We start from the raw sequence: 55743 nt of genomic DNA on the forward strand, positions 1-55743 counted from the left end.
TCTCTAATCATTCCAGAGACTTCGACCCCCGCCGTCGCGCCCCACTCAGTGGTCCGCTCCCCGACGGGAGGCGCCTTATACGACCCTCCCTCACAAACCGTCAAACACTTATTTAAAAAAAAATGACACGCACCGGAAATTATCTGGCGGACTCCCGGAATTCCGCCAATTTCCGGATCCGGTTTATTCGTGGGAGCGTTCGAGCGTTCCTGATGAGCCCGATCGACGCCCGCCAGACCGGCTGTTTCCAGACGCTGTCCCCGTCCGATCCGACATCCGCGCCCCAGTGTCACCGTTTCATGCATCCACGAAGATACGCCGCAATTCCGTGACCGCTTGGCGAGCTGTCGTCGCGATGCGTATTTCAGCGGCCCCATAGACCGCGAGCTTTCAGCCCCGAGCGCACGATAGGGGCAGTTCTGTATAGAGACCCATATAGAGCTCTCTATATAGGGGGCCGAAACAGGCCCGGATAACTCCACAGTTTGCAGCCAAGGCGCCGCAGCCTATCCGTGATTTCCCACAGCCATCTTCTCGATTTAATTCTCCGCCTTAAGTTTACATCGGCAGGGCACTGATTCAATTGCGGTTAGCCTTGACTTCACATACCAATCACAACAGAATCAGGGGAAATATCGTATATTTCGGGATCGCTTACATGACACAGCGGGTTCGCCCTCGCTCGGCACTAGCTGCCGGCGTACTCGGTACCGTTCTTCTGGCCGGCATCGGCGGCTTCGCAATGTTCGGAACCGTCGGCTCCCCCGACACCGATCCGACGACAGCCGAGGCCTCCAGTGCGAACAGCTTCGCCATTCCCTCCCCGGAGGGCAGCACCTCCACGCTCGAGACCCGCGCGGTCAAGGTTGAGCGCGGCGATACGCTGATGAAGCTGCTGACCAAGAACGAGATCGATCGACGGGAAGCCCATGCGGCCATTGTGGCCCTGACCGAGGTCTACGATCCCCGACGCATGCAGATCGGCCAGCTGTTCGAGCTCTCTCTGGAAGAGTCCTCGGAGAAACCCGACACCCCCAGTCTGCTCTCTATCTCCTTCAAGGCCGATCCGGTCCGCACGATCCAGGTACGCTATACCGAAGACGGCGCCTACAAGGCCGACGTCAAGGAGAAGGCCCTGAAGCGGGGGGATGCGTATGGCGCCGGCCTCATCCGCTCCAGCCTCTATGAGGCCGCTGTCGATGCCGGCATCCCGATTTCCGTACTGTATGACATGATCCGTATCTTCAGTTTCGATGTCGACTTCCAGCGCGACATCCAGAACGGCGACCGGTTCGAGGTACTGTATGACGAGCAGCGCACCGGCGACGGCACCTTGGTGCGGACCGGCGACATCGCTTATGCGGCGATGACGCTTTCCGGCAAGGAACTCGCCTATTACCGCTACACGCCGAAGAGCGGCTTCACCGATTATTTCGACCGCAAGGGCCAGTCCGTCCGCAAGACACTTATGCGGACCCCGGTGAACGGCGCCCGGCTGTCCTCCGGGTTCGGCAAGCGCAAGCACCCGATACTTGGTTATACCAAGATGCACCGCGGGACGGACTTCGCGGCCCCCACCGGCACGCCGATCATGGCCGCCGGTGACGGTGTCGTGGATTATATCGGCCGCAACGGCAGCTACGGGAAATACATCCGCATCCGCCACAACAGCACCTACAAGACCGCCTATGCCCACATGTCCGCCTTCAAGCGCGGACTGACCAAGGGCGCGCGGGTGAAACAGGGCCAGACCATCGGCTATATCGGCACGACCGGACGTTCCACCGGCCCGCACCTGCACTATGAAGTGCTGGAGAACGGCCGCCAGCGTAATCCGATGAGCGTGAAGCTGCCTGCTGGCGAAAAGCTCAAGGGCCAGGAGCTGAAGCGGTTCGCCGCCGTGCTGCCGACACTGGAGCAGCGGATTGCCGTTGCCCGGGACGACAACACGCTGGTCGCCGCCCAAAGCAACTGACCACCCCAAAGCAACTGACCACTGCGAGAGACGGCAAACCGTCTCCCTCCCGCTCCCTTGTTTATACGGTGATCGCCAGCATTATTCGGCGGGGATGCCAAATATCGCGACGGCACCGCAGGACAGCGCCAGCAGCACGCGCCATGCGACCGCCGTCCCGTGCCCACCGGCCTTCACCGTTGCCACCGCCGCTATCGCGCATTGCAGCATGTAGTAAACAGCAAAAGCCCGGCTCGCGAGGGCGATAACCCCGTAGATATCGGTCTCCCACAGCACCAGCGCCGAGACAAAGACGAGCAGCGGGTAGACCTGATGGCCGTTGAGCCTGTGGCTCGCCCCGTTGGCCAGTCCCGCGCCGCCGATGGCGTCTGCCACCGCTGCGCTGAACTGGCTGGCGACAGCCCCGAACATCAGGGCAAGGGGAAGCAGCGGCGACACTATAAGCGCCGCATCCATCACCGCGGTCTCACCCGTGCCTTCCATCGCAGTCAGCATTAGCGGCGAGAGCAGCAGGAAAAAGGTAATATAGATGACCGCCGCGACCAGCTGCGCCAGACGCATTGTCCTGACCCGGGTCGGACGATCGAATTCCTCGCCAAGAAAACGCGAGGTCTCGAACCCCTGCACCATGATCAACATGCCGAGCAAAACCGGCAGGCTGCTCCAGTCGCCATGCGGCCCGGGCGGCATGACAGCTTGACCGTCCGCCAGAAGACCGGCGCCATAGAGCGCGAGCGCGGTCAGGAAACCGCCGATGACCGCCAGTTTGAGGGCGACCACACCGGATTCGACACGGAGCACCTTCCCCAACCCGCCTGACCAGCCGAGCCATCCGATCAAGGCCAACAGGAATGTGGCAATCAGCTTCGCCATCACCGGATCCACGGCTCCGGTCGCCTGTTTCATGACGAAGGCACCGAGCAGCGCCAGATAATAAGCGACGGAGATCACATAGGCGAAGAACAGCGTGAAGGTGCTCAGCCGCTCCAGAACCGCTATGTGGCGTGGCGGCGGTGCCTGCTCCAGCAACTGCTCAACATGCATGATGTTGTATCGGATAGCCCCGCCAATCGCCCAGGCGAAGGCACAGAGGCCGACAATACCCAGGATCGCGAAGCCGCCAAGCTCGCGCCCGAGCAGAGGCGCCGAGACCAGAAAGCCGCTGCCGATGATCGAGGCCAGCGGCGCCACCATCGCCCGCCATGTCACCGAGCGGCTGATACGGGTGAACAGAATGGCCACGAACAGGGCCAGGCTGGCGGTGATAAAGGAAGCTTCGATCATTACCGAAAAGATACCGGGTTGCGGATTGCTGCCGGAGAATAGTCCCCCCTTGCAGACGACGCCACGAGCAGATGACGCCACAAGCACGCGAACGACACCGCGCGGGCAGTCTGTTCAGGCTCTCAGGAATGCCCCCGGACGACAGATTCGTAAACAGTGTCGCAATTGAGAGAAGTTGTGACGCGAGACAGCCATTGAATTCCCGCATCTGCTCTTAAATCCGAAGAACAGCGCGATCAGGCGCCAACGGGATCTGAGGAGAGGGCGATGACCGCGAGCATGACGGATATCCAGACTCTGGTGCGGGGCTTCTCGGTTGAGACCACCCCCGGCTCCGCCGCCAAGGTGGAAGATTTCGGCGCGCTGCTGCCTGCCGGAACCACGGTCAATGTGACCCAGCTCCCCGGCTCCTCCCTATCCGACACCATCGCAGTCTGCCGCAGGCTTCGGGCCGAGGGCATGGAACCTGTCCCCCATATCGCCGCACGCAGCATCGAGAGCGACGCCGTGCTTGCCAAATACCTTGATGGCCTCACCGGCGAAGCCGGCGTGACCGAGGTGCTGGTGATCGGCGGCGGTGTCGACACTCCGGCCGGCGCCTATACGGAAACCATGGACGTGCTGCGGAGCGGCCGGCTGGAAGCCGCCGGTATCCGCAAAGTCGGCGTTGCCGGGCACCCCGAAGGCTCTCCCGACATTTCGGCAGATGGCCTCGCCACCGCCCTCACCGCCAAGAACGAGTGGGCCGCGAAGACCGGGATCGAGACCTATATCGAGACCCAGTTCTGCTTCGATGCGGGCGCCATCCTGAAATGGGAGAAGAGCATTCGAGATGCCGGTAACGCGCTACCGATCCATATCGGCGTGCCCGGCCTCGCCAGCCTGAAAACGCTCCTGAAATTCGCCCAGGTCTCCGGTATCGGTCCGTCCATGCGGGTGCTGACACGGCAGACCCGGAACATCGCCCGCCTGCTCACCGTGCAGGCCCCGGACAAGCTGCTGGTCGGCCTCGCAGACGGCATCCAGGCCGACCCGGACTGCCTGATCCGGCATTTGCATTTCTATCCGTTCGGCGGCCTTGCCAAGACCGTTTCCTGGGTCGACCAGGTTACGGCAGGCGAGTTCAGCCTCAACAACAAGGGGGGCTTCGAAACCGCCCCTTTGGCCGGAAAGACGGCAGCGGCTTCCTGACCCGTCTCTTCAGCCGCATCAAGGGAGAAAAACCGGAATGACCGATACCGTCATCAGCTCGGCAACCAGGGAAATCGTGATCGGTTTCGAGCGCCCGTTCTGCGTCATCGGCGAGCGCATCAACCCGACCGGCCGCAAGCTGCTAGCGGCGGAAATGGCCGCGGGCGACTACAGCCGTGTGCGCGCGGACGCTCTCGCCCAGGTCGAGGCCGGCGCGAACATGCTGGATGTCAATGCAGGCATCCCGATGGCGGACGAGCCGGCGATCCTCGCCGAGTCCATCAAGCTGGTGCAGTCCCTCACCGACACGCCGCTCTCCATCGACAGCTCCATCGTCGAGGCGCTGGAAGCAGGTCTTTCGGTCTATCAGGGCAAGGCGCTGGTGAATTCGGTGACAGGCGAAGAGGAGCGGCTCGAAGTCGTCCTTCCGCTGGTGAAGAAATACGGCGCTGCCGTGGTTGCCATATCGAATGACGAGACCGGCATCTCCGAGGATCCGAACGTGCGCTTCGAGGTCGCCAAGAAGATCGTCGAGCATGCCGCCGATTACGGCATCCCGCGCGAGGATATCGTGGTCGACCCGCTGATCATGCCGGTCGGTGCGATCAACCTCGCGGGCCGCTCCGCCTTTGACCTGATCACCCGGCTCCGCACGGAGCTGAAGGTGAACACCACCTGCGGCGCCTCCAACATCTCCTTTGGCCTGCCGAACCGGCACGCCATGAACGCCGCCTTCCTCTCCATGGCAATCCATGCCGGCATGACGTCCGCCATCATGAACCCGCTGCATGCGGAGGAAATGGGCGCCGTGCTCGGGGCCGACGTGATGATGGGGCATGACCCGGAATGCCGCCGCTGGATCAAGCGCTTCCGCGAACAGCCGGCTGAAGGCGAATCCGCCGGTGCCCGCGGCAATCGCGAACGGCGCCGCAAGCGGGCCTAGAAAACACGGGGAATGGGCAACAGCATAGAAATCACATCATGAACGCACCCGCTGATCCGGCCCCGGACGTCAAGCAGGACGACGTCTATGTCGTCTTCACGCCCTCCGGACGGCGCGGCTTCGTGCCGCCCGGCACCTCCGTGCTCGACGCCGCCCGCTCTCTCGGCGTCGATCTCGACTCGGTCTGCGGCGGCCGCTCCATGTGCGGGCGCTGCCAAGTGCAGCTCTCCGAGGGCGAGTTCGCCAAGTTCCAGATCACCTCGCGGGCCAGCAGCATCAGCCCCAGCACCAAGTCCGAGCAGCGCTATGCCGAGAAACGCGGGCTGAAGCCGGGTCGCCGGCTCGGCTGCAACGCCCAGGTGCTGGCCAATTGCGTCATCGACATTCCGCCGGAAAGCCAGGTGCACCGGCAGGTCGTGCGCAAGCGGGCCGAGGTTCGGGATATCGAGATCCGGCCGGTCACCCATCTGCATTATGTCGAGGTGCGCGAGCCCGACCTGCACGACCAGTCGAGCGATTTCCGCCGGCTCTGCGAAAGCCTGCGCGCGCAATGGCCGAACTGGGGCATCGCCGACGATATCAGCTGCGACCATGCGGTCATGACCATGCTGCAGAAGGCCCTGCGCAGCGGCCAGTGGAAGGTCACCGTCGCCCTGCGCGAGGGCAACCGGGTGGTCGGCGTCTGGCCGGGCCTGCGCGAGAAGATCTACGGCCTCGCCGTCGATATCGGCTCCACCACCATGTCCGGCCATCTCTGCGACCTCGCCACCGGCACGGTGCTGTCCTCGGCCGGCACCATGAACCCGCAGATCCGCTTCGGCGAGGACCTGATGAGCCGGGTCTCCTATGTCATGATGAATCCCGGCGGCGACGAGGAAATGACCCGCGTCGTGCGTGAGGCGGTGAACTATCTCGCCACCCAGACCGCGGCCGAGATCGGCGCCGGCTCGGACGAGATCGTCGAGCTGGTGTTTGTCGGCAACCCGATCATGCACCACCTGATGCTCGGCATCGACCCGACGGAGCTGGGCGGCGCGCCCTTCGCGCTCACCGTCGATACCGCCGTCGAGCTGACCGCGGCCGAGCTGGACCTCTATCTGCATCCCGGCGCCCGGGTCTATGCCCTGCCCTGCATCGCCGGCCATGTCGGCGCGGACACCGCCGCCGTGGTGCTGTCGGAGACCCCCTACAAGCGGGACGAGATCAGCCTGATCGTCGATGTCGGCACCAATGCGGAGATCGTGCTCGGCAACCGGGACCGGCTGCTGGCCTGTTCCAGCCCGACCGGCCCGGCCTTCGAGGGCGCCCAGATCTCCAGCGGCCAGCGCGCCGCCCCCGGCGCCATCGAGCGGGTGCGGATCGATCCCGAGACCCTGGAGCCGCGCTTCCAGATCATCGGCAGCGACCTCTGGTCGGACGCAGCGGGGTTCGCCGACGCGGTGGAAGAGCTCGGCATCAACGGCGTCTGCGGCTCCGGCATCATCGAGGCGATCGGCGAGATGTTCCTCGCCGGCATGATCACCACCGACGGCATGATCGACGGCGCGCTGGCGGCAAAGTCCGACCGCGTCTTCCAGGACGGCCGCACCTTCTCCTACCGGATCAGCGACACCGTCTCGGTGACACAGGGCGACGTCCGCGCCATCCAGCTGGCCAAGGCCGCGCTCTATGCCGGATCGCGGCTGCTGATGGACCGGCTCGGCGTGGAATCTGTCGACCGGGTGGTGCTGGCCGGCGCCTTCGGCAGCCATATCGACCCGAAATACGCCATGGTCCTCGGCATGATCCCGGATTGCGAGCTGGAACATGTCGTCTCCGTCGGCAACGCGGCGGGCACCGGCGCCCGCATTGCCCTGCTCAACGGTCAGGCCCGCAAGGAAATCGAGTGGGTGGTGCGCACCATCGAAAAGGTCGAGACCGCCGTCGAGCCGCGCTTCCAGGAACATTTCGTCGGCGCCATGGCCCTGCCGCACAAGACGGACCCGTATCCGAAACTGTCGGCGGCAGTGAAGATGCCGGCGCCGAGAGTGGCGACACCGCACGACGAGGATGGCGGAAGACGGCGGAGACGGAGAAGGGTTTAGGCCCTCTATCTTCACCGCCTGTCGTCACCTCAGTCGCAGAGCAGGGACTCTGGGATCATAAGGCCGGGGCCTTCATCGCGAGATCGCGGATCAAGCCCGGGATGACAGTATCAGGACTGCGAATTAGGTAGTGCGTTCCTTTAATTCGCCGGCCAACACTCTAAATGAACTTCTTATTAAATGTGTTTCGGAGAGCGGGGCCATATTGGTCTTCCCTTCGTCTGCTCTTGACGGCACGGAAGGCGGAACTCGTTTAGACCGACCAGCCTGCTTTCTTGCATAATCCAGATGCCGCGACGTAATATTTTAAACTTTTCATTGATACGGCCTTTAGTCCCGGCAAAGATATTTGCTCTCAGGGCCCTGCTACGCGAACCGATTTTAGGCACCGGTTCGGTTATCTCTTTGAGAGCGAACGCGACAGGACCGCGGGTTTTGAAGAGACGGGAAGCTCTCGGACAGATTGAACAGAAACGAGTGATTATACCGACCGAATAACTGTACTATCTGGGATCAGGAGGGCGCTTCAATGACGAGCCAAGACGATCAGTTGGAAGCCGAACCGGATCTGGACAGAGATGGTTTCTTCCGCCGGATGATCGCCGACCTCGCGGAAACCCTGCAGGACGTAATCGGTCAACGTGATGCCCGAGGCTTCATATCCATAGTCGGCGCCAGGATGGGAGACCGGCTTGATAGTCTCTATAGAGAGCATCTTGGAAAGAAAGTTCTTTCCCGGCACGACGTCGCCGAAACACTGGTCGATCTGAAGACGCGGATTGGTGGAGATTTCCATATCTCGGAGCAGGACGACGAAAAGATCTTGCTGAAGAATCGCGAATGCCCCTTCGGCTCCGCAGTCGTCGGCAAACCAGCGCTCTGTATGATGACCTCCAATGTCTTCGGGCGCATTACGGCCGAGAACCTCGGCTATGCGAGGGTCGAAATCACGGAGTCCATCGCACAGGGACAACCGGGCTGTTCGGTCGTCATCTCGCTGAGACAGCCGGAAGGGAGTGTCAACGAGGGTATCGAATATTTCGGGCGAGAGCGCGATGACTGATCTCGCTCGCCTTCGGATAGCAGAAGAGATATCCGATCCTATTGTCGCGGTTGCGCGCGACGGCCGGATCTGCTGGTTGAATACCGCGTTCAAAGATCTGACCGGTTTCGCGTCCGTGGGAGATGAGATCGCGCGCTGGCTGGAACCTTCAGGATGCCGCGTGGGCGATATGTTGGGGCTGGCACGGTCAAGCACGATACCCATGCCGTTCCGCGCGTCCGTCAAGACCGACAACGGAACGGAACCCCTGAAGGCCGAGCATTGGCGACTTCGCGACGCCGACGGTCCTGTTGTCGCATTGCGTTTTTTTTCTGCCGGACAGGAAGCGGCGCGCTTCGTCGCTCTGACCGAAACCATCGATCGGCTCAATCAGGAGGTCCGGAGCCGCAGGGAAGCGGAACGTTCACTGCGCAGTGCCGTAGCCGACCTCGAAGCCGCAAACAGGACGAAGGACCGGATACTGGCCGAAGTAAGTCACGATCTGCGGACTCCACTTAATGCCATCATCGGTTTCTCAGATGCCATGCAACACGGGATAGCTGGCCCGCTTACGGCCAAGCAAAGCGACTATATCGATTCCATACAGCAAAGCGGCAACATGTTGCTGGAACTGGTCGAGCTGATTCTCGAAGTTGCGCAAGACAGATCGGAAAAAGAAGAGGTCGTCGATCGCCTGGTCGATCTGGACACCTGCATTTCCCGCTGCGTTGCAGCCGTCAAGATTGCGGTAAAAGACAAGAACGTCGTCTTCCTCGTTCCCGACGACTGCCTCCTTCCCAGACTGCAGGCCGAGCAGGCGACAATCACCACGATCCTGATGAACCTGCTGGACAACGCAGCCAGATTCTCCCCGCCCGGCGGCCATGTCTCCGTCGAAACTGACCGACAGGCTGACGGCGGGCTCACGATCCGGGTCTCGGACCAGGGCCCCGGCATCGAGAGCGACGAACTCGATCGGATTGCCTTGCCCTTCTATCGCGCCCAAGCCTCCACAGTCGCCAACCGCGGCGGATATGGGCTCGGCCTATCTGTTGTAGACAGCCGTTTGAAAGCGCTAAACGGTCACTTCGAAGTTCACAGTCAGATCGGTTTAGGGACCGCCGTCACGGTTCACCTCCCGGCAGATCGCGTGCACTGGCCGCCGCCCCCCGATGCGGGTTCCCCGATTCCGGCCTAGGCGGACCACAACGAAGACGGCGCGCCCAATCTGCCCCCGCTTGTACGGACCGCCGCGGCAGTAAAGATGGCGGTGCCAACGGTCGCAACGCCGGGCGCAGAAGGCAAGTGGCGGTAGGCCAGCGCCAGCACCCTCCCACACGGTCGTCATCCCGAATTAAGGGGACCGGAATTAAGGTGACACACGACTTACCGGAATTAAGTGGCGTGTCCCCTTAATTCGTGTCCCCTTAATCCTGTCCCCTTAATTCCTTAATTCCCGTGTCCCCTTAATTCCCCATTTCTCACTATTCTATGCGATTGATCTCAATTCTCTCATCAAGCGAATACAGCTGCACAAATTAGCATAATGTACTCAAGCCTTTTGGACCGACGATTAAGGTCATCCAGTCGGGCGAGCACTCTTTTCCGCAACCCTCTTCGCCTCAATGTTTCAGGAGCATTCTTTAAGCCATACATAATACCAGCGGCGCTAATAACCACCCCCGCAGGAGGGTTCAGAACTCCAACTCCAACGCCTGCAATGCCTAAAAACGTGGCAACAATAATATCTGCCAAGCTCGTCCGCGGTGGTTTTAAGGCCTCACTAAAATCTTTCAGCTGGCCTGTCAAAATTTTAATTTGATCAACAATCTGATCTGTGTCGGTGACAATACTTTGAAAATCCGGAGTGCTGGTTACAGCACGCCGAAGCAGTTCATCAATTCGTTGAAGCAGTTCATCCGCCTCAACAAAATTTCTCTCTATTTGATTTCGAATATGTTTAACTCGGAAATCGTCAGGCAAAACCTATTTCTCCTAATAGAGAAAATTAATCACCATTCTTGGAGTGCATGTGATTTCGTAACATTGACGCATTGTTTTCATTCAAATTTTCTATTTTCTTAAATAAATAAGGCAGCATATCTTTCGTCACCTCAATATGGCCTACTATTCCTTTGATGTAATTCTGCGCCTCCCTCTCATCGGACGCACCCTCCCTAAAAGCGCCACTATGAAACCGGAGCACACCAAAGAAACTCACTAATAAAACCGCAGACACACCAAGTTCCCATACCCCTAACACACCTAAAATCGAAGCAGAATCAAGAAACAATAAAATCATTAAAGCTCCCGTAAAAACTCCGGATAATATTAAAAATATGTCAGAAAATACTAAAAGGCGCCGAGCCCACAAATCCATTTCATTGGCAGACCATTTCGCATGACTTTTTGGGACTAGATCAGAAGAAGGATCGTGGGTGCCTAAATCATTTTTAGAAGCACTAAACATCATCATGTTCCTATCGTTCGTCACGATGCAAAGATAACAGCTTAAGCACTTTCCAACAATCCTTAAGATTGTAGATGATGAATTTTCAATCAACAGGTGGCTTCCTTGCAGGGAATAACAGGGACAAGGGGATAACAGGGACACGCGACTTAATTCGCTCGTGAACTCCGCAGCCAGATGATCCCAACTAAGTTGGGGCGTGCGTTGCGCAATCCCTCATTTCCCTCCTCGGTCGTCATCCAGGCCGGAGGGCCGGGAACCAGCTTTTCATAGAGCCGTGACAGTGGTCATATGAATCCCGGATCACATCCGGGATGACGGATTGAGGTCAGCGATCTGAGTATCCCGCCCCCTTATTTCTGCCCGCCTCTTTGCCCTTTCTCCGGAGAACCACCATGGACTTCAAAGCCCTACCTTTCGACTCCGACGCCATGTGCGCGGGCCTCCGCCCGTGGATCGAATGCGAGAGTCCGACCCATGACGCCGCGGCGGTCGACCGGATGATCGACCTTGCGAGCTATGACCTCGCGGCCATGGGCGCCACAATAGAGCGCATTCCCGGGCGCATGGACCTCGGCGGCTGCGTCCGCGCCAGCTTCCCGCATCCGAAGGCGGGCCAGCCGGGCATCCTGATCGCCGGGCACATGGACACGGTGCATCCCGTCGGCACGCTTGCCCGCCTCCCCTACCGGCGCGAGGGCGGGAGGTGTTGGGGGCCCGGCATCCAGGACATGAAGGGCGGCAACTATCTGTCGCTCGAAGCGATCCGGCAACTGGCCGCTGCGAACATCGAGACGCCGCTGCCGGTCACCGTGCTGTTCACGCCGGACGAGGAGATCGGCACGCCTGCGACCCGAGAGCTGATCGAGGCCACGGCGAAGACGCAGAAATACGTGCTCGTCCCCGAGCCGGCCCGCCCCGATGGCGGCCTGGTCTGGGGCCGCTATGCCATTGCACGTTTCAACCTCCGAACCATCGGCACCCCGATCCATGCGGGCGTCGACCCGCGCCTCGGGCGCTCGGCGGTTCGGGAAATGGCCCGGCGCATCCTTGAGATCGAGGAGATGAGCACCGACAGCTGCACCTTTTCGGTGGGCTGCGTGACCTCGGACCAGCTGCATGTCAATTGCGTGCCTTCGGGTTGCTCGGCCGAGGCGCTGTCCATGGCCAAGCGACAGGCGGATCTGGATGCGGGCGTCGAGAAAATGCTGGCGCTGAATAATCCGGACGGCGATGTCGGCTTTCACGTCGCGCGCGGCGTCACGCGTCCGGTCTGGGAGCCCAGCGCCGCCGACAAGGCGCTGTTCGACCATGCAAGAAGCCTCGCAGCGGATCTGGGATTCGACATCACGGCCCATATGGCGGGCGGCGGCTCGGACGGCAATTTCACCGGCGCGATGGGCATCCCCACGCTCGACTCACTCGGCGTGCGCGGCGCAGGTCTGCATACGCTGGATGAGCATATCGAGGTCGAGAGCCTCGCCGAACGGGGCAAGCTGATGGCCGGCCTGCTGGCAACGCTGAGCTGAGACCGAAGCCATTCCGCCACATGAAACCGTGCATTGACCCCTGGCGCTGGCCGGGCGGACAGTGCGCCCCAAGCGGAATGCACTTACCCGCAGACCAATAACCAAAAACGAGTTCCAGGGAGATCCACGGCCATGGCGCATGCAATTGTTATCCACGAACAAGGTGGTCCCGAAGTGATGCGCTTCGAGGAGATCGCTGTCGGCGCCGCGGGGCCGGGCGAGGTGCGGTTGCGTCAGACCGTTGTCGGGCTGAACTATATCGACGTCTATCAGCGGTCCGGCGGCTATAAACTGGATCTGCCCGCCAGCATCGGCATGGAGGCTGCCGGTGTCGTCGAAGCCGTCGGAGAGGGTGTCGAGACCGTCAAGGTCGGCGACCGTGTCGGCTATGTCATGGGCACGCCCGGCGCCTATGCCGAAGAACGGATCTATCCGGCCGAGCGGCTGATCCCCCTGCCCGACGATATCAGCGACGAGCAGGCCGCGGGGTCCATGCTGAAGGGGCTGACGGTGTCCTACCTCGTGCGTCGCACCTTTCCGGTGCAGGCAGGTCAGACCGTCTTGCTGCATGCCGCTGCCGGCGGCGTCGGAACGATTGCCTGCCAATGGCTGAAAAAGATCGGCGCGACGGTCATCGGGACCGTCGGCTCCGACGAGAAGGCGGAAATTGCCAGGGCGCACGGGTGCGACCACCCGATTGTCTATACCCGTGACGATTTCCAGGCCCGGGTGATGGAGATCACCGGCGGCGAGGGCGTTCCGGTCGTCTATGACGGGGTCGGTGCCGCTGTCTACGAGGGCTCGCTCGGCTCATTGGCCCGCTTCGGCACGATGGTGCATTTCGGCGCCGCCTCCGGCCCCGCACCGGCGGTCGAGCCGAAACTGCTGGCCGGCAAGGCGCTCTACTTCACCCGCCCGGGCCTCGCCCCGCACACGGCAACGCGGGAGCTGACCCTCGATATCGCGAACGCCCTGTTCGACAAGATCCGTGAAGGGGTGAAGATCGAGATCAACCAGACCTACGCCCTGAAGGACGCCGCCGAGGCCCACCGTGCGCTTGAGGCACGGGAGACCACAGGGTCGACAATCCTTACGGTTTGATCCTGCCGGGGAATAAAAGGACACACGGCTCACTCTTCCAACGGCAGCCCCCAGACTGGGGGCCGCCTGCAATGAATGGTCCGTCAGCACGAACAAGCGCAAAGGAGGGAATCCCATGCCGACAGAAAATCGCGAGATCTCCTGGGAGATCGCTCATGTCGGACTTTGCGTGCATGACAGGGGCGCGGCTGCCCGTTTCTATGCAGACATAGTCGGCCTGACACCGGCGCCGGAGGGTGACCCGCAGTCCTTCTCCAACGGCTTTCAGGGCCTATCGCTGTTTCTGCCCGATCCGGGGTTCGCGCTGGAACGGCAACTCCTGCACAACCCCCTCATGGGAAAATCCGCGACCATTGCCGTGCCCGACCTGAACGCGGTGCAAGGCACGTTGGACAGTGCGGGCATTTCCAGCTCCCGGATTGACGGGATTTTCCCCGGCCTCGACCGGCAGCTCTTCTGTTACGACCCGTCGATGAACCTGATCGGTTTCACCGAGCGGAACGACATGCAAAGCGTGACCGATGCCGATGGCTGGATCCTGCATCACGTCAATCTTCAGGCGCACGACGTCCGGGCGACCGTTGGTTTCTTTACCGGGACGACCGCGATGGTCGAAGGCACTTGGAAAGCGCCGGCGGACAAGGGGGATTTCAGCATTGACCCGAGCGAACTCGCGGTTCTCGACCTCGGCAGTGAAAACAGGGGCCTGCACGTCATCCGGCCGGACGCCGGGTTCGGTCAGCGCAACGGTTTCGCCCACAATCCCTCCATAGGCGGCCACCCTGCTTTCCGTGTCCCGGACATCCACGCCGTGATGCGGCGACTGGAGGAGGTCGGCATCGTTTATTCCGACGCAGGAACCTATGCGATGACCGGCTATCATCAGGTCTACGTCTACGACCCGTCCTTCAACCTGATCGAGATCAACCAGCGTCTGTGATGCGGCGCTTGCGGACGGGACCTGGGATTTAGGGGACACATTTCTTTATTCGCTCCATCACCCGGCCAGGCAAAAGACCGCGTCCTTCCCGCTTCCGGCAGGGCTGGGATCGGGTGATACTGCCGTCCATCAGGGGCGGATGGCCCGCTTGAACACGAATGCCGGATTAACGGCACTGACCGGGAGGAAACCCACAAATGACCGATGCCGTGATGGCGGTTTGGGGCGACACGACGCCCGAATGCGATGCCGAGTTCAGCGAGTGGTACCGCCGCGAGCATATTCCGGAGCGGGTCGGCATGCCGGGGTGGCGGAACGGGCGACGCTATCGCAAGCTCGGCCGGGGCAAGCACAGATATCTCGCGGCCTACGATGTCGAGGGCCTGGCCTGTTTCGACGACCCGGTCTATCGCCATGCGCTCGACCATCCGACGGAATGGACCTCCCGGATGATGCAGGAATTCCGAAATTTCGTGCGCGCGACCAACCGGGTGCGGTTCTGCAGCGGCGAGGTTCTGGGCTCGGTTGTTGCGACCGTGCGCTACGATCCTGGTACGGGCGACCCCGAGGCGATTGCCCGCTGGCTCGCAGGCGCCGCCCTGCATAACCTGCGCAACCGCGAAGGCATCACAAGGGTGCAGCACTGGGAGGCCGATATGGGCCGCTCGCTGGCCGGGACCGGCGAGCAGTCGATCCGCAAGAGCAAGGACGGCGAGGCACCGTTCACGGCGGTGATCGAAGGCACCGACCGGGTCTTCGTCGAAGCGGCCCTCAAGGAGGCGGGGATCGTCAACGGCCTGGCCGAGCGCGGCGCGAAATCCGTGGATGCCGGGCTCTACGCGATGATGTTCGCGCTGCACGGCTGACAAGCTTGCTGCCTGAATCAGAGCGGTACGCTGCTTCGTTCCTCACCACAACATCGTCATCCCCGCGAAAGCGGGAACCCAGAGATGGAAGGTTAAGCCCTTCGATCGTCTGGGTCCCGGCTCTCCGGCAGGGATGACGGCGTGGGTTTGCCCTCAGTCTGGTGTCCAGGGCGTCTTCGGCGCCGGGTATGGCGTGTTCAGGATGGCGATCTGGTTGCCCATACGGGTCTGCACCGCCGGGCTGACCATCTGCGCATCCGTGCCCTCGATCGGCGAGAACAGCAGGATGTTGAGGGAGCCGCCGAAATAGAAATTGCCGAACGCGGTCACGCCCTTGGTGACTTTGGCACCGCGTTCGACCCCTTCGGCGAAGACCACGGAGCCGACCGTGTCGAGCCCGACCGGGATTGACGCGACCAGGCCTCTCAGCATCTCCGGCTGCTTGCCCTGCAGGTTTTTATAGCTGACCTCCATCACGATGACGCCCCGGGTGAAGCCCTGGAACTGGCTGAAGTCGGTGCCGGGGCGGCCGACATCGCCGCTGAGCGGAACCCAGTTCGGCCAGTCGTCATAACCGAACGTGCCGAAGGCGTATTTGGTCCCCGCCTCGACGATCTCCGCATGCAGGATGGTGCCGTCCACCGGGCTGTGGAAATGGTGATAGGTATTCGGCATCAGGACGCAGGCGAGCCCGCTGCCGCCCCTGAACCTGTCCTTGAGCTCCTGCGGTGTGTGGGCGAGCATGTCGTCCATCGACAGGGGGATGCCCTTGACGTCCAGTATGGTGTCGTTCTGCAGCGGGTTCTCGATCAGCCGGCGGGAGACGTCCCCGGCCTCGGTTTTCACGATCTGCACCAGCGGATTCATGATGCAGTCGGTCGGCGAGACCACGACATAGTCTCGGCCCGGCATGGTGACCGGGCGCGAGGGAAAGGCCCCGCTTGCCGAGTCGTATTTCAGGTTGCGGGCGAAGAAGGCATTCCAGCTTTTGTAGGCTTCCGGTTCCTGGTGAACGTAGTCCTCTATCTCCAGCCTCGGGTCTTTCACCCATTCCGGCACGTAGCGCGTGGAGGCCAGGCTGTCCATGTGAGCCTTGTAGTCCTCGTTGAACATGATGAGGAAGGTCTGCACCGACTTCAGCGGCTTGGCCGGATCGTTCGAATCGATCCCCTCGACCATCCGGCGCCCGGCCTCGTTATGGTAGTAGAGCCAGGCGAAATACTGGATCGAGTCGAGCGCATTGTCGTTGGTGCCGACAATCTGCGGCAGCAGGGTGCAGACATCGGAATAGAAAGCACCGACCGCGTCCGCCAACCCGGCGCCGCTGCCCGACTTCTTCCAGGGATTCGCCGTTGAGTTGCCATAGCTGTAGCCCGGCGGCAACGGTTTCAACCCCGCATAGGCCGCATCGAAGGCCGCGCGGGTGGCCGGATCGGAGCCGTATTGTTCATCGAGATAGGTGAGCGATCTTTCGCAAGGCGAGATCTGCGCCCCGGCCTCCTCAACTGGCAGGGTGAGCCCTGCCAGAAGTCCCACTCCGAGCCCTGCAATAGAGGCAAAATTTCTGAACATGACGCCCCCTGATATTGTTTTATGGGGCACTTTATCTCTTTATGCGGGAAATACAATATGGTGCATTTCCGGAAAGCAGAAAGGCGGGCATTCACGGGATGAGGAGGCGCAATATCGAACGGGTAGTGCGTATCGATGAAAAAGCCGGGACCATGGTCGGCAAGGAGACTTGGGCGTTAAGTAGCCCGCCCCTTTAGCTCCTGCTTCTTCAATTCCGCATAGGCAGCCTGATGGGCCATCTCGTTGCTCTTCAAGCGAATTTCGAGGATCCACTCTTTATCGGTCCGCATAATCTTCTTGGTGCCGCTGCGCGGGATGATGATGTTGGTTTCGATGCAGAATCTTACAAAAGCCTCGACCACATGCTGCTGCTCAAGAATAAAGTTATCGTTCCGGATATTCGGGCCAAATTTCATTTCGATAGAGACCAAAATGTTGCCATCCGGCTGGGCTTCAATCCCATGCACGGTGCCGGGCGGCAGAAGCTCCTTGTGGACTCGCCGAAAAGAGTCGATTGCCCCCTTCAGTTCAGTGTCGCTCAGGATAATCGTTCGGATTTCACGTGGCATGGGATCAGCGGTTCAGACTCTGGCTGGTCATCGGGAAGCCGACCTTAGGCTGAACTTCATTAATACGGAGTAAAAGGCCCGAATTTACCGATAACCATACCTCCGGTCAGATGACTGTGTGATCGCATCGCCCAGCCCTCGACCGCCGTCACCTCCTCGTCTCTGGACCTCCTCCCACCAACACGCCTAGAGTCTCCTGGAAAAGCGATGCAGCCGTGCGGCCCTGTTGCCCGCACCAGATCTGGAGTGAGACGATGAAGCGTTTGGGAATCATTGTGGGGACCGTTGTCGCGGTCCTGTTGGTGGCGGTGGTTGCCGTCGTCGTCTTCGTGTTCGGCAATCTCGATTCCCTCGTCAAGGACGTGATCGAGGAGCAGGGCACGCGCGTTGCCGGGGTACCGGTCACCGTCTCCGGTGTGAAGATCGAGGTGCTGGACGGCCGGGCCGGGATCAACGGGCTGACGGTCGGTAATCCATCCGGCTTCAAGAGCGACAGCGCGATCTCGCTCGGCGGAATCAGTATTGCGCTGGATACCGCAAGCGTCAGCGAGCCGGTGATCGTGATCAAGGAGATCTCCGTCGACGGACCGACAGTAACCTACGAGCTGATGCCAGGCGGCAACAATATCGGCACCATCGCGGACAACGTGAAGAAGAACAGTGGCGGCGGTAGCTCATCCAGCGCGGCATCCTCTGGAGAAAGCGGCGGCACAGATAAAAAGCTGATCATCGAAACCCTGAAAATTCGCGGCGGCACGGTGACAGTTGCCGCCTCCCTGCTCGACCAGGGCAAGGCGCTGGAAGCGCGACTGCCGGACATCACCCTCCGAAATATCGGCAAGGAGTCCGGCGGAGCGACGCCGGAAGAAGTGGCTGCAGAAGTAATGGCGGCCCTGACCCACGCCGCCAGCCGGGCGGCCGCGAGCATCGGCGTCGGCAAGACCCTTGAGACCTTGAAAGATCACCTCGGCAAGATCAACGGCGGCAAACTGCCGACTGACTCAGAGGGAGCAAAAAAGGCCGTCGATGATGCGAAGAAAGCGGTCGAGGATACCGGCAAGGAGCTGGAGAAGGCCGGCGAAGGGCTGAAGAAGCTGTTCGGGAACTGAGTGGGGCGATGCCGCACCGCGTCACCCAGCAGGAAACACCCTCTGCGCCGCCTTGGTCAGGCCCTTCGCCACCGCCGTGAACGGATCGGACGGGACGATCCGGGCGGCTGGGACGCAGGCGGTGATCGTCCGGCGCATGTCCGGCAAGAGGGTGGAGCCACCGGTCAGGACGATGTGGCCGACCTGCTCCGGCCGCACCCCGGCAATTGCGAGCGTCTCACCCGCGGCCTTGGCGACCTGCTGTTCCAGCGCCGCGAAATGCTGCGCCAGGGCGGCTTGGTCCACCGTAATGGCCGACAGGTCGTCGATATCGGGGAAATCCAGCGTCGCCACTTCCCTGTCGCTAAGGGCGATCTTCACCCCTTCCACCGCATTCGCCAGCCGATGGCCGAGCTGCCGTTCCAGAAGCTCCAGCAGCAGCTCGATCTTCTCCGGCTCGACCGCCTGCCGCATCACCGCGCGGACATCCCGCTTCATGGCGTAGGTGTAGCAGAAATGGATTTTCTGCCAGGTCGCGAGGTCGCTGTAATAGCTCGGCGGCACCGGCAGCAGGACGTTGGAGGTCAGCGCCTTCATCTCGCTGCCATACCCGAAAGCCGGCATGACGGCCTTCAGGGACAGTCGCTTGTCGAGATCCGTGCCGCCGATATGCACCCCGTGGTTAGCCAGAATCTCGAACCCGGCAACCTCTTTGGCTGCGCCGTCCACCGACCGGCGGGCCAGCGTGAAATCCGAGGTGCCGCCACCGATATCGGCAACGAGGACATAAGTCGGGTCCTGCATCGCCTCCTCGGCATCGATCAGCGCCGCGACCGGCTCGTAGACAAACTGCACCGGCCCGAATCCGACTTCCTCCAGCACCTCGCGCAGCAATGTCTCCGCCCGTTTGTCGCGCGTCTCGTCCTCATCAACAAAACGTACCGGCCGGCCGGCGACCAATCCGGAAATCTCCCCACCGGACGCCTGCTCGACGCTCTTCTTCACCGAGATCAGGAAACTTGTCAGCAGGGAGCGGAACGGCCAGGAGCGGGCACCCATCCGGGTCGCGTCATCGGCAAGGCTGGTACCGAGGATGCTTTTGAGCGCTCGCAAATAGCGGCCCTCATGGCCCTGCAGAAAACGCGCCTCGGCGTCATGCCCGCTGACCAGCACGCCTTCTTCTTCGTCATAGAACAGGGCCGTCGGGACGGACTGGCCGCCATGCTCAAACGTATGCAGGTCAAGGGCGTTGCCGGGCGCGTATCCGATGGCGGAATTCGAGGTGCCGAAATCCAGCCCGGCGACAATCGGTTTCATGGGATGGGGCTCTCGATATGGAAATACAGATTTCCGCCTCAACGGAGCCGACCTGTTTACAGCCACTCCCCCGTGTCGGGTCAAGGCGAAAGTGATGCGGCAACGAAAGCGTCATGGCGGGAGTGGAGACTACGCGGTGGTAACCCTGTCAGTTCCGGAGACGCTCGAGATCGATCCAGCCGCCTTTGCGGTTTTCGACCTTCAGGCCGGTGATCTCGCTAGGGAAGATCGGCGGTGAGGCCGCATTCCATGCTGGCCAGTCCGCCGTCATGTCGCTGGCATGCGCGATTGAGGCGGCCGCGAGCGATGCGACCAGAGCAAGTGCGAGAGTAGCCCTTCGCATGAGTGTTGAGAAAGCGGCCACCCTGTCCTCCCGTCCGGCTTAAGTACCCGGATTTGAAATGGGGAGTCTGGCCGAGGCTTCAATCACTCCAAAGGTTATTCTTCTTCTCCCGTCAAAACCGTCATTCCCGCGCAGGCCGGAATGACGGTAGTTTAGAGAGATCGGGCCGGCGCTCACACAGCTTCTGAGAAAGCCCTAGCCCGCGCGCACCTCTGCGAGGAAGCCGTCGACCGCCTTGGTCAGCTCTCCCGCCTGCCCGCCGAGATGGTTCGCTTTTTCCTTCACCCCGACCGAAACAGAGCGCGTTTCCGCAGAGGCCGCGACGACCTCGCCAATATTGACGGTGACGTCCTGCACGTTGGCGGAAGTGGATTCGACGCTGCGCGCGATCTCGTTCGTCGCGGCAGACTGTTCCTCCGCAGCGGCGGCGATGGTCCCGGCCACTTGATCGATATCGTTCACGGTGCCGGCAAGCGTCTCGATCGCCTCGACGGTGCTACGCACCGCTTCCTGCACCTTCTGGATCTGGCCGCCGATCTCGTCAGTCGCCTTACCCGTCTGGGAGGCGAGAGACTTGACCTCGTTGGCGACCACAGCAAAGCCCTTGCCCGCCTCTCCGGCGCGCGCCGCCTCAATGGTGGCGTTCAGCGCCAGCAGGTTGGTCTGCTCCGCGATGTCGGTAATCAGCCCGACAACCTCGCCGATCTTGTCGGCAGCCTCCGAGAGTTCCCTCACCTTGTTTGAGGTTTCCTCCGCCCGCTGGGCGCCATCCCGCGACATCCGGCTGGTATTCTGCAATTGCTCGGTTATCTCGCGGATCGAGGCTGCGAGTTCCTCGGCGGCAGCGGACACGGTCTGAACGCTGCTCTCACTCTCTTGCGCCGCCGTCTCGACGGTGTTGGCCCGCGAGGAGGCGTTATCCGCGACATTCATCAGTGTGTCGGCGGTCGTACCGAAGTCGGCGGCGGAACCCGCCACCGCATCGACGATGCCCTTGACCTGATCTTCGAACTTTTGCGCCAGAGCGAGCACCGCCCGGCGGCGTTCTTCCTCGGCGCGGGCCTTGTTCGCCTCTTCCTCTTCTTTCAGCCGTTCGGCCTCGACCAGTCCGTCCCGGCATTCAGCCATGGCGCGGGCCATGATGCCGATATCATCAGCGCGGTTCTGGTAAGGGATGTCCATTGAGAACTCCTTCTGGCTAAGACGCCGCAGAACCTCAATCGCGCTTTGCAGAGGCGCGGAGATCAGCCGGTTGACGATAAACAGCAGAACCAGAAGAATTACAGCGCTGACAGTGGCCAGCACACCTGCAGAGATGTAGGCGTTATTGATGGCCCGGTCGAAACGAGCGCGGTCGACCGCCACCAGCGCGGTTCCGATCACATTACCGGCGAAGTCGGTTACCGGCTGGGCTGCCAGAGCAGAGGCCTGGCCTGCGACCGCGATATTCAGGTCGAATATCTCACCCTTTGTCCCCGCCGCAAGCAGCACCGGATCGAATGCCATGTCCTCCGGGAAAGTGGAGGCCAGCTTCTGCATGCCGTCCTTTCGGGAAACGAAAAGCGCCGCATGTGCGCCGTGCTTTTCCCGAAATGCGTCAAAGAAGCTTTGTCCGAACGAGAGGCCAAACTCCACGGAGCCTATATGGCCGTCAGCATCGGCAATCGGCGCGACCCCGCGCATGCCGAGTCCTGCGACCCCGACCTCAAGCCCTTTGGTCGAAACCTTCTCATTATTGACCTTCAGGACCGTATTCCGGAAACCGGACAGATCGTCGCCGAATTTCTCCGGCTTGTGAACACGCAGGAAAGATGTCGCTGGCGGCAGGTGAAACTGGAATTGGCGGACTCCGAAGTCTGCCTTTAACTCCTTGAAGCCTGGAACGAAGATGCCGGCAAGCTTTTCGCGGTCACCAGCGCGCATTGCTTCGACCACATTCGATTGCAATGCGACCAGCTGCGCCATCGAAATGGCGCGCAGCCCTTCCTGCTCGATTTCCTGGGTCAGCGTCGTCGTGTTGGCCGTCAGCCGGTTCTTCAGCGCCGAGTTCGTCAGCTCTAGAGAGTTGTAGAGGCCGGATGCAGTGGCGATCGCGATCGCGATCAGCAACCCTGCCGCAACCATCAACGCGAGCTTGGTCTTTACCTGGAGCTTCCGAAACATTGCGTCATTCCAATAAAATTCCACCGCATATGGAGGAATTTAAACGGCCAAAATTAATCAACCATTAATGTAAAATTTTAATCGGAATTTTGACTGCAATGATCGGCTATCGCCAGGACGCAGAAACGCCCCCAACCTCAAGCATGCGACCAGTTATCCGGATCGTCCGACTGGTTCGGTGACAGGCCGATGATGTCCCCGGCCGTGCTCACTCCAAGCCCGAGGACCGTTCTGTTTGCGTAACAGAAGTAACTGACAACCTGGTTCACCTCCAAAATCCGCCCGTCATCGAGACCGGTGGCGCGCAATGCCTCGATCTCGGCCTCGTTCACCATGGCCGGATCGCGGGTCAGTTTTTCGGCATAGCGGCACATTTCCAGCTCCGCTCCGTCAAAGGCCTGCTCCGGCGCATCAGCCTCGAAAGCCGCCCGGATCGCGTCGGCGCGTGTATCGTCGGCGAGCAGGCGCTTCATGCCCTGGAAATGATGCTCGACGCAGTAGCCGCACTGGTTGATCTGACTGACATAGACGCCAAGCGCCTCCAGCATCCATTTCGGCACCTTGTTGCCGGTGTGGTGCAGTACGTACTTGTAGAGATGCATGTGCCCTTCCATGGAATGCGGGCGCAGGCTATGGGCCATCATGATATTATCGACATTGTCGTCCGGCCCCTTGACCCGGTCATAGAGCGTCTTCAGCCGGCCTGTCGCCTCGGCATAGGGCACGGTCGCGATCCAGGTCATGGGGTTCCTCCGGTTTGAATTTTTTCGTGGAACAGCTTCGGCGCCTCGGCAGAAACGGTCAAGCCATGCCGGATACAACAGCCAATCGACCTCACGCGTCCGTGAGATGCACTGGCGGGACAGATGCGCCATGTCACTCGGGACTATGTTTGGGGGACCGTTATGAACGCTGTTTCGCTTGCCGACTGGCGCCGCCGGATTGCTGAACTCTATACCGATATCCGCCGGGCCGATGATCCGGAGACCGCCTGGGCGCTCTGGCGCGACACGCGCGATGCATTGTTCTGCGAGCATGAGCAATCCCCCATTAGCGAAGACCGCCGGGCGGACTACGGCGCGATCCCGCTATTTGATTACGATCCCGAAATGCGTTTCGAGGTCGATCTGGAAACTCCGGAAAACGAAGACGTGCTGGCTGGCGAGATCGGCAATGACGGGCATATCTCACTCCGCCCCGCAGCCCGCACCCGGGGCCTTGCCTCAAAACTCGGCCGAGAGCTGACCGTCTACTGGATCGAGGGCTATGGCGGCGGCACCTTCTTGCCCTTCACCGATGCCACCAGCGGGAAAGAGACTTACGGCGGCGGCCGCTACCTGCTGGACAGCATCAAGAGCGCCGATCTGGGCCAGACGCCGGATGGCAAACTGATCCTCGATTTCAACTTCGCCTATCACCCGTCCTGCTATCACTCGCCGGACTGGGTTTGCCCCCTCGCCCCGCCGGAAAATCGCCTGCCGAAACCGGTCCGGGCCGGGGAACGAATGGGCTGACCTTTCGCCACGGGCGTTCCCGGCTGCGAGGCATCGACCATACCGGCCCGTCCGAACCGGCATGACAGCCTGCCGCCCGCTGGGCGGAATTCATCTTGCCAGACAAACCGCGCCATTGTGCAGTTCAAGAAAATCGGTGGGGAGATCTCGATGGCTACGAAGACGGCTTTGGTGCTCGGCGCGAGTGGCATGTTGGGCGGCGCGATCTGCCGTCGCCTGATTGAGGACGGTCAAAAGGTCGTCGGTGTCAGCCGTAGGCCGCCGCGCGAACCGTTGCCGATCACCTACCTGTCGATGGACCTGCTCGACCCGGCGGATTGCCGGACAAAGGCGGCGGAACTCTCGGACATAACGCACATATTCTATGCCGGACGCGCGCCTCACGGCGAAGGCGGGAACGAGTCTGTGGAAGACAATCTCGCCATGCTGGTCAACGCGGTCGACGCCGTCTCCGCCGCCGCACCGGGCCTGCGCCACGTCAATCTGATGCACGGCACCAAGTATTACGGCAATCATCTCGGGCCCTATAAGACACCGGCCGAGGAAGACGATCCACGGCCCGGCGTGCCCAACTTCTACTACGATCAGCAGGACTGGATATCCGGGCTCGACGTGCCGTGGAGCTGGAGCGCTGTGCGTCCGCCGCTGGTCTTCGATTTCACGCCCGGCAAGGCGCGCAACCTCGTCTCGGTGGTGGCCGCCTATGCCGAGATCATGCGGGAACTCGGCCGCCCCTTCAGTTTTCCGGGAACGGAGACGGCCTACGACTGCCTCGCCGAGTGCGCGCATGCCCACCACATCGCCCGTGCAGCCGTCTGGATGGCTGGCGCACCCGCCGCCGCCAACCAGGCCTTCAACATCACCAACGGCGACATCTTCCGCTGGAGCACTTTATGGCCGCGTTTCGCCGCCTATTTCGACCTCGAAGTCGGCCCGCCCCTTGGCATCTCCCTGGCCGAGACCATGGCGGAATATGAGCCGGTCTGGGACAGCATCGTCGCCAAGCACGATCTCGTCCCGACGCCATACAGCGACATCGCCCTCTGGACCTATGGCGATTACGTGTTCGCGCCGACCTACGACATCATCGCGGACACGACCAAGGCGCGGCTCGCAGGCTTCCATGATGTGATCAAGTCGGACCAAATGTTCACCGACCTGTTCGACCGCTATCGCGCGGCGCGCCTGATCCCCTGATCCGGCGCATACCGACAAACGGGAGGAATGCATGACCGACGCGGATCTCGCCCGCTTCACCGACATCGAGGCAATCAAGCGGCTGAAGGCGCAATATTGCCGATATATCGACACCAAGCAGTGGGACCGGCTCGCCGGCCTGTTCGCGCCCGGAACCATGTTCGAGGGATTCGGGTCCGCCCCGACCGGGTCCGATGAGCGCGCCTTCGTCACAGGCATTTCCACGCGGATGAAGGATGCGGTCTCGATCCACCATGTGCACAGCCCGGAGATTGCCTTCTTCGGCCCGGACCGAGCGCGGGGTATCTGGGCGATGATGGACCTCGTCGAACTCGGCCCCGGTGTTCCCTTGAAAGAGTTTCCAGGCGCCCGCGGCTATTGTGGCTACGGTCACTATGAAGAGGAATATCTCCGGGCGGACGGCATCTGGCGGTTCAGCTTCCTGCGCCTGACCCGGCTACGCCTCGACCCGATGGCAGCGGACCACCCGCCGATCCGGCACGACCTGCTGGCCCATTCGCCAGACTGGCTGGACGGCTGAAACACCTCGGCGCGGCTCCCAGACACGGCCAGGTTCTGATTGTGGCGCTACAGGAGGGGCTTAGTCGAGAACGGGACGCTACCTATCAGCCAAACATACCGCTGCAGAGACGAGTTTCGTGATTGAGCTGGTTCGGGGGAGGAAGATCCGCTTCGGCCAAAGCCTTCATATCAAGCATGCCAGCCTTATTATTCGCATGTGCATCGGCGGGCGCTCCTTGTTGCGTTTTCTCAAGCAGCGCCCGGAACGCTTCAACAATCATCCAAGGCTGATCCGCAGGGTAGGTCTGCTCGATATCGCGACCGCGCCGAGCAAGCCAAACGGCGGCCGCGCCGGACACGGTCGCCGCCGCATACGACGACCCATCCCCGTCCGGGAGCGGAAAATAATCGTCCTGGAGTTCGCCCGCCCGCCGCTTCGGCTGCGCCCTGAAAATCGTCTCGGCAGGCGCCCAGATATCAATATGTTGATAATCGACCGGATCGAGTGGGTCAGGTTGCGGTTTCCACATTTCAACAGCGGAGAGCCTGTCTCCCTGAAATTCAGGCTCAAGCCCGGCAGCGCATATGGAACGCCAGTACTTCCCTGGATAAGTCGCTTTGTTGTGCACGTTGTTTCCAAGAGCCCCTACGACAACGACTCCGTTCTCATAGGCATCGTCGCAAGCCTGCCCCAGCTTGCGCAATGCCCGTCGAAAGGGCCCAAACGGATTCAAGACCGGACGCGCGCCAAGGCTCATATTGATAACGGAGCAAAAACTCTCGTTCACCGCATGATTGATCGCATCCGCCACACGATTGATGGATTCCGGACTGATCAACGCGACGGAAGTAACTGCGCGATATGGCACGACAGGTACTCTGGGAGCGATACCGACCAGAACATCCGCATCAAATCCGTACATGACGCTGCCGATCCGGGTTCCATGTCCGGGATTGAGACCTCCAGCGACCGGATCAGTCGGCCTGCGATCCCGGTCCGGGTCCACGAAGTTAGCCCCCCGATCGATAAGGATATGCTCACTCTTGCCATCCGCATCCCAATCCCCAAAGACGGAATGCTCTACATATCCGGTATCTATATGCCCAATGCGGACATCGCCATAATCGAAGTCGTCCCCGGCAGTATCTTCAAGGAGCGGCGCCCAAGCGGCCGCTGACCGGACAAACTTCATGTTCCAGTTTTTACGTCCCCGCACATGCTGGACCATCGCAATCTCCCGCATCCACCTCCGACAAACCGGATGGCAGTCGGGCCGACACACCTTATCATTGATTATTCACCCAAGCCATACCCGCTGGAAGGAATGCGTCATTCGGAATCAAAGCACTCAGGCGTTGCCGCCATTCGCGATCAACGCCTTCAGCTTTGCGCCGCCATATTCGCCCTCAAGCGCCTCAGCCGCCGCCTGCGCCTCTGCTTCGAGATCGTCCCCGCACTCCACCGGATCGGCCCGGCGCCAGCCTTCCAGGTAAGCGCCCTCGTCTTCCGAGCCGTCCCTCATGGCCGCCATGTCGATGGCGTGGATAAAGCGCACGGGCAGCTCGATCTTCGCCTGCTCGCGTTTGCGCCCCCGGCCGCGTTCGGCAATGACCTGGGCCGGAATGTCGCGCCAATAGACGATGATGAGATGGGCCATTCCGGCTCTCCGTTAGTGTCCGGCCGTTACTGTCCGGGATGCACGGGATGTGCGTTTTCGATGAAGCTCTGCAGCTCGCCGTAGCCGCGATAGCGGCACTTGAAGGCGAGGCCGAGCCGCTCGGCGGCCTGTTCCGCTTTTGCTTTCAGGCGCGGGTCTTCGGTCTGGGCGATATAAACCAGCGCCGTGTAATTGCCGAAATACATGTCCCGCAGTTCCGGGAAGCGATCCAGCCCCAGCCCTTTGATGATCAGCCGGTCGAAATGCCGGACCAGGTAATCGGTCAGGAAAAAGCAAGCCGGGTCTTCGTCTGTCAGTGCCGTGAACTCGTCCGTGCCCATGAAGAACTGGTAGCAGTGCGGCCCGGCGATGCGCTCGACGCCGAATTCCTCGATCACCTGATCGACTTCTCCGCCGGTGCCGCAATCACCATAGGCGACGAACACCTGCTCATAGCCCTTCGCCGCCTGCAGCTTGCGCCGCAGGCCGGGGGCGATCTTTTCGGGATGATTGTGCCAGATGGCCGGCAGGCAGGTGATGTCCAGCGCGTCCCAGCCAGTGCTCTCTTTCAACGCGACCAGCTCCCGGCCGAGCGCACCGCAGGCAACTACAAGCGCCCGCGGTCTCTCAGGGTATGTCGAGGCGGCCATTGCCGCCCCGCTCAACTGACGCCCATGGCCGCCGAGTTGGAGCGCTCGCGCTCGGCGATCATCTTCTTCGCGGTCTCGACGGCAACCGCTGCATCGCGGCAATAGGCATCGGCGCCGACACTTTCAGCGAAAGCCTCGTTCAGCGGTGCGCCACCGACCAGAACGATGTAGTCGTCGCGGATGCCCTTCTCCTTCATGGTGTCGATGACGACCTTCATGTAGGGCATGGTGGTGGTCAGAAGGGCGGACATGCCGAGGATGTCCGGCTTGTGCTCCTCGATCGCGGCCAGATAGTTCTCGACCGGGTTGTTGATCCCGATATCGATCACCTCATAGCCCGCGCCTTCCATCATCATGGAGACGAGGTTCTTGCCGATATCGTGGATGTCGCCTTTCACCGTGCCGATCACCATCTTGCCCATGCGCGGCGCGCCGGTTTCGATGAGCAGCGGGCGCAGGATGGTCATGCCGGCTTTCATGGAGTTGGCGGCCATCAACACTTCCGGCACGAACAGGATGCCGTCGCGGAAATCGATGCCGACGATGCGCATCCCCTCGACCAGAGCCTCGGTCAGAACCTTGTACGGGGTCCAGCCGCGCCCGAGCAGGAGGTTGACGCCCTCTTCGACTTCGTCTTTCAGACCGTCATAGAGATCGTCGTGCATCTGCTGCACAAGCTCTTCATCGTCCAGTTCGGACAGAACGATATCGTCTTCCTCGGCCATGTCGCCTCCACAAGAAAAGCGCTTGAATTCGTTTTGCTATCACAACACTTACGCGGGGCGCGTCAGAACTCCATGCCCCGGGCGACATCAAGTATCGGCAGCACGACGAAAAATCGACAATCGAAAGCTGTCCCAATCGTTGCGGGGTTGTAATTGGGATAGTAATTCTCCCATCGACTACATCTCGGAGGCCGCCATGCTGCTCGTCACTGCCGTAGACGGACCGGAAACTGCGGAAGTCGGCTCAGTCGCCCGTTATGAGGCGTCAGCGTTCAATCAGCCCAACCCCGAACCGGCGGATCTGGCGCGGATCAACTGGGAAATCCGCTGCGACGGTGTCCGCGTCTCCCGATCCATGGCCGCCGGTCCGACACTCGATGTCAGCATCGCACCGGAATATGCGGGGCGCACCCTGCTCGCCATGCCTTTCGCCAACAGTCCGACCGAACGGGTCTCCGCCAAGACAGCCATTTCCGGCCCGGAGCAGCAGATCACCGAGCCGGCGACCGTATCCATCAGCGTCGACGGGTCGCGATATTCGGCGCAAATCAATGACGGGCCCGCATTCTTTGTCGGCAGCGACGTCCGTTTCCAGAGCCTCCGGGGCCTGATGAACACGACACCTGGTTCCGATATCTACACGCCGGAGGACTACCGGGAGCAATTCGGGATCTGGGCCGACCTTATCGCACCGACAGTAATGTGCGAGAGCAAGGGCAGTTTCCACTGCCTCAACACCTACGACCGTGCCGCCTTCACCTTTGGCTTCATGCAGGATGCCGTTCACGAGCCCGATGAAAACTTCGTCCTGCTGTTGCGCCGGTTCCTGCTGCTGAAAGACGCGCAATTCTATTTCCCTGATCTGATCCTGCAAAATGGCCACATCTCCCAAAAGACACCGGGAGGCATTGTCCAGCTCGAAGACGACACCAGCAGCCAGGGTCTGATGAACTATCTCAACCCGGACCCGGATGCTGTCTGTCAGCAGGAGGCCGAGATCGCGGCGAAATTCGTACACTGGGCGGAAAACAATCCGGAGAACCGGGCGACCCAGGTTGCTTTCACCATCGAGCAGCAACGGCAGAAATACGCGAACTATGCCCGGCGCTACGATCTGGAGGGAGCGGAGGATTCTGTCTGTATCGTGGTCGCCGATATCCGCCATCAGGGGCGTGCCAAAAGCAGCGTTATCGAACAGGCTCTCAAGGCCAGCGATCCCCTGAACGCCCTGCTCGATATCGGCAGCACGACATACGCGCCCCGCATCGAGACATTGCGTCAGGAGATCGAAAAAATGACGGGGGCCGGCATTCTCGGCAAGCACGTCTATAACCTGGAAAAACAGGATTTCGTCGCCGCCTGACGTCAGGCCACAGCGTCCAGTCGAACCTCACCGTCATGCAGGAAGCAGCTCTTGGTGAAGAGACTTAGGTCCACCGGGTTCGGCAGACGGACATCGGACAGGTCAGGCAGCTGCTTTTCTCCCGGATCGTAAGCCCGGTCGATCTGCGAGATCAGGACAACGATATGGCCGGTCGTCTGCGCAAAATTCTTCAGCGCGGCCACCTGTTCGGCAAGTTCGGGGTTCTGGCGTCTCTGGTCCAGCAACTGCAAATAATCGATCACGGCAATACTATTGGGCGGAGCAGCACTCATCTCGGCAATGATATGCGCGGCGCAAATCCCGTCGGATGTATCCAGCGTCACCCGTGAGGAAATCTCCCCCGGCTCGATGCCGATTGCACGAACACGGTCGATGACGTCCGCATCGCTGTAATCCAGTGTGAAGAAGAAACCGTGCCGTCCGGCCTTCGCAGCTTCCGCGAGCAGTTCAAGTCCAAGCAGCGTCTTGCCATGGCCCGGCCGTGCCCCCAACAGAACGAGATCGCCGGGGGAGAGTTGCGCCAGCATTGCGCCGGCCGGCGTCTCGGGGGACGCTTTGGCCGCGAGATGGCTCCAGCTCTTGAAGCCTTCCGCGGCGGCAATACGGTCGAGTGCCTTGTTCAAAGGGATGCCGTCCTCGCGGGACAGCAGACGGGCCTGACGTTTGAGACGGAATACGGGATGAGAAAGTCTCATCGGGAACCTCCTGATGCGAGCGTCTGTCGCAATCCCTCCTTATGCGCATGCCCGAACAGTGGGTTCGAAATGATCGAAGCCCAACATGTCGGATGCTTTCCCAATGGAGGGGGGAGGCTCGGGCGTGCCTGTCAGGTGAGACTAGGCAACGCCTATGCAAAACTCAAGCGCGCTTCAGACGCCCGCGCGAAGAGTATGGGCGTGGTTCAGCGGTCCGTGACCGTGACCGTAACCCGGCGCACTCAGGATCGCCTTGCGCACATAATCCCGCGCCCGACTGACGGCATCCTCCACAGATAGCCCCTGGGCAATCCCGGCGGCCATCGCCGAGGCCGTGGAGCAACCGGTGCCATGCGTGTGAACGGTGTCGATCCGCTCCGAGCGGAAGATGACCGGCTCAGCATCCGCGGACACCAGGATATCGATCAACTCGTCGCCCTCCATGTGCCCGCCCTTCATCAGAACGTGCTTCGGGCCGAGCTTGAGCAGAACCTCGCCGACCCGGAGCATGTCGTCCCGGTTCGCGATCTTCCTTGCTGTCAGAAGCTCCGCTTCCGGGATGTTCGGCGTCAGGATAGTCGCGCGCGCGACCATCTTGCGCTTCATTGCGTCCAGCGCCTGCGGCTCCAGCAGCGGGTGTCCACCCTTGGCAACCATCACCGGGTCGACCACAAGCGGCGTATCCGGCGCCAACTCGGCCAGCGCCTTGTGCACGGTCTCGATCACCGGGATCGAGTGCAGCATGCCCGTCTTGATGCAATCGGCACCGAGATCCTTCAGCACCAACTCTATCTGCTTGGCGATGAACTCCTCATGGACGTCGTAAACGGCATGCACGCCCTCGGTGTTCTGCGCGGTCAGGGCGGTAATGGCTGTCATGGCGAAACCGCCGAGACAGGTGACCGCCTTGATGTCAGCCTGGATACCCGCGCCCCCGCCGGAATCGGAGCCGGCGCAGATCAGGACCCGGCCCTGCATCGGGTGTAAATCGCCGGTCTCTGTCATATCAGCCTGCGGCACGTTCGATCTCCAGTGCAATATCGTTCACCACATCCGCGACGAGCTTTTCGTCCGCGCCTTCGGCCATGACACGGATCAGAGGTTCGGTACCTGATTTGCGGATCAGGACCCGTCCCGTCCCGGCCAGACGCGCCTCGCCCTCACGGATAGCCGTCTTCACGGACTCGCCTTCCAGCGGCGGTGCACCTGTGTAGCGCACATTCTTCAGCAACTGCGGCAAGGGCGTGAAGACCGAGGCGACCTCGCTCATCGGCTTTTCGGACGAAATCAGCACCGCCAGCACCTGAAGCGCCGCGATCAGCCCGTCGCCGGTCGTCGCATGCTCGCTCATGATCATATGGCCGGACTGCTCGCCGCCAAGATTGAAGCCGCCGGACTGCATATGCTCCAGCACATAGCGATCGCCCACCTTGGTGCGGTGCATGGCAACGCCGATGCCCTCAAGATATTGCTCCAGCCCGAGATTGCTCATCACGGTGGTGACCAACGCCTTGCCGCGCAGCAGACCGGCTTCCGCCCAGGACGTCGCTATCAGCCCCATGATCTGGTCACCGTCGATGATCCGGCCATGCTCGTCCGCCATGATCAGACGATCCGCATCGCCATCCAGCGCGATGCCCAGGTGCGCACCATTCTCCGTCACCGCCTTGCACATGGCATCCGGGGCCGTGGCACCGCAGCCGGCATTGATATTCGTGCCGTTGGGGGACACACCGATCTCGATCACCTCGGCGCCAAGCTCGAACAGAACGCGCGGCGCGACCTTGTAGGCGGCACCGTTGGCGCAATCGACCACCAGCTTCAGGCCCTCGAGCCGCATGCCCTTCGGGAACGTATTCTTGGCAATCTCGATATAACGGCCCTGCGCGTCCTCAAGCCGGCGCACCTTGCCAAGCCTGTCGGCAGATGCCCGATCCTCGGCGCCCAGCGTGTCGATCCGGTTCTCGATCTCGTGCTCGACCTCGTCCGACAGCTTGAAGCCGTCCGGGCCAAACAGCTTGATGCCGTTATCCTGATAGGGATTGTGCGAGGCGGAGAGCATGACGCCGAGATCGGCCCGCAGGGAGCGGGTCAGGCTCGCCACGGCCGGGGTGGGAAGCGGGCCAAGCAGCACCACATCCATCCCGATCGAGGTGAACCCCGCCACCATTGCCGGCTCCAGCATGTAGCCCGAGAGCCGCGTGTCCTTGCCGATCACCGCCAGCGGCCGGTGTCCGGTCTTCGGCCTGCCGTTGCTGTGCACGAAGTGACGGCCGGCCGCCATGGCCACGCGAAGCGCTGTCTCGGCTGTCATCGGCTCGGCATTTGCGGTGCCTCTGATGCCGTCGGTTCCGAAGAGATTTCTGGTCATGAAGTTCCAAGCAATATCAGAATGACTGGAGCGAGCACCGCAGCTTACCGCCGACCGGCGATTCCCGCCCAGACTTTTAGCGCCTGTACGGTCTCGGCAACATCGTGCACCCGGACGATCTGGACGCCCTGCTCCACACCGGCAAGGGCAATGGCGAGCGAGCCCGGCACTCGTTCCTTTGCCGGCTCGTCCCGGCTGATATTGGCGATCATCTTCTTGCGCGACGCGCCGATGAGAACGGTGCAGCGGAATCCGTGCAACAGGCCAAGCCGGGCCAGCACTTCGAGGTTCTGGTCCGTGTTCTTGGCGAATCCGATACCGGGGTCAACGACGATACGCTCACGCGGGATGCCGGCCTGCTCGGCCTCCAACACCCGTTGCTCCAGCTCCTCCAGCATCTGCAGAGGGGTGAAATCGTACTGAGCCTCGCTCTGCATGGTCTGCGGCTCGCCCCGCATATGCATCAGCATTACCGGGACCTTCGCTTCCGCGACAATGCGGCGGCTTTCCGGATCGGCCAGCCCGGTCACATCGTTGACGATATCCGCCCCGGCTTCGAGCGCGGCCCGCATCACGTCCGGGCGCCGCGTGTCGACGCTGATCACCGGGCGCTTCGCCCCGGCCCGTCGGCGAATACCCTCGATCACCGGCACCACCCGACGCAGCTCTTCCGCTACCGGCACCGGATCGGCGCCCGGCCGGGTGGACTCCCCGCCGAGATCGAGAATGTCCGCGCCTTGCATCAGCAGCTCGAATGAATGATCCACGGCATCATTGGTCGCGGCAAAGTCGCCGCCGTCGGAAAAACTGTCCGGCGTCACATTGACGATGCCCATGATCAGGGGGCGATCCGCCGGCAATCCGACAAGCACAGGACGCGGCGCGCTGATGAGGTCGAGTTGTTGATCGAAGGTGGTGCCGATCCCTTCGCCCTCAGCCCAGACAGTGGCCGCATCAAGCGGGGCAGGTCCCAGCAGGTGAATGGCATCTGCGGAACGGGCAATGATCTCGACGGCGGAGAATGCGGCGGGGCCGCCAGCCAGGGGGCGGCCGAGTCCGGCCTTCAGGAGCCGGTCCGCCATCTCACCCCGGACGATACCGGTCGGTGCAAGGCGAACGCTGGCCCCGGACGGCAAAAGGCCGCGCATCAGCGCGGCCTCTTTTAGAATGTTGGTCATGGATTACTCGCCGGGCTGCGGATCGGGCTCTAGGCCCCCACCGGTCTTCCCAGTGTCTTCCTTGCCGCCGGTCGGCACCGACGAACGGCGGCCGGCCCCGGGCTTCGGTCCGTCTTCCTTGTTGTTCTTCACCAGGCTTTCGCCAGCGAGCAGGGCTTTGATTTCGTCGCCCGAGAGGGTCTCGTATTCGAGCAGCCCCTTCGCCAGCGTTTCCAGCTCGTTGTAGTTTTCTTCCAGAATTCGACGGGCATCGCTGTAGGCGCCATCCACGATCCGGCGGATTTCCTCGTCGATCACCTTCGCGGTCGCATCGGAAACGTTCTTCTGCTGGGTCACGGAATGACCGAGGAAGACTTCCTGCTGGTCCTGCGAATAGGCCAGGAAGCCGAGTTTGTCGCTGAGGCCCCACTCGGTGACCATGCGGCGCGCCATGTCCGAGACCATCCGGATATCGGAGGATGCACCGGTTGTGACCCGCTCTTCACCGAAGACAAGCTCCTCGGCAAGCCGGCCGCCACAGGCGACCTGCAGGTCCGCATAGAGCTTGGCACGGGACAGCGAGATCCGGTCGCCTTCCGGCAGACGCATGACCATACCAAGGGCGCGGCCGCGCGGGATGATCGTCGCCTTGTGGATCGGATCGCTGTCCGGGCAATGCAGCGCAACCACGGCGTGGCCGGCTTCATGATAGGCCGTCAGCGCCTTTTCCTCGTCGGTCATGACCATGGAGCGGCGTTCCGCCCCCATCATGACCTTGTCCTTGGCTTCCTCGAACTCGGCCATGGCGACCACGCGCTTGCCCTTGCGGGCGGCGAGCAGGGCAGCTTCGTTAACGAGGTTCGCAAGATCGGCGCCGGAGAAGCCCGGCGTACCGCGCGCGATAACCTTGGCGTCCACATCCGGACCCAACGGAACCTTGCGCATATGCACTTTCAGGATGCGCTCACGGCCCAGGATATCCGGGTTCGGCACCACGACCTGACGGTCGAAGCGGCCGGGACGCAGCAGCGCGGGGTCAAGCACGTCCGGGCGGTTGGTGGCAGCGATCAGGATCACGCCCTCATTCGCCTCGAAACCGTCCATCTCGACCAGCAACTGGTTCAGGGTCTGCTCACGCTCGTCATTTCCGCCGCCAAGACCGGCGCCGCGATGACGGCCGACAGCGTCGATTTCATCGATGAAGATGATGCAGGGTGCGTTCTTCTTGCCCTGCTCGAACATGTCGCGGACTCGGCTGGCGCCGACGCCAACGAACATCTCGACGAAGTCGGAACCGGAAATGGTGAAGAAGGGCACATTTGCTTCGCCGGCGATGGCGCGAGCAAGCAGCGTCTTACCGGTACCCGGAGGGCCCACCAGAAGACAGCCCTTAGGAATCTTGCCGCCGAGGCGCTGGAAGCGCTGCGGGTCCTTCAGGAACTCGACGATCTCTTCAAGCTCGGTCTTGGCTTCGTCAATACCGGCGACATCGTCAAAAGTTACGCGTCCGACTTTCTCCGTCAGCAGCCGGGCGCGGCTCTTGCCAAAGCCCATGGCCTTGCCGCCGCCGCCCTGCATCTGGCGCATGAAGAAGATCCACACACCGATGAACAGCAGCATCGGGAACCAGGAAATCAGGATGCCGAGCAGGCCGGACATGCCCTCTTCAGGCGGCGCAGCGGCAATCCGCACGCCCCCTTCCTTGAGCCGGTCCACCAGACCAGGATCGTTCGGGGCGTAGGTCGCAAAAGTGCGCCCGTCGCTGAAGTGACCCTTGATGGTATTGCCCTGGATCACGACGTCGGTTACCCGACCGGACTCCACCGAGCTAAGAAAATCCGAAAATGCAAAATTCGGATATCCACCAGGTTTGTTCGAACTTTGGAATAGATTGAATAGCGCCACGAGCAGGACGCCTACGATAATCCAGAGTGCGAGATTCTTGCCGAAATTGTTCACGCCGATTATGCCTCGGTAGGGTTCCTGTTCAGCCGGACGGCCCATTCTTAGTCTGTCGTCGCGGCCCTGTCATCCCTGCTGGCCCGGAAAGCGTCGGCTACCCATGGCACAGCTGGACGAAATTCAATGTGGAACAAACCAGCTTCCAAGGGCCGCCGACTTGTCCATGTGTCCGAAAGGTGGGGGGCAAAGAGACGCCCGTCAAGGTCAGTTACAGCAGGAAGTGACGCGCGAATGCCCGCTGGAAGTGACATGGAGGCCTTCGCGGCCGCCCCGGTCAGCCGTAAACGGCGCTCACCCCTGCGTTCCAGCATGTGAATCCAGGCCGGCTGCGCACCTGACCAGGTGACGTCAAAACGTCCGTCCCAACGGCTCACACCCTGGCTCCGCAGCATTTCCGGGCCGGTTTCTCGCGGTGTTTCCCTGGCAATCCAGAGCCTGTCCGCCCGGCCGCGCCAGACGAGGCAGCCTCCGAGTGTGACAGGATCGCCAACGCCATCATCCAGCCGCCTCAAAAAACGCTTCATCCGCTCTGCGCGTGGCGGATAATCCAGCCCGCCGATCGATTGCAGCAATCCGGAGAACAGCTTGGCACGCAATGGCAGCGGCAAATTCAGAGCAGCAGAAAGATCGAGCACGGCGAATCCGCGCGGGTCCAGGTCAGCGAACTCAGTCAGAAAGCCTGCCAGTCGGGACTCACTCCAGTCCCTCAGCCGTCCGAATACCCGCGCAAGGCGATTGAGTTGGCGCGCATCCAGCCCGACTTCTGCCATTCCCTGCGCGCCCTGACGAACCCGAACCCGTTCGAAACGCCGGTCACGGTTACTCGGGTCCTCGACCCAGGCTTGCGCCTCGGCGAGGCAATGAGCGCGGAGCCGGACCGGCGGCAGGTTCAACAACGGGCGCAGGACAGCAATGCCACCACGCATCTGCCTTGTCCGGATACCGGCCAGCCCGTCGGGGCCGCTGCCGCGCGCAAGGCGCATCGCCATGGTCTCGGCCTGATCCTGCATATGGTGTGCGAGGAATAGTGCTTGGGCGCCCACAGACAGCGCATGATCCGTCAGAAGCGCAAACCGCGCCGAACGGGCTGCCGCCTGCAATCCGGCAGCCGGTTTCACCCCGCGCCATGTCAGGATCTCGTGTTCGATCCCGCGCGCCGCCGACCAGCCAGATACCCGACGGGCTTCCGCAGCGGAGTCCGCTCGCAGCGCGTGATCAACAGTTACGGCAACGAGACGATGCCCTCGGGCACTGCACCAGCGCGCCAGCATCATGCATAGAGCCATGCTGTCCGCGCCGCCCGACACTCCGGCAATAAAGACTGAAGGTCCGGCAGAGGCGAGCGCCGGATCGGCGTCCTTGAGAAGCGCCTCGAATTCAGAGTCCGAGACTGGTTTCAAGCCTGACAGTCGTTTTCTCCCGCTACCCGGGGATGAGCTAGCAGCCGATCCGCTGCCGTTCCGTCTCCGCCCGGCGCTTGATATTGGCGGAAGCGTTCGGGAAGTCGGTCTTCAGCTGATCGAAGGTGACGCAGGCATCTTCCTTCCGATCCATCCGGGCCAGAGAGAAACCGAGTTTCAGCAGATTATCCGCGGTCTTGGAGCTTCCCGAGTATTCCGTATAGCCCTTGGCGAAGGTCTTGGCCGCATTGGCGAAATCCTTACGCACATAGTAGGTCTCCCCCAGCCAGTAGATCGCATTACCGGCCAGCGGGCTTTTTGGATGACGTTCGAGGAATGCGCTGAGCGCCTGCTCGGCAGATTGGAAGTCCTGCTTCTGCAGATAGGCAAAGGCGTGCTTGTACTGCTCTTCGGGAGAGCCGTCGGGCAGGATCTGCTGGGGAACAGCCGAAGGCGCGCTTGCGACGGTCTCGGGAGCTCTGGCAGGCGCAGGAGGCTGTTTAGCCTCCGTGGCGGGAGCCGGCGCATTATCGAGAGACTTGACCTCGGACTGCTTCAGATAGCCCAGAACGCCTTGCCCCTGCCCCGCGGCCGGCGTCTCCGTCGACGCCGGTTCAGCCGCGGCATTGTTAGAGTTGTCCCGCACGGATCCTGTCTGTAAGGGAACACCGCCACGCTCAAGCGCCTGGAGCCTGAAATCAATGTCTCGCACCAGCCGGTCGATACGGCCGGAATTCTGTTCCACCTCGAACTCAACTTCCTCGATCTTACCGGTGAGAGAGCGGATCAGGGTTTCAAGCTGTTGCAGACGGACTTCGACACGGGCGGCATAGCTTGTATCAAAGCCTGCGCTCTGATTGCCCGCGGCGGCCGAGGTCGTTGACGTCCCGGACGTGATCGGTGCCGGGGTCACAGGTGTCGCCGTGATGCCTGTGCCGCTGCCGCGATAGAGCTGGCGCTGCAGGTCCTGCATGTCGCGCTCCATCCGGTCGATACGGTTCAGCAAGTTCTGGACGTCCTGCGCGGCTGCCGGCAGCGCCGTCAGGGCGAGGACCATAAGGGCCGCAGCACCAATCGTGCGTGCTCCGCCAAATACGAACCGGCTCGTCATCTCTCGAACTCCCAGTCTCACTATCGTCGAGTCTCACAATCGTCGCGACCGTCACATCTAACCCGCCAATCGAGCAGGAATAAGGCACGGCTGCCATCGGAGTGCAGGCAATTCCGCCTCCACAAAAGACAACGCGCCGGTCTGGAAAACCAGACCGGCGCGGTCTAACTCAATCGGGCAGGCCGAAGCCTTAATTGATGGTGGTCACACCGCGACGGTTCTGTGCCCATGCTTCTTCATTGCTGCCGAAAGCAACCGGACGCTCTTTGCCGTAGCTGATGGTGCTGACACGACCGGCATCGACGCCAAGCGCGATCAGATAATCTTTTGCTGCACTGGCACGGCGTTCGCCAAGGCCCAGGTTGTATTCCCGGGTACCGCGCTCATCGCAATGTCCTTCGATGGTCACGGTCGCGCTCGGATACTTGCGCAGCCAGAAAGCCTGACGCTCAAGCGTCGTACGGGCTTCCGGAGTCAGGTCGTACTTATCGAACCCGAAGAACACCCGGTCGCCGACTTCGGCGACGAACTCTTCGCGCGAACCCGGAGCAGCCGTAACAGCCCCTGTAGAGGCTGATGATGTCGAGGGCTGATTCGCAGCCGGTACCGTCGAGCCCGCGCCGCCCGACTGGGACGCCGTTTCCTGGTCGGTCGAGCACGCGGCGACGAGGAGACCCGCAGCCACGATTGAAAGAAACTTCATTGCCATTCTTTAACCCCCACAGAAGTGAGCCTTCGATCCAAGTTTACGGCCGTGCCCCTTAGACTCTAATCGGACGCGCCAATCCTTTGTGTTCTCTAACAGATTTCTACGGATGGCGATACCCGCTCATTACCGGAGAAGGCTTGTCGAGAAAAATATATTTGCATGCCGCTAAGGAATCAAGGGCGACCATGCGGGATCGGAAGCATCCACAGGTGTGACAATCTCGCGCTCGTTATATCCTGTGAGGTCAACGGAGTAGAGTTTGGTTTTACCCCCTCGGCCAGAAGAATCCGATGGGAACTGCTTGAAATATATAAGAACCCGGCCATTCGGCGCCCATGTCGGCGCCTCCACCAGATAGCCCTGGGAGAGCAGACGCTCGCCGGTTCCGTCCGGCCGCATCACCCCAATATAGAACTGACCGCCGACGATTTTGGTGAAGGCAATAAGGTCGCCGCGCGGAGACCAGACCGGCGTTGCATAGCGCCCTTTACCAAAACTGATTCGCCTCACATTGCTGCCGTTCGCATCCATCACGTAGATCTGCTGGCTGCCGCCACGGTCGGAGTTGAAGGTAACCTGACCTCCATCCGGCGCGAAGGTCGGCGATGTATCGATTGACGGGCTATCGGTCAGGCGACGCACCCGCCGGGTAGCGAGATCCATCGTGTAAATGTCGGTGATGCCGTTCCGGGCCATACTCATGATCACCCGGTTGCCATCCGGCGAGAAACGCGGCGCGAAGGTCATGCCAGGGAAGTCGCCCAGCACTTCCTGCTGCCCGGTTTCAATGTTGAAAATATAGACCCGCGGCTTGTCGTTATAATACGCGAGATAGGTGATTTCCTGCAGCGTCGGCGAGAAGCGCGGCGTCAGTACGAGATCCTTGCCGTCTGTCAGGAAACGGTGGTTCGCACCGTCCTGATCCATGATCGCCAGCCGCTTGGTCCGGCGGTCCGGCGGACCGCTTTCGGCAATATAAACGACACGGGTATCGAAATAGCCGGATTCACCAGTCATGCGCTGGTAGATCGCGTCGGAGATGATATGGGCGACACGGCGCCAGTTCGCCGGAACCGTGGTGTAGGCGTTTGCCACCATCTGCTGCTCGGCAAAGACGTCCCAGAGACGGAACTCAACTTTCACAGCACCGCTCGCCTCAAAGCTCACCGCGCCGTGCACCAGTGCCTGCGCATTGATCAGGCGCCAGTCACCAAACCGGGGCAACGCGCTCAGCGATACATTGCGCTGGATAAAGGCGGCGTTGTCGATCGGGGCGAACAGACCGGAGCGCTCCAGGTTGGCCGCAATCACAGCCGCAATATCCCGGCCTATCTGCGCGCTCTCGGCATTGTTGCCGGTGAACTCGGAGACCGCCACCGGCAAAGGATCGACCTTGCCCTGGGTGATGTCGATCCTCAGCTCGGCCCGGGCAGGGCCTGTTGCAAGAAGTACCAGCAGCAGAGCCGGCAGCACCCACCGCCAAAGCATTGCAGCAGGTGAAAACTCCATAGTGCCCATAGAGCGGGACGGTCCAGCGAACCTCATGATCGGCCTCTCAAGTCGGTCGTGATCGCGGATCTTCACAGCAGATCCCTCGGATTGAAAGTCATGGTGATGTTTTTCCATGACTCATATTTTTCAGGCGGCAACGGAAGCTTGCCGCAGCTCAGCACAGCGCGCCGGGCGCTTTCTGCAGCACTCCGGAAGAAACCGTCCCGGGACAGCCGTGCCTGGTCGACGATCCGCGCATCGCGCACGGTGCCGTCTGCCCCCATCTGCAAGGCAATCTCGATATAGAGGTCTTCCGCATCCTTGGCGCCTGCCGGCACGTTCCAGCATTGCGCGATCTGTCGGCGCACTGCGTCGATCTCACTGATCGAGACCTTGTTCTCCGGATCGAACGCCTTGTCGGACCGGCTGCGAGCCGGTGCCTGCAGTTTGGCGAGCACATCCTTCAAGGGATCGGCCTTTTTCTTCGGCTTTTCTTCTTCCGGTTTCGCCGGCTGTGCGGGCTCCGTCTTCTCAAGCGTCTTCAGCAGGCGCGAGAAATCGAGCTTCTTGTCATCTTTTTTCGGCTTCGTCTCAGCTTCTTTCGGCGTCGGCTCCGGCGCGCGCGGCTTGGGGCGCGGTTTCGGCGCGGGTGCCGGGGCCTGCGCAACCTTCTCCGGCTCAGGCGCCTTCTCGGGCGCGGGCTTCGGGATCGGCGCAGGTTCCGGCTCGGGCGCTTCGACAACCGGCTCAGGCGCAGGTTCCGGTGTAGGAGCCGGGGGCGGAGGAGGAGGCGGTGCTGCCGGCTCAGGTGGTGGGGGCGCAGGCTTCGGGGCTTCGGGTTCCGGCTCCTCGGGCTTCGGCTCTTCGACCTTCTCGGGCTCGACGGCCGCCGTCGGCGTGTTTGTTACTTCCGAAATATCCACCATGTCGACAATGACCAGTTGCTCCGGAAGGATATCGTCATTCCGAAGTTGGGGCAGGCCGAACCATGCAAATGCGAACACCGCAACATGGATGCCGATGGATATGGAGAGCCCGGTGCGCATGGCGTCAGCGCGTCCCCTTGCTGTCCGGAATTTCGGCCAATAGCGCGACCTTCTTGAAGCCGGCGGAGCTGATCAGCCCCATGACCTCCATCACGGTGCCATACTGGATCGACTTGTCGCCGCGCACAAAGATCCGCACATCCGGGCGCTGCCCGGTGACGGCGTTCAGCCTCGGTACCAGATTTTCCCTTGGCACTTCGGTGTCCTGCAGGAAGATCACACCCTCCGCGTTCACCGAAACAACCAACGGCTCGACCTCATCCGTCAGCTGCGCCGCCTTTGTTTTCGGCAAATCGACCGGCACACCGACCGTCAGCAACGGCGCGGTGACCATGAAGACGATCAGCAGCACCAGCATGACATCGACCAGCGGCGTCACGTTGATCTCGCTCAGCGGACGATAGCGCCCTCGCGCGCCCCGCCCGTTTCCGATCATGGAAGCGGCCATGGCTCAGCCTCCCTCGTCAAGCTGACGGGAAAGGATGGAGGCGAATTCGCTGGAGAAGGTTTCCAGACGTCCCGCATAACGGCCAAGGTCGGTGGAAATCTTGTTGTAGGCGATCACCGCGGGGATAGCCGCGACCAAGCCGAGGGCCGTTGCGAACAGGGCCTCTGCAATACCCGGCGCCACCACCGCAAGTGAGGTGTTCTTGGTCGCCGCGATGGACTGGAAACTGTTCATGATCCCCCAGACGGTGCCGAACAGCCCGACAAATGGAGCGACGGAGCCGACCGAAGCAAGAAAGGTCATGTGTTTTTCGAGGCGATCCATCTCCCGGGAAATCGAGAGCTGCATCACTTGTTCGATGCGCTGGCGCAGACTGGCCCGGATGTCTGAGCCTTTCGTGGTCAGCCCTTTGGCGGCAGACCGGCGCCACTCCCGCATCGCTGCCGTGAACACACCGGTCATCGGATCGCCCGGCTGCCCGCCGATACGATCATAAAGATCCTCAAGCGACCCGCCGGACCAGAATGATTCCTCGAACTGCGCTGCAGCTTTGGAAAGCCGCCGCATTTTCAAAGTCTTGTCGACGATAATCGCCCAGCTCCAGATCGACGCGCCGATCAGGATGACCATCACGGCCTTCACGATCCAGTCCGCAGCCATGAACAAGCCCCAGATGCTCATGTCCATGGCGGCGGTGCCTCCAAGCGTCACGGTATCGACTAGTGTCTGATCCATTTAGATACTCTTCCCCGACGTCTGTCTTATGGCTTGAGCGGCGATCATCACGATCCCCCTCCGTCGTGCCGGTCCAATTTTGATTTCACCGATTGTGGCACCCGCGCCGGGCGCCCCTTCCGGTCCACACAGGCAATGGTGCTGACCACCCTCACCAGATATCCGTCCGTGCCCGTCTTCGATATGGTCTGCTCGACCAGAAACGACGCGCCCTTGATCCCGGCAATCACCGTCTGAATTTCGAGCGCATCGTCGAGCCGGGCCGGCAGGCGAAAATCGATCTCGCTGCGCCTGACCACGAAAAAAACGCCTTCCTGGTCGGAGAGATCCGACTGGGAGACACCAATGTCGCGGAGATATTCCGTGCGGCCACGTTCGGCGAAACGCAGATAGTTGGCGTGATAGACAACACCACCCGCATCCGTATCCTCGTAATACACGCGGGCGCGGAGCAAATGTGTACCGTCCGCCGTGAACCCCGTCACCGCAGGCTGCAGCAACCGCTCAGACATCCTCACCCTCGGCATTATTGTCGAGAAGGGTCATTTGCGCCGCTTCGGCGGGCGTCCTGTTCGGCATAGCAAGGCCGAGATAGCGGTAGCCGGATTCGGACAGAAGCCGCCCGCGCGGCGTGCGCTGAAGCAAGCCCTGTTGCAGCAGGTAAGGTTCGATCACTTCCTCGATCACGTCGCGCTGTTCGGCCAATGCCGCCGCGAGGGTTTCCGCACCAACCGGGCCACCACCGTAATTATCGGCGATGCAGTGCAGATAGCGCCGGTCCATGGCATCCAGGCCGCGCTTGTCGATATCGAGGCGGTTAAGCGCTCCGTCAGCCGCCTTCTGATCAATTTCATCAACCCCGGCCACGGCCGCGAAATCCCGTACCCGGCGCAGCAGGCGGCCGGCAACGCGCGGCGTTCCGCGAGACCGGCTGGCGACTTCCGCCGCACCTTCGGGCAACAGGTTCATGCCAAGCAGGGAAGCCCCGCGCATGACGATGCTCTGCAGTTCCTCCGGCGTATAGAATTGCAGCCGCAAGGGAATGCCGAAGCGTTCGCGCAAAGGGGTCGTGATCAGGCCCGACCGCGTCGTCGCCGCCACCAGCGTAAAAGGTGGCAGATCGATCCGGATAGACCGGGCCGCCGGGCCTTCGCCGATAATGAGATCGAGCTGAAAATCCTCCATGGCCGGATAGAGCACTTCCTCTACGGCAGGATTAAGGCGATGTATCTCATCGATGAAGAGAACGTCGCGCGCCTGAAGGTTGGTCAGCAGGGCCGCAAGGTCTCCGGCCTTGGCGATCACCGGGCCGGATGTGGCGCGGAAATTCACCCCAAGCTCACGGGCGACGATCTGGGCCAGTGTGGTCTTGCCAAGACCGGGAGGGCCGAAGAAAAGCGCGTGGTCCATCGCCTCTTCGCGAGTCTTCGCAGCCTCGATGAAGACTTTCAGATTCTCCCGCATTTGCTTCTGGCCGACGAAATCATCGAGGGTAACCGGACGCAGCGCCCGCTCGGGCGTGTCCTCGGTTGACCGTTCGCCATCGACGATCCGGCCCTCTTCACCATCGTCCCAGTCGCTCACGAAGCAAGCTCCTTCAGCCCGCCGGTGATTAGCTGGTTAAGGTCCGCATCGGGCCCCATCGCTTTGACAGCGGCATGAACAGCGCCATAGGCAATACTGCGGTCATAGCCGAGATTCACCAGGGCGGAGATCGCATCGGCGACAGCGGCGGACTCTCCCGCCGCGGCGGCCTTGCCGCCCGCAGGTGCAGGCATCGAGGCATCGGCGCCAAGCGAGATGTTCACCGCCTTGTCTTTCAGCTCGTTCACAATCCGGCCGGCCAGCTTGGGGCCGACGCCGTCCGCCCGGGTCAGCATCTTGGCATCTCCGGCGGCAACAGACCGCAGGACCTCGTCAGGCGCCAGCGCGGACAGGATGGAAAGTGCCGCCTTGGCCCCCACACCCTGCACTGTCTGCAGGATCCGGAACATCTCCTGCTCTGCCTTGTCGGCGAAACCGTAGAGATGAATGTGATCTTCGCGGACATGGGTTTCGATATGAACGGAGACAGTCCCGCCCTTGTCCCCCAGTTTCGCGAGAGTCCGGCTGGACGCAAAGATCAGATACCCGACACCGCCGACATCGATCACGGCGCTGCCGTCACCGAAGGAATCGAGAACACCCCGCAACTTGGCGATCACTGGCCCATCTCCTTACGCAGAGCCGCCTGGATCGCGCGCTCGTACCCACCGGTTGCAGATTGTTGTTTGATCCGGGACACGCCCACCGTCTCGCCGAAGGCGTGGCGGCTCTGGGCGAAATGTGCGTGACAGATCGCCACCGCGAGCGCATCCGCCGCATCCGCGGAGTCGAACGCTGCCTCAGGCAGCAGCTTCGACACCATGATCTGGACCTGGTCCTTGTTGGCGTGTCCGGCACCGACCACAGTTTTCTTCACCCGGTTCGGCGCATACTCGGTAACCCGGAGGCCTTGCTTGGCGGGAGCTAGAATGACGGCGCCACGAGCCAGTCCGAGTTTCAGGGTCGATTCCGGGTTCTTGTTGACGAAAGTTTCCTCGACCGCCGCCTCACCTGGGCTGTAACGGTCGAGAATCTCCAGAACACCGTCATGCAATTCGAGGAGACGTTCCGCAATGGACCGGGACGAAGTGGACTTCAGGGTCCCATTGGCGACGTGGCGCAGCCGGTGGCCATCCACATCGACCACACCCCAGCCGGTAAAGCGGAGTCCCGGGTCGAGACCGAGAAGCCTCATCGTGATTGCATCTCCCCAATGGGCTTTTGGCAAATGCCTGACATGGATCTCAGGCGGCCGCCGTCAGTTTCCGCATAACATCGTCCGGGATCTCGAAGTTCGCCGAAACGGACTGGACATCATCCAAGTCTTCCAGCGCGCCCAGCAGCTTCATGATGGTCTCGGCGTGGTCTTCGTCCACCGGCACAGTGTTCTGCGGCTTCCAGGACAATTCGGCCTCCTCGGGGGCACCGAACTGCTCGGAGAGCGCTTCGCGCACCGAACTCAGATCGTCAGGCGCGCACGTGATGACATGCCCGTCCTCGGAAGATTCGACATTCTCGGCGCCTGCTTCCAGAGCCGCCTCGAACATGGCGTCTGCCTCCGCCTTGTCGGCCGGATAGGAGATCTGGCCGACGCGGTCGAACATGAAGCTGACCGAGTTGGTCTCTCCCAGGGTCCCGCCATACTTGGAAAACGTGGACCTGACCTCGGAAGCCGTCCGATTGCGGTTGTCGGTCAATGCCTCGACGATCATGGCGACACCGCCGGAGGCATAGCCCTCGTAGCGGATGTCCTCGTAATTGTCGTCAGCACCACCGCCTTCGGCCTTCTTCAGCACCCGGTCGATATTGTCCTTCGGCATATTGGCCTCGCGGGCCGCCTGAATAGCCGACCGTAGCCGCGGATTGGCACTTGCATCGGTACTCGCCTTCGCCGCGACCGCGATCTCTCGGATCAGCCGGGTGAACAGTTTGGCGCGCTTTTTGTCCTGCGCGCCCTTGCGGTACATGATGTTCTTAAATTGGGAATGCCCTGCCATTTCCTTACAATCCTCGTGGAGCCCAGGCTCATTCGAAATACCGAACGGAGCGCAACACGGCGCACCGAGCGGTCCGGAGGCCGGATCAATCGGCGAATCGGGCTTCAAGTCAAGAGCGACGGGCAAACCTGTTTGCCGTCGCACCGCAGCTTTCTGCCGATCGCAACCGAACACAGCCTAGTCAAAACCAAGTTGATCTATACCAGATATTGTATGAACACGCACCAGAAGAGGCGGATTCCCAAGCTTGGGCAGAATTTGCATTATGCGTAAATCGACAAACTGCGTTGCCACCCTGAATTGAGAAGCGCTCAATCCGACTATAGCCTTCCCCACCGGAAGTCGACTAAACTCCGGTAAGGATAACGAATTGTTAAGATTCTACGGATTTCGGTGTGCCGGAACCGGGGAAGTCATGGTGAATGTCTCAAAGTCCGACCAACGAAGCGCGCTTTCAGCGTCTCTCGGTGATGATCGTCGAAGACAGCCAGCCCATGCGGGAAGTGCTGCGGGCGATGCTGCAGTCTGTTGGCGTCAAAAATATCATTGATGCGCGTGACGGACAGCACGCCATCCGCAAACTCAGCGAATATCAGGTCGATCTGATCATCACCGACTGGGTGATGGAGGAGATGGATGGCATTGAGCTAACCCACTGGATCCGGAACGATCCAGCCAGCCCCGATGAATTCCTGCCAATTATCATGGTCAGCGGTCACACTGAGTCGAACCGTATTGAGCTGGCCCGCGATGCGGGTGTTACCGAGTTCATGGCTAAGCCCCTCACTGGCGTCGGCCTGATCCAGCGTCTTGTAGCCGTGGTCGAACATCCGCGTCCTTTCGTCCGCACTGATAATTATTTCGGGCCCGACCGCCGCCGAAAGGTACAATCATTCGACGGAGAGGAGCGTCGCGCCGCAGAATTGCGCGACCGGGATGCACGCAGCGCCTAACAGATTCAGGATCCGTCGGGAAAACCGGCTCACGAGAGGAAAGAAATGGCCCAGCCCCCGAAAGGTACCTACGAGGTCATTCATCAGCCCAACAAGCTGAAGGATCTGGTCGGCGGGCCCGCGCGCATGGACGAGACACTGATCGCGAAGGCCGAAGCCGCACTGGCGGACGCCGTCTCGAAGATCGACCTCGCGGAAACCGCCAAGGAAAGCATCATCAAGCTGGACGAAGCCGTCGAAAGACTGCGGGCGGAAGGTGCCGAACCGGCTGGGCCCGAGCGGACGATCTATACCGTCATGCACGATCTGCGCTCCCAGGGATCAAGCTTCGGCTATCCCATGGTCGAGAAGATCGCAACCTCCATGAACCGCTATCTGGAGCTGGGCGAGCCCGGGCAGCGCGGGCACAATGACGCAGATGCAATCAAAGCCCATGTGGACGCATTGAAAGCCGTGGTCGCGACCAAGATGAAGGGCGAAGCCGGCGCTATCGGCCAGCAGATCGTCGCCGGGCTCTACAAGATTTCCCGCACCAAGAGCAAATAAGCGGCAGCCTTATTCGAGGCGGAGCTTCTCCATCTCGGCACGCATTTGCTCCGGGATCGGCACCGGCGTCTGCGTTGCCCGGTCGACATAGACATGCACGAAATGACCGAGCGCGGCGATTTCATCGTCGCCTTCACGGAACAGTGCTGTTGCGTAGGTGACGCTCGACCGGCCGAGGCGGTCTACCCGGATACCGGCATCGATGCGATCCGGGAAAACCAGTGATTTCTTGAACTGGCAACGTGTCTCCACCACCAGTCCAACGACAGGGCTGTTGTGGATATCCAGCCCGGCTTCACGGATCAGGTGCGTGTTCACGGCGGTATCGAAATAGGAATAATACTGGACGTTGTTGACGTGCCCGTAGACGTCATTGTCCATCCAGCGCGTCGAAATCTCCAGCCACCAGCGGAACCGCTCCCGGGTCTCGGTCTCTCCCTCCCCGCTCACCGAAGCGCTCCGAAAAAGTCAGCCAGCACATCCAGCGTCTCGTCCGGCTGTTCGATCATCATCATGTGACCCGCTTTCGGCAGAATAACAGCTCGGACATCCGGCAGAGCATCCACCAGCGGCCGGGCCAGCTTGGCCGGGGTCATCTTGTCGTCGGAGCCGGAAAGCACCAGCGCCGGGCATGAGACCGCCGCCGCAGCTTTTAGCGCCCCGTCATAGGCATCACAGGCGGCAAGGTCGGTCGCCAGCACCGCATAGTCGCCAGCCTCCAGCAAGCGCATGCTGGCGCCGCAGACCCAGGCCCCCGGTGCCCTGTGACCACCGATCTGGGCGCGCTTGCCGACGCCCCAGCCGACCATGGTCTCAAGCGCCACGTGATTGCCGGTGCGGGCGGCATTCAGCAGGTCCGGATGCACCTTCATTTCCGGTACCGATCCGAGCAAGGCCAGCGCTTTCGCACGAGCACCCAGACGGGCTGTGACCTCAAGCGCGATGAGCGAGCCCATCGAATGCCCCATGACCATCACCTCTCCGGCGCCGACCGCATCCAGCGCCGCGAGACACCAGTCAGCAAAAGCGGGAATAGTCTCCGGCACCGTCCCGGCACTGCGGCTGTGCCCCGGCAGATCGACAGCCAGGACGGAAAAACCGTGATGCGCGAAGTAGCGCGCCTGCATGGACCAGACCGTGTGATCCATCCCGGCACCGTGCAGCATCAGGATCGTTGTCTTGTCACCATCAAACGGACGGCCGCCTGTCGCCGCGAACGCTTCATCCCCATTTACGTCGAACTTCATCTCTAGCCCGCCTTGCGCGCAGTTGCGGCGCGCAGCGCCTGTTTCAAGTCGCCTATCAGGTCGTCCACATCCTCAAGCCCGACCGAAAGCCGGACCAGATCCTCGGACAGTCCCGCCGCCTTCATCATCTCCGCATCCATCTGCTGATGCGTCGTGCTGGCCGGATGAATGACAAGGGACTTTGCGTCACCGACATTCGCCAAGTGAGACCAGACGCCGAGCCGGTCGATGAAGGTTTTCCCGGCATCGCGGCCGCCCTTTATCCCGAACGCTATTATCGATCCCGCCCCCTTCGGCATCATCCGCGTCGCCAGCTCCTTGTCCGGGTGGCTGTCGAGCTCAGGATAGAGCACCCACTCCACCGCCTCAGACGCTTCCAGGAAGGCCGCGACCTTGCGGGCGTTGGCGACATGCCGGTCCATCCGTAGCGGCAGCGTCTCGATACCCTGCATCAGATGAAACGCGTTGGTCGGCGACATGCAGGCGCCGAAATCGCGCAAGCCCTCGGCCCGGGCGCGCATACACAGGGCCTGCGGCCCGAATTCTTCGGCGAAATCAAGGCCGTGATAACCGGCATATGGTTCCGTCAGGGTCGGGAACTTGCCGGAGGCCTCCCAGTCGAACCGCCCGCCATCAACCAGCACGCCGCCGATGGCCACACCATGCCCGCCGAGCCATTTGGTGGCGGAATGCATGATGATATCGGCACCATGCTCAAACGGTCGGCAGAGATAGGGCGTGGTGAAGGTCGAATCGATCATCAGCGGGATACCAGCTTCATGAGCGACTTCCGCCAGCGCGGCGATATCAAGCACCTCAAGGCCTGGGTTGCCGATCGTCTCGGCAAATACCAGACGGGTCTCCGGCTTGATCGCCTTGCGGAAGCCGTCGATGTCGCGCGGATGAACCTTGGTGGTCTCGATGCCGAAGCGCGGCAGGGTATGGCTGAAAAGGTTGTGGCTGCCGCCATAGAGCGCGCTGGAGGCAACAATGTGCGAGCCCGCGCCCATCAGCGTGACAATGGCGAGATGCAGGGCCGCGTGACCGCTGGCCGTTGCCACCGCGCCGACCCCGCCCTCAAGCGCAGCAATGCGTTCTTCCAGCACCGCGACGGTCGGATTCGAAATCCGCGAATAGATGTGCCCGGCCCGCTCCAGGTTGAACAGCGAGGCCGCATGCTCGGAGTCCCGGAACACATAGGACGTGGTCTGGTAGATCGGCACCGCCCGGGCGCCGGTATCGCTGTCCGGCTGCTGTCCGGCATGCAACGCGAGCGTGTCGAAACCGAAGAGATTTCCGTCTGAAGCCATGTTCTGCCCCTCCATCCTGCACTCTGGTCAGGTTCGGCGCGATCTTTAACGGATGGAGGATTGGACGCAAGCGCGATGGCGCTTCTGGGAGGATATTTTAAGGAGTCCGGCTCCACTCTGTAGAGTCGTCCGGACCATCGGCCCAGAATCAAAGGACCGCGCAAAAGCGCGGCCCCTTTTTTATTCTTTTTAGAGTTTGAGCACCCTGTTCAACTTGCCCGGGGCAGACGGTAATGCCCCCACCAGAAATGTCAAGTCGGAGTCAGCGCGGCGACAAAAATGTGACATCGAACAGTTCAAACGAACACTCCGACTCCCCCCGGAAAGGCTCATGGCAGCGGCAGAACCATGTGCTGTATTGGCACGCTAACGCCTTGAACGATAAGCCCTCCCGGCTCCACTCCCCAGACTGAGAATCCGAGACTGCCATAAAGTGCACGCGCCGGACCAGCCTGCTCCGAGACACTCAAATATATGTGAGTTACACCCTCGAGTGTACCCGCATGAGAGATCACGATTTCCATCAAGGCGCGACCCGCGCCAAGCCCCCTCACAACCGGTGCGACATATATGCTCCATATATAAACCTTATGCCGTGCTTTCTGTTTCCGCTCCCGGTACAGCCCCGCCATTCCATACAGACGATCGGTAAAAATCCCGAAGACGGCATCACCATTCCGCCGAGCGAACAGCTGACGAACATCTTCTTCGGTCTGCAGGAAATCGTCTTCCGGGGCGGCGGCAAAAGATGTTGGACACCCAGTCAGCGCCTCTCGTCTCAGAGCAAGGAACGCGGCTTCGTCGCCATGGCCAAGCGTGCGGACGGAAAAGGCTGTTTTCCCTACCGGGGTCACGGCGCAGCGTCTTCCTTCCAGCGGCGGACCGTGCCGCTGTCGATATCGAAAAGATCCAGCACCCGGCCAACGGAGTGGTCCACCATATCAGCGATGGATTCCGGCTTCGCGTAGAAGGCTGGAACGGGCGGCGCAATGATCGCGCCCATGTCGGACAATGCCAGCATGTTTCGCAGGTGCCCGGAATGCAGCGGCGTCTCCCGCACCATGCAGACCAACCGGCGGCGCTCCTTCAGGATCACGTCGGCCGCGCGCGACAGCAGCGTGTCGGTGACGCCCGTTGCAATCTCCGCCAGACTCTTCATCGAGCATGGGGCAATGATCATGCCCATCGTCCGGAACGATCCGGAGGCGACGGCGGCGCCGATATCCTTGTTGGCATGCACCACGTCGGCCAGCTTCTCGACATCCCGGACCTTGAGATTCGTTTCATGCGCCAGCGTGATTTCCGCGGCACGGCTCATGATCAGATGTGTCTCGATTTTCCGCTCGTCCGGCAGAGCTCTGAGCATTTCAAGCAACCGGATGCCGTAGATCACTCCCGAGGCCCCGCTGATCCCGATTATCAGCTTGTTTTTTTGAGGATTTCTCATAAAAAAAATTTACCTCGGGAATCCAGCGCCTTGCGCGCTTTGAGCAAAAAACCGCGCAACATGCCCGAAGCGGACTCATTGCACAAGCCCCTAAAGATACCTATTCTCTGAATTGTAACGTTTGAAAGTTCACGATCAAAAAAAGGAGAGCATAGGCATGGCCCAGGCACAGCGGATTGAATCGCTGAAACAACGCCACGAGACCTTGGAGCGAAACCTTGATCAGGAACGTACCAGACCCATGCCGGACAGCGCTGCTGTCGCAGAAATAAAACGGAAGAAACTTGCGATTAAAGATGAGATGGAGAATCTCAGGCCCTAGCCGGGCAATCCCGTTACTTCACCGCTTTTATCAGAAAGCCATTCGCACCCGCCGGATTTTCGGCGGGTGTTTGTTTTTCCGCTCCAATAATCGCTAGATAGCCATCCAGCCGCCGTCGAGTGTCAGCGCGGTACCGGTCATATTGTCGGCGGCACTGCTACACAAGAACAGAGCGGCACCCGCAAGCTGCTCGACCGTAGTGAACCTTCCAGACGGCTGCTGGTCGATCAGCAGGTCATAGGTTGCCTGCTCGATACTGGTTCCGTCCCTTTTCGCCCGATCTTCAATCTGCACTTCGACCAGCGGTGTTTTCACCCAGCCGGGGCAGATCGCATTACAGGTCACACCTGTCTGGGCGTTCTCCAGGCCGATCACCTTGGTCAGGCCGACGACACCGTGCTTGGCCGCCACATAGGCCGACTTGCGGACCGACCCGCCCAGTCCCGCATTGGACGCTATATTGACGATACGCCCCCAGCCGCGCCGCTTCATGCCAGGCAGGGCCGCGCGCGTCGCATGAAACGGAGCCGAAAGGTTGATCGCGATCAGTGCGTCCCAGCGCTCGACCGGGAAGGCCTCAATCACTTCGGTGTACTGCACCCCGGCATTGTTCACGAGGATATCGACGGCGCCGAACTGGCCCTCGGCCGTCCGGACCAGATCTTCGATCTCATCCGGGATGCTCATATCCGCGCCATGGTAGATCACCGGAACACCATGCTCCGCTGCCAGGGCCGCGCGTCGCTTCTCGATCTCCGCCGCATCGCCCAGTCCGTTCAGCACGATATTCGCACCCTCGGTGGCGAACCCTTCGGCCAATGCCGCGCCGATCCCGCTGGTCGAACCGGTTACGAGAACTGTCTTGCCTTTCACAGAGGCCCTTTCGATTAGCAGAGCGATATCAAGCGAATATCGGCAGTGGGAGCGAAGCCGGAGAAGACGTTACTGGGCCGTCCAGCCGCCATCGAGCGTGACAGTCGTGCCCGTCATGTTGCTGGCGGCATCGCCGCACAGGAACACGGCGGCTCCCGCAAGCTGCTCGACCGTGGTGAACTGTCCGGAAGGCTGTTTTTCCAGCAGCAGCGCCTGGGTCTCGTCCTCGACACTGGTACCGTTAGCCTTGGCCCGCGCCTCGATCTGAGCGACGACCAGCGGCGTTTTCACCCAGCCGGGGCAGATCGCGTTGCAGGTCACTCCGCTCTGGGCGTTTTCCAGAGCGGCAACCTTGGTCAATCCGACAATGCCGTGCTTCGCGGCCACATAAGCCGATTTGTTCACCGAGGCGACAAGGCCATGTGCCGAGGCCACATTGATGATCCGGCCCCAGCCGCGCGTCTTCATCCCCGGCAGAACGGCCCGCATGCCGTGGAAGGCGGCTGAAAGATTGATGGCGATCACAGCATTCCACTTGTCCACCGGGAAATCCTCGATGGGAGCGGTATGCTGGATGCCGGCATTGTTCACGAGGATATCGACGGAACCGAACTGCCCTTCGGCTGTCCGGATCAGATCCTCGATCTCCTCCGGCCTGGTCATGTCGGCGCCATGGTAGATCACCTGAACGCCATGTGCCGCTCCCAGAGCAGCGCGTCCTTTCTCGATCTCCGCCGCATCGCCCAGGCCATTAATCACGATGTTCGCGCCTTCGGCAGCGAATGCCGCCGCCATGGCCGCGCCGATGCCGCTGGTCGATCCAGTGACGACTGCCGTCTTGCCCTTCATGCCCTTGTCCCCGTATCCGTCCATTTTTGTCTATCTCGTGCGATACAGAGAATAATGCTGCACCGCAAGGTTCGGCAGGCCGCCGCCTAACGCTTGAAAAGAGATTCCGCCGCCGAGGAGACAGACTGCTTTTCGGCTATCATCGCTTCCGCGCGACTTATTTCCGTCTTCATGTTCTCGATATAGAGCTCAAGGTCCTCGATATTCCAGGTCGAAAGATCGACCGGCTTGCGGGTTACGTTCTTCGGCTCCAGATCCTCGAATGTCATCAGCCCTTCTCCCGTTATCCGGTTTCGCCTCGATCCGTGTTCAAGCATCGCACATTTGACGAAGACTATGATTGGATCGTTCCGTATCTTGCTCTATATAACCATCATTCAGAACATTTCAGACAACCAAGAAAGAACGGATCCGTATTCCTTAAGGCATACGGATAACGCGCTTCAAAGGAGATATCATGGCGAATCCGCTGATGCCGAAAGCGACGGCCGTCTGGCTGATCGACAATACGGCGTTGTCGTTCGAACAGATCGCCGATTTTTGCGGCTTGCACCCCCTCGAAGTTCAGGCCATCGCCGACGGCGAGGTCAGCTCCGGAATCCAGGGCATTGATCCTCTGCAGAACGGCCAGGTGGCCCGTAGCGAGATCGACAAGGCCGAGGCCGACACGTCCTACCGGATGAAAATTCTGGTCAGCACGCTGCCGCAACCGAAAGCCCGTTCCAAGGGACCGAAATACGTCCCGGTATCCAAGCGCGGCGACAAGCCGGACGCGATCGCCTGGCTGGTCAAGCACCATCCGGAACTTAAGGATGCCCAGGTCGCGAAACTGGTCGGCACGACCAAGGACACGATCGACAAAGTGCGCGATCGCACGCACTGGAATTCCCAGAACATCACGGCACGCCATCCGGTCCTGCTCGGCCTCTGCTCGCAGATCGATCTGGATCAGGCAGTGACCAAAGCCGGCGGTACTGTTGCCCCGCCGGAAGCCCAACTCGAATCGATCTCCGAAGTACCCTGACGCTTCGGATCACAGAAATATTAAACGGCCGGTCATCTGACCGGCCGTTTTTCGTTCCGCTCTATGTCAACTATTTGGGCCAACTATTTGGGCCAACTATTTGGTGCTTTGTTCCAGGGCACTTCCGTTAAACGCTGCCATGTGAAAAGCCAACTGCGCCGCCTCGTAGACATAGTCCCGGCCGACGGGACATGCGCGACGGGCGAGACATGAGCTTTCGAGACAGCGGCCGCCCTCAGGCGAGCGGAGATGGGAACGGCAGGCCTGCACGTCATAACCACTGTCCGAAAACGCCGTGACCGGACACGTCGTAAGGCATGGCCGATCGAGACAGCCATC

At 61.2% G+C, this 55743-nt stretch carries 59 protein-coding genes (1 of these 59 only partly in view); 20 read left to right on the plus strand and 39 right to left on the minus strand.

Annotation, left to right across the window (positions count from 1 at the left end):
• Positions 1-658: 658 nt before the first annotated feature.
• Positions 659-1975: a peptidoglycan DD-metalloendopeptidase family protein gene (locus VOI22_RS09555; protein ID WP_323796298.1), complete on the plus strand. Its 1317-nt coding sequence runs from the start codon at positions 659-661 to the stop codon at positions 1973-1975.
• Positions 1976-2056: 81 nt separating this feature from the next.
• On the opposite strand, the gene VOI22_RS09560 is transcribed toward VOI22_RS09555, so the two are convergent.
• Positions 2057-3259, minus strand: a complete 1203-nt coding sequence (locus tag VOI22_RS09560; RefSeq protein ID WP_323796299.1) for a hypothetical protein — start codon at positions 3257-3259, stop codon at positions 2057-2059.
• Between the two features lie 267 nt (positions 3260-3526).
• On the opposite strand from VOI22_RS09560, the gene VOI22_RS09565 reads away from it, so the two are divergent.
• The 5 genes from VOI22_RS09565 to VOI22_RS09585 all read left to right on the plus strand — a co-directional run bounded on the left by VOI22_RS09565 (position 3527) and on the right by VOI22_RS09585 (position 9717).
• A complete protein-coding gene (locus tag VOI22_RS09565) occupies positions 3527-4450 on the plus strand; it encodes a methylenetetrahydrofolate reductase (RefSeq protein WP_323796300.1) in 924 nt (307 codons plus the stop codon).
• A gap of 37 nt (positions 4451-4487) precedes the next feature.
• On the plus strand, positions 4488-5393 hold the full coding sequence (locus tag VOI22_RS09570; protein WP_323796301.1) for a methyltetrahydrofolate cobalamin methyltransferase: 906 nt from the start codon (positions 4488-4490) through the stop codon (positions 5391-5393).
• Positions 5394-5431: 38 nt separating this feature from the next.
• Positions 5432-7477 carry an ASKHA domain-containing protein gene (locus VOI22_RS09575; protein ID WP_323796302.1) on the plus strand — a complete coding sequence of 682 codons (2046 nt, stop codon included), beginning with the start codon at positions 5432-5434 and terminating at the stop codon, positions 7475-7477.
• Positions 7478-8006: 529 nt separating this feature from the next.
• Positions 8007-8540, plus strand: a complete 534-nt coding sequence (locus VOI22_RS09580) for a methanogen output domain 1-containing protein (RefSeq protein ID WP_323796303.1) — start codon at positions 8007-8009, stop codon at positions 8538-8540.
• On the plus strand, positions 8533-9717 hold the full coding sequence (locus VOI22_RS09585; RefSeq protein ID WP_323796304.1) for a PAS domain-containing sensor histidine kinase: 1185 nt from the start codon (positions 8533-8535) through the stop codon (positions 9715-9717). Before VOI22_RS09580 ends, VOI22_RS09585 begins: the two co-directional genes overlap by 8 nt.
• Before the next feature lie 317 nt (positions 9718-10034).
• Here VOI22_RS09585 and VOI22_RS09590 read toward each other — a convergent pair whose 3' ends face one another.
• On the minus strand, positions 10035-10502 hold the full coding sequence (locus tag VOI22_RS09590; protein WP_323796305.1) for a hypothetical protein: 468 nt from the start codon (positions 10500-10502) through the stop codon (positions 10035-10037).
• Positions 10503-10527: 25 nt separating this feature from the next.
• Complete coding sequence (locus VOI22_RS09595; protein WP_323796306.1) at positions 10528-10995, minus strand: hypothetical protein; 468 nt, start codon at positions 10993-10995, stop codon at positions 10528-10530.
• Between the two features lie 389 nt (positions 10996-11384).
• On the opposite strand from VOI22_RS09595, the gene VOI22_RS09600 reads away from it, so the two are divergent.
• The 4 genes from VOI22_RS09600 to VOI22_RS09615 all read left to right on the plus strand — a co-directional run bounded on the left by VOI22_RS09600 (position 11385) and on the right by VOI22_RS09615 (position 15425).
• Positions 11385-12518 carry a M20/M25/M40 family metallo-hydrolase gene (locus tag VOI22_RS09600; protein ID WP_323796307.1) on the plus strand — a complete coding sequence of 378 codons (1134 nt, stop codon included), beginning with the start codon at positions 11385-11387 and terminating at the stop codon, positions 12516-12518.
• A gap of 132 nt (positions 12519-12650) precedes the next feature.
• A complete protein-coding gene (locus tag VOI22_RS09605; protein WP_323796308.1) occupies positions 12651-13619 on the plus strand; it encodes a quinone oxidoreductase in 969 nt (322 codons plus the stop codon).
• A 115-nt stretch (positions 13620-13734) separates the two neighbouring features.
• The gene (locus VOI22_RS09610; RefSeq protein ID WP_323796309.1) at positions 13735-14559 is read left to right on the plus strand and encodes a hypothetical protein; all 825 of its coding nucleotides are present in this window, start codon (positions 13735-13737) and stop codon (positions 14557-14559) included.
• A gap of 212 nt (positions 14560-14771) precedes the next feature.
• Complete coding sequence (locus tag VOI22_RS09615; protein WP_323796310.1) at positions 14772-15425, plus strand: hypothetical protein; 654 nt, start codon at positions 14772-14774, stop codon at positions 15423-15425.
• A gap of 153 nt (positions 15426-15578) precedes the next feature.
• Here VOI22_RS09615 and VOI22_RS09620 read toward each other — a convergent pair whose 3' ends face one another.
• Both VOI22_RS09620 and VOI22_RS09625 read right to left on the minus strand, forming a co-directional pair.
• Complete coding sequence (locus tag VOI22_RS09620) at positions 15579-16997, minus strand: phosphatidylserine decarboxylase (protein ID WP_323796311.1); 1419 nt, start codon at positions 16995-16997, stop codon at positions 15579-15581.
• 176 nt (positions 16998-17173) lie between these two features.
• Positions 17174-17566, minus strand: a complete 393-nt coding sequence (locus VOI22_RS09625; protein WP_323796312.1) for a hypothetical protein — start codon at positions 17564-17566, stop codon at positions 17174-17176.
• 254 nt (positions 17567-17820) lie between these two features.
• Here VOI22_RS09625 and VOI22_RS09630 point away from each other — a divergent pair, with 254 nt between their 5' ends.
• On the plus strand, positions 17821-18675 hold the full coding sequence (locus VOI22_RS09630) for a hypothetical protein (RefSeq protein ID WP_323796313.1): 855 nt from the start codon (positions 17821-17823) through the stop codon (positions 18673-18675).
• Positions 18676-18696: 21 nt separating this feature from the next.
• Here VOI22_RS09630 and VOI22_RS09635 read toward each other — a convergent pair whose 3' ends face one another.
• The 4 genes from VOI22_RS09635 to VOI22_RS09650 form a co-directional block, all read right to left on the minus strand.
• Positions 18697-19971: an Hsp70 family protein gene (locus VOI22_RS09635; protein WP_323796314.1), complete on the minus strand. Its 1275-nt coding sequence runs from the start codon at positions 19969-19971 to the stop codon at positions 18697-18699.
• A gap of 148 nt (positions 19972-20119) precedes the next feature.
• A complete protein-coding gene (locus VOI22_RS09640; RefSeq protein ID WP_323796315.1) occupies positions 20120-20335 on the minus strand; it encodes a hypothetical protein in 216 nt (71 codons plus the stop codon).
• Between the two features lie 174 nt (positions 20336-20509).
• A complete protein-coding gene (locus VOI22_RS09645; RefSeq protein WP_323796316.1) occupies positions 20510-22477 on the minus strand; it encodes a methyl-accepting chemotaxis protein in 1968 nt (655 codons plus the stop codon).
• A gap of 137 nt (positions 22478-22614) precedes the next feature.
• Entirely contained in the window at positions 22615-23220 is a 606-nt protein-coding gene (locus VOI22_RS09650) for a peroxidase-related enzyme (RefSeq protein ID WP_323796317.1), read from the minus strand.
• Between the two features lie 162 nt (positions 23221-23382).
• Between VOI22_RS09650 and VOI22_RS09655 the strand changes: the two genes are divergently transcribed.
• From VOI22_RS09655 to VOI22_RS09665, 3 genes are all read left to right on the plus strand, one after another.
• Positions 23383-23991 carry a DUF1684 domain-containing protein gene (locus tag VOI22_RS09655; protein WP_323796318.1) on the plus strand — a complete coding sequence of 203 codons (609 nt, stop codon included), beginning with the start codon at positions 23383-23385 and terminating at the stop codon, positions 23989-23991.
• A 150-nt stretch (positions 23992-24141) separates the two neighbouring features.
• On the plus strand, positions 24142-25188 hold the full coding sequence (locus tag VOI22_RS09660) for an SDR family oxidoreductase (RefSeq protein WP_323796319.1): 1047 nt from the start codon (positions 24142-24144) through the stop codon (positions 25186-25188).
• 31 nt (positions 25189-25219) lie between these two features.
• Positions 25220-25729 carry a nuclear transport factor 2 family protein gene (locus VOI22_RS09665; RefSeq protein ID WP_323796320.1) on the plus strand — a complete coding sequence of 170 codons (510 nt, stop codon included), beginning with the start codon at positions 25220-25222 and terminating at the stop codon, positions 25727-25729.
• A gap of 85 nt (positions 25730-25814) precedes the next feature.
• Here VOI22_RS09665 and VOI22_RS09670 read toward each other — a convergent pair whose 3' ends face one another.
• On the minus strand, positions 25815-26717 hold the full coding sequence (locus VOI22_RS09670) for a S8 family serine peptidase (RefSeq protein ID WP_416366245.1): 903 nt from the start codon (positions 26715-26717) through the stop codon (positions 25815-25817).
• On the opposite strand from VOI22_RS09670, the gene VOI22_RS09675 reads away from it, so the two are divergent.
• A complete protein-coding gene (locus VOI22_RS09675) occupies positions 26655-26888 on the plus strand; it encodes a hypothetical protein (RefSeq protein ID WP_323796322.1) in 234 nt (77 codons plus the stop codon). The two genes, VOI22_RS09670 and VOI22_RS09675, sit on opposite strands and share 63 nt — an antisense overlap.
• Positions 26889-27059: 171 nt before the next feature.
• Here VOI22_RS09675 and VOI22_RS09680 read toward each other — a convergent pair whose 3' ends face one another.
• From VOI22_RS09680 to VOI22_RS09690, 3 genes are read right to left on the minus strand one after another with little or no spacing between them, the layout of a single operon-like run.
• Positions 27060-27368, minus strand: coding sequence for a virulence factor (locus tag VOI22_RS09680; protein WP_323796323.1), 309 nt, complete (start codon positions 27366-27368; stop codon positions 27060-27062).
• A 26-nt stretch (positions 27369-27394) separates the two neighbouring features.
• A complete protein-coding gene (locus VOI22_RS09685; RefSeq protein ID WP_323796324.1) occupies positions 27395-28018 on the minus strand; it encodes a DUF1638 domain-containing protein in 624 nt (207 codons plus the stop codon).
• An 11-nt stretch (positions 28019-28029) separates the two neighbouring features.
• On the minus strand, positions 28030-28743 hold the full coding sequence (locus VOI22_RS09690; RefSeq protein ID WP_323796325.1) for a B12-binding domain-containing protein: 714 nt from the start codon (positions 28741-28743) through the stop codon (positions 28030-28032).
• Positions 28744-28939: 196 nt separating this feature from the next.
• On the opposite strand from VOI22_RS09690, the gene VOI22_RS09695 reads away from it, so the two are divergent.
• On the plus strand, positions 28940-30106 hold the full coding sequence (locus tag VOI22_RS09695; protein ID WP_323796326.1) for a hypothetical protein: 1167 nt from the start codon (positions 28940-28942) through the stop codon (positions 30104-30106).
• A gap of 2 nt (positions 30107-30108) precedes the next feature.
• Here the strand turns inward: VOI22_RS09695 and VOI22_RS09700 are convergent, their stop codons facing one another.
• The 17 genes from VOI22_RS09700 to VOI22_RS09780 all read right to left on the minus strand — a co-directional run bounded on the left by VOI22_RS09700 (position 30109) and on the right by VOI22_RS09780 (position 46833).
• Positions 30109-30822: a DNA helicase gene (locus tag VOI22_RS09700; RefSeq protein WP_323796327.1), complete on the minus strand. Its 714-nt coding sequence runs from the start codon at positions 30820-30822 to the stop codon at positions 30109-30111.
• Between the two features lie 174 nt (positions 30823-30996).
• Complete coding sequence (gene thiD / locus VOI22_RS09705) at positions 30997-31800, minus strand: bifunctional hydroxymethylpyrimidine kinase/phosphomethylpyrimidine kinase (protein ID WP_416366246.1); 804 nt, start codon at positions 31798-31800, stop codon at positions 30997-30999.
• Between the two features lie 28 nt (positions 31801-31828).
• The gene (gene glmM, locus VOI22_RS09710; protein WP_323796329.1) at positions 31829-33193 is read right to left on the minus strand and encodes a phosphoglucosamine mutase; all 1365 of its coding nucleotides are present in this window, start codon (positions 33191-33193) and stop codon (positions 31829-31831) included.
• A gap of 44 nt (positions 33194-33237) precedes the next feature.
• Entirely contained in the window at positions 33238-34371 is a 1134-nt protein-coding gene (gene folP / locus VOI22_RS09715; RefSeq protein ID WP_323796330.1) for a dihydropteroate synthase, read from the minus strand.
• Positions 34372-34374: 3 nt separating this feature from the next.
• Positions 34375-36309 (minus strand): ATP-dependent zinc metalloprotease FtsH, encoded by a 1935-nt coding sequence (ftsH, locus tag VOI22_RS09720; RefSeq protein ID WP_028466886.1) that lies wholly within the window; start codon positions 36307-36309, stop codon positions 34375-34377.
• Positions 36310-36356: 47 nt separating this feature from the next.
• Positions 36357-37712: a tRNA lysidine(34) synthetase TilS gene (gene tilS, locus VOI22_RS09725; RefSeq protein ID WP_323796331.1), complete on the minus strand. Its 1356-nt coding sequence runs from the start codon at positions 37710-37712 to the stop codon at positions 36357-36359.
• A gap of 37 nt (positions 37713-37749) precedes the next feature.
• A complete protein-coding gene (gene ybgF, locus VOI22_RS09730) occupies positions 37750-38823 on the minus strand; it encodes a tol-pal system protein YbgF (RefSeq protein WP_323796332.1) in 1074 nt (357 codons plus the stop codon).
• 190 nt (positions 38824-39013) lie between these two features.
• Positions 39014-39532 carry a peptidoglycan-associated lipoprotein Pal gene (gene pal / locus VOI22_RS09735; protein WP_028466885.1) on the minus strand — a complete coding sequence of 173 codons (519 nt, stop codon included), beginning with the start codon at positions 39530-39532 and terminating at the stop codon, positions 39014-39016.
• Positions 39533-39697: 165 nt separating this feature from the next.
• The gene (gene tolB, locus VOI22_RS09740) at positions 39698-41020 is read right to left on the minus strand and encodes a Tol-Pal system beta propeller repeat protein TolB (protein WP_323797015.1); all 1323 of its coding nucleotides are present in this window, start codon (positions 41018-41020) and stop codon (positions 39698-39700) included.
• 92 nt (positions 41021-41112) lie between these two features.
• Complete coding sequence (locus tag VOI22_RS09745; RefSeq protein WP_323796333.1) at positions 41113-42069, minus strand: cell envelope integrity protein TolA; 957 nt, start codon at positions 42067-42069, stop codon at positions 41113-41115.
• A 4-nt stretch (positions 42070-42073) separates the two neighbouring features.
• The gene (gene tolR, locus VOI22_RS09750) at positions 42074-42517 is read right to left on the minus strand and encodes a protein TolR (protein ID WP_323796334.1); all 444 of its coding nucleotides are present in this window, start codon (positions 42515-42517) and stop codon (positions 42074-42076) included.
• A 3-nt stretch (positions 42518-42520) separates the two neighbouring features.
• A complete protein-coding gene (gene tolQ / locus VOI22_RS09755; protein WP_323796335.1) occupies positions 42521-43252 on the minus strand; it encodes a protein TolQ in 732 nt (243 codons plus the stop codon).
• 47 nt (positions 43253-43299) lie between these two features.
• Positions 43300-43764 (minus strand): tol-pal system-associated acyl-CoA thioesterase, encoded by a 465-nt coding sequence (ybgC, locus tag VOI22_RS09760; protein WP_323796336.1) that lies wholly within the window; start codon positions 43762-43764, stop codon positions 43300-43302.
• Positions 43757-44836: a Holliday junction branch migration DNA helicase RuvB gene (gene ruvB / locus VOI22_RS09765; RefSeq protein WP_323796337.1), complete on the minus strand. Its 1080-nt coding sequence runs from the start codon at positions 44834-44836 to the stop codon at positions 43757-43759. The genes ybgC and ruvB overlap by 8 nt, the downstream gene beginning before the upstream one ends.
• The gene (gene ruvA / locus VOI22_RS09770) at positions 44833-45456 is read right to left on the minus strand and encodes a Holliday junction branch migration protein RuvA (RefSeq protein WP_323796338.1); all 624 of its coding nucleotides are present in this window, start codon (positions 45454-45456) and stop codon (positions 44833-44835) included. The genes ruvB and ruvA overlap by 4 nt, the downstream gene beginning before the upstream one ends.
• Positions 45453-46031 (minus strand): crossover junction endodeoxyribonuclease RuvC, encoded by a 579-nt coding sequence (gene ruvC, locus VOI22_RS09775; RefSeq protein ID WP_323796339.1) that lies wholly within the window; start codon positions 46029-46031, stop codon positions 45453-45455. The genes ruvA and ruvC overlap by 4 nt, the downstream gene beginning before the upstream one ends.
• Positions 46032-46080: 49 nt before the next feature.
• On the minus strand, positions 46081-46833 hold the full coding sequence (locus tag VOI22_RS09780; RefSeq protein ID WP_028466877.1) for a YebC/PmpR family DNA-binding transcriptional regulator: 753 nt from the start codon (positions 46831-46833) through the stop codon (positions 46081-46083).
• Positions 46834-47255: 422 nt separating this feature from the next.
• Between VOI22_RS09780 and VOI22_RS09785 the strand changes: the two genes are divergently transcribed.
• Positions 47256-47786 (plus strand): response regulator, encoded by a 531-nt coding sequence (locus tag VOI22_RS09785; protein WP_323796340.1) that lies wholly within the window; start codon positions 47256-47258, stop codon positions 47784-47786.
• Between the two features lie 45 nt (positions 47787-47831).
• The gene (locus VOI22_RS09790) at positions 47832-48332 is read left to right on the plus strand and encodes a hypothetical protein (protein ID WP_323796341.1); all 501 of its coding nucleotides are present in this window, start codon (positions 47832-47834) and stop codon (positions 48330-48332) included.
• A gap of 9 nt (positions 48333-48341) precedes the next feature.
• Here the strand turns inward: VOI22_RS09790 and VOI22_RS09795 are convergent, their stop codons facing one another.
• The 5 genes from VOI22_RS09795 to VOI22_RS09810 form a co-directional block, all read right to left on the minus strand.
• A complete protein-coding gene (locus VOI22_RS09795) occupies positions 48342-48782 on the minus strand; it encodes a thioesterase family protein (protein ID WP_323796342.1) in 441 nt (146 codons plus the stop codon).
• Positions 48779-49579, minus strand: a complete 801-nt coding sequence (locus VOI22_RS09800) for an alpha/beta hydrolase (protein WP_323796343.1) — start codon at positions 49577-49579, stop codon at positions 48779-48781. The genes VOI22_RS09795 and VOI22_RS09800 overlap by 4 nt, the downstream gene beginning before the upstream one ends.
• Positions 49580-49581: 2 nt before the next feature.
• Positions 49582-50889 (minus strand): O-acetylhomoserine aminocarboxypropyltransferase, encoded by a 1308-nt coding sequence (locus VOI22_RS09805; protein ID WP_323796344.1) that lies wholly within the window; start codon positions 50887-50889, stop codon positions 49582-49584.
• Between the two features lie 329 nt (positions 50890-51218).
• Positions 51219-51743 (minus strand): GNAT family N-acetyltransferase, encoded by a 525-nt coding sequence (locus tag VOI22_RS21120; protein WP_416366154.1) that lies wholly within the window; start codon positions 51741-51743, stop codon positions 51219-51221.
• Positions 51740-52336 carry a UbiX family flavin prenyltransferase gene (locus VOI22_RS09810; RefSeq protein WP_323796345.1) on the minus strand — a complete coding sequence of 199 codons (597 nt, stop codon included), beginning with the start codon at positions 52334-52336 and terminating at the stop codon, positions 51740-51742. The genes VOI22_RS21120 and VOI22_RS09810 overlap by 4 nt, the downstream gene beginning before the upstream one ends.
• 157 nt (positions 52337-52493) lie before the next feature.
• Between VOI22_RS09810 and VOI22_RS09815 the strand changes: the two genes are divergently transcribed.
• Positions 52494-52658 carry a YdcH family protein gene (locus tag VOI22_RS09815; protein ID WP_084608349.1) on the plus strand — a complete coding sequence of 55 codons (165 nt, stop codon included), beginning with the start codon at positions 52494-52496 and terminating at the stop codon, positions 52656-52658.
• A gap of 93 nt (positions 52659-52751) precedes the next feature.
• Here the strand turns inward: VOI22_RS09815 and VOI22_RS09820 are convergent, their stop codons facing one another.
• The 3 genes from VOI22_RS09820 to VOI22_RS09830 all read right to left on the minus strand — a co-directional run bounded on the left by VOI22_RS09820 (position 52752) and on the right by VOI22_RS09830 (position 54649).
• Positions 52752-53531: a 3-hydroxybutyrate dehydrogenase gene (locus VOI22_RS09820; protein ID WP_323796346.1), complete on the minus strand. Its 780-nt coding sequence runs from the start codon at positions 53529-53531 to the stop codon at positions 52752-52754.
• A gap of 69 nt (positions 53532-53600) precedes the next feature.
• Positions 53601-54404: a 3-hydroxybutyrate dehydrogenase gene (locus tag VOI22_RS09825; protein WP_323796347.1), complete on the minus strand. Its 804-nt coding sequence runs from the start codon at positions 54402-54404 to the stop codon at positions 53601-53603.
• A gap of 62 nt (positions 54405-54466) precedes the next feature.
• A complete protein-coding gene (locus VOI22_RS09830; protein ID WP_028466868.1) occupies positions 54467-54649 on the minus strand; it encodes a DUF1192 domain-containing protein in 183 nt (60 codons plus the stop codon).
• Between the two features lie 188 nt (positions 54650-54837).
• On the opposite strand from VOI22_RS09830, the gene VOI22_RS09835 reads away from it, so the two are divergent.
• Positions 54838-55404 (plus strand): DUF1013 domain-containing protein, encoded by a 567-nt coding sequence (locus VOI22_RS09835; protein ID WP_028466867.1) that lies wholly within the window; start codon positions 54838-54840, stop codon positions 55402-55404.
• Between the two features lie 96 nt (positions 55405-55500).
• Here the strand turns inward: VOI22_RS09835 and VOI22_RS09840 are convergent, their stop codons facing one another.
• Positions 55501-55743 carry the final stretch of a ferredoxin gene (locus VOI22_RS09840; protein ID WP_323796348.1) on the minus strand. Its footprint extends 453 nt past the window's final position, so only the last 243 of its 696 coding nucleotides appear in the window; the start codon falls outside the window, past its right edge — the gene reads right to left on this strand; the stop codon is at positions 55501-55503.

This window comes from Nisaea sp. (genome assembly GCF_034670185.1).
Taxonomy (GTDB): domain Bacteria; phylum Pseudomonadota; class Alphaproteobacteria; order Thalassobaculales; family Thalassobaculaceae; genus Nisaea.

Bases quoted from the DNA above. Each gene is read 5' to 3' on its own strand.
- VOI22_RS09555 (WP_323796298.1), top strand. From the start codon at position 659: ATGACACAGCGGGTTCGCCCTCGCTCGGCACTAGCTGCCGGCGTACTC.
- VOI22_RS09560 (WP_323796299.1), bottom strand. From the start codon at position 3,259: ATGATCGAAGCTTCCTTTATCACCGCCAGCCTGGCCCTGTTCGTGGCC.
- VOI22_RS09565 (WP_323796300.1), top strand. From the start codon at position 3,527: ATGACCGCGAGCATGACGGATATCCAGACTCTGGTGCGGGGCTTCTCG.
- VOI22_RS09570 (WP_323796301.1), top strand. From the start codon at position 4,488: ATGACCGATACCGTCATCAGCTCGGCAACCAGGGAAATCGTGATCGGT.
- VOI22_RS09575 (WP_323796302.1), top strand. From the start codon at position 5,432: ATGAACGCACCCGCTGATCCGGCCCCGGACGTCAAGCAGGACGACGTC.
- VOI22_RS09580 (WP_323796303.1), top strand. From the start codon at position 8,007: ATGACGAGCCAAGACGATCAGTTGGAAGCCGAACCGGATCTGGACAGA.
- VOI22_RS09585 (WP_323796304.1), top strand. From the start codon at position 8,533: ATGACTGATCTCGCTCGCCTTCGGATAGCAGAAGAGATATCCGATCCT.
- VOI22_RS09595 (WP_323796306.1), bottom strand. From the start codon at position 10,995: ATGATGATGTTTAGTGCTTCTAAAAATGATTTAGGCACCCACGATCCT.
- VOI22_RS09600 (WP_323796307.1), top strand. From the start codon at position 11,385: ATGGACTTCAAAGCCCTACCTTTCGACTCCGACGCCATGTGCGCGGGC.
- VOI22_RS09605 (WP_323796308.1), top strand. From the start codon at position 12,651: ATGGCGCATGCAATTGTTATCCACGAACAAGGTGGTCCCGAAGTGATG.
- VOI22_RS09610 (WP_323796309.1), top strand. From the start codon at position 13,735: ATGCCGACAGAAAATCGCGAGATCTCCTGGGAGATCGCTCATGTCGGA.
- VOI22_RS09615 (WP_323796310.1), top strand. From the start codon at position 14,772: ATGGCGGTTTGGGGCGACACGACGCCCGAATGCGATGCCGAGTTCAGC.
- VOI22_RS09620 (WP_323796311.1), bottom strand. From the start codon at position 16,997: ATGTTCAGAAATTTTGCCTCTATTGCAGGGCTCGGAGTGGGACTTCTG.
- VOI22_RS09625 (WP_323796312.1), bottom strand. From the start codon at position 17,566: ATGCCACGTGAAATCCGAACGATTATCCTGAGCGACACTGAACTGAAG.
- VOI22_RS09630 (WP_323796313.1), top strand. From the start codon at position 17,821: ATGAAGCGTTTGGGAATCATTGTGGGGACCGTTGTCGCGGTCCTGTTG.
- VOI22_RS09635 (WP_323796314.1), bottom strand. From the start codon at position 19,971: ATGAAACCGATTGTCGCCGGGCTGGATTTCGGCACCTCGAATTCCGCC.
- VOI22_RS09645 (WP_323796316.1), bottom strand. From the start codon at position 22,477: ATGTTTCGGAAGCTCCAGGTAAAGACCAAGCTCGCGTTGATGGTTGCG.
- VOI22_RS09650 (WP_323796317.1), bottom strand. From the start codon at position 23,220: ATGACCTGGATCGCGACCGTGCCCTATGCCGAGGCGACAGGCCGGCTG.
- VOI22_RS09655 (WP_323796318.1), top strand. From the start codon at position 23,383: ATGAACGCTGTTTCGCTTGCCGACTGGCGCCGCCGGATTGCTGAACTC.
- VOI22_RS09660 (WP_323796319.1), top strand. From the start codon at position 24,142: ATGGCTACGAAGACGGCTTTGGTGCTCGGCGCGAGTGGCATGTTGGGC.
- VOI22_RS09665 (WP_323796320.1), top strand. From the start codon at position 25,220: ATGACCGACGCGGATCTCGCCCGCTTCACCGACATCGAGGCAATCAAG.
- VOI22_RS09675 (WP_323796322.1), top strand. From the start codon at position 26,655: ATGTCCGGGATTGAGACCTCCAGCGACCGGATCAGTCGGCCTGCGATC.
- VOI22_RS09680 (WP_323796323.1), bottom strand. From the start codon at position 27,368: ATGGCCCATCTCATCATCGTCTATTGGCGCGACATTCCGGCCCAGGTC.
- VOI22_RS09685 (WP_323796324.1), bottom strand. From the start codon at position 28,018: ATGGCCGCCTCGACATACCCTGAGAGACCGCGGGCGCTTGTAGTTGCC.
- VOI22_RS09690 (WP_323796325.1), bottom strand. From the start codon at position 28,743: ATGGCCGAGGAAGACGATATCGTTCTGTCCGAACTGGACGATGAAGAG.
- VOI22_RS09695 (WP_323796326.1), top strand. From the start codon at position 28,940: ATGCTGCTCGTCACTGCCGTAGACGGACCGGAAACTGCGGAAGTCGGC.
- VOI22_RS09700 (WP_323796327.1), bottom strand. From the start codon at position 30,822: ATGAGACTTTCTCATCCCGTATTCCGTCTCAAACGTCAGGCCCGTCTG.
- thiD (WP_416366246.1), bottom strand. From the start codon at position 31,800: ATGCAGGGCCGGGTCCTGATCTGCGCCGGCTCCGATTCCGGCGGGGGC.
- glmM (WP_323796329.1), bottom strand. From the start codon at position 33,193: ATGACCAGAAATCTCTTCGGAACCGACGGCATCAGAGGCACCGCAAAT.
- folP (WP_323796330.1), bottom strand. From the start codon at position 34,371: ATGACCAACATTCTAAAAGAGGCCGCGCTGATGCGCGGCCTTTTGCCG.
- ybgF (WP_323796332.1), bottom strand. From the start codon at position 38,823: ATGACGAGCCGGTTCGTATTTGGCGGAGCACGCACGATTGGTGCTGCG.
- pal (WP_028466885.1), bottom strand. From the start codon at position 39,532: ATGGCAATGAAGTTTCTTTCAATCGTGGCTGCGGGTCTCCTCGTCGCC.
- tolB (WP_323797015.1), bottom strand. From the start codon at position 41,020: ATGCTTTGGCGGTGGGTGCTGCCGGCTCTGCTGCTGGTACTTCTTGCA.
- VOI22_RS09745 (WP_323796333.1), bottom strand. From the start codon at position 42,069: ATGCGCACCGGGCTCTCCATATCCATCGGCATCCATGTTGCGGTGTTC.
- tolR (WP_323796334.1), bottom strand. From the start codon at position 42,517: ATGGCCGCTTCCATGATCGGAAACGGGCGGGGCGCGCGAGGGCGCTAT.
- tolQ (WP_323796335.1), bottom strand. From the start codon at position 43,252: ATGGATCAGACACTAGTCGATACCGTGACGCTTGGAGGCACCGCCGCC.
- ybgC (WP_323796336.1), bottom strand. From the start codon at position 43,764: ATGTCTGAGCGGTTGCTGCAGCCTGCGGTGACGGGGTTCACGGCGGAC.
- ruvC (WP_323796339.1), bottom strand. From the start codon at position 46,031: ATGAGGCTTCTCGGTCTCGACCCGGGACTCCGCTTTACCGGCTGGGGT.
- VOI22_RS09780 (WP_028466877.1), bottom strand. From the start codon at position 46,833: ATGGCAGGGCATTCCCAATTTAAGAACATCATGTACCGCAAGGGCGCG.
- VOI22_RS09785 (WP_323796340.1), top strand. From the start codon at position 47,256: ATGTCTCAAAGTCCGACCAACGAAGCGCGCTTTCAGCGTCTCTCGGTG.
- VOI22_RS09790 (WP_323796341.1), top strand. From the start codon at position 47,832: ATGGCCCAGCCCCCGAAAGGTACCTACGAGGTCATTCATCAGCCCAAC.
- VOI22_RS09800 (WP_323796343.1), bottom strand. From the start codon at position 49,579: ATGAAGTTCGACGTAAATGGGGATGAAGCGTTCGCGGCGACAGGCGGC.
- VOI22_RS09805 (WP_323796344.1), bottom strand. From the start codon at position 50,889: ATGGCTTCAGACGGAAATCTCTTCGGTTTCGACACGCTCGCGTTGCAT.
- VOI22_RS09810 (WP_323796345.1), bottom strand. From the start codon at position 52,336: ATGAGAAATCCTCAAAAAAACAAGCTGATAATCGGGATCAGCGGGGCC.
- VOI22_RS09815 (WP_084608349.1), top strand. From the start codon at position 52,494: ATGGCCCAGGCACAGCGGATTGAATCGCTGAAACAACGCCACGAGACC.
- VOI22_RS09825 (WP_323796347.1), bottom strand. From the start codon at position 54,404: ATGGACGGATACGGGGACAAGGGCATGAAGGGCAAGACGGCAGTCGTC.
- VOI22_RS09830 (WP_028466868.1), bottom strand. From the start codon at position 54,649: ATGACATTCGAGGATCTGGAGCCGAAGAACGTAACCCGCAAGCCGGTC.
- VOI22_RS09835 (WP_028466867.1), top strand. From the start codon at position 54,838: ATGGCGAATCCGCTGATGCCGAAAGCGACGGCCGTCTGGCTGATCGAC.